The organism is Ensifer sp. (assembly GCF_031989085.1).
Taxonomy (GTDB): Bacteria; Pseudomonadota; Alphaproteobacteria; order Rhizobiales; family Rhizobiaceae; genus Ensifer.
In genome coordinates, this window is sequence record NZ_DALZXU010000001.1 from 223,611 (window position 1) to 277,535 (window position 53,925).

Genomic DNA, 53,925 nt, shown 5'->3' on the forward strand with positions numbered 1-53,925 from the left:
ACGTCGCAGCATGTGGAATGGACGATCAAGGCCGCCAATGCCGGCAAGCACGTGCTTTGCGAAAAGCCGATCGCGCTCAGGGCATCCGAGGTCGATCAACTGATTGCCGCGCGCGATCGTAACAAAGTTCTGGTCGCCGAGGCCTTCATGGTCACCTACAGCCCCGTCTGGCGGAAGGTCCGGTCGTTGATCGCTGAAGGTGCGATCGGCCGCCTGCGGCACGTACAGGGGGCCTTCACCTATTTCAACCGCGACCCCGGCAACATGCGCAACATCCCGGCGCTCGGCGGCGGCGGGCTGCCGGATATCGGCGTCTACCCGACCATCACCACCCGTTTCGTCACGGGCAAGGAGCCGGTCAGGGTGCAGGCGAGCACCGATCGCGATCCGGAGTTCGGCACCGACATCTATTCGAGCGTGCGCGCCGATTTCGGCGATTTCGAGCTGAGCTTCTATATCTCCACCCAGCTTGCCGCCCGCCAGGTCATGGTCTTTCACGGCGACAAGGGTTTCATCGAGGTGAAGTCGCCCTTCAACGCCGATCGTTACGGCCGCGAGGAGGTCGAACTCACCAACCAGAACCATGCCCAGTCGCAACTCTTCCGCTTCCAGGACGCGCGCCAGTACAAGCTTCAGGCCGAAGCGTTTGCGCGGGCCGCCAAGGGCGAAGACGAGGAAGTGGTGACGCTGGAAAATTCTCGGGCGAACCAGAAGCTCATCGATGCGATCTACCGCGCCAGCGACAAGGACGGCTGGGAAAAGATCTGATCAGGTTGTCGCATGACAAGAGCCTGCCGGCATGCGCCGGCGGGCCCGAGCGACTGATCGATGAAAGTGCCTTTTCTGCGCGAGGAGCGTTCGATTTCCCCTCATTCCGGCCTTGTGCCGGAATCCAGTGATCTGACGTCCGTCAGATCAGAAAACTGACGCAGCCCAAGGGCTTGGGCTGGCCGGATTGCTGTGACGAGCACAGGAATGAGGGAGATCTGAGACTTGGCGATGGCCAACCAACACCGTGCCGACCTTGTCCGCAGAAAACCCGCCGGCTTGCGCCGACGGGCTTTTGTCCCCACAGGATCAGGCAAGTGCCTCGCGTTCCCGTGAAAAGCCCTTCAGCTTGAAGAACAGGAAGTCGGCGACGCTGATGATGCCGATGATCACGAAGCCGAGCCCGATCGCGGTGAGCGAACTGTAGGCGGTCGCGAGCAGCGCGAGGCTTGCGACCTGCCACAGGATGTCGCCACCGATGCTGATGCGGGCAGCGGTCGATACCGGGCCGCCGTTGCGGGCAGCAGCGAGATGAAAAATCCCCCAGGCAAACAGCCCGATGCCGAGCAGCTTCATCATCAAGGGGGTGGCGAGCGGGCTGAAAAGGGCGGCCAGCGGCGCTGCGCCGAGAATGAGGACAGCACCGATGAAGAGCGAATACACGCCGTCGGCGATGAAGGTCTTGTTGAGCAGGCTGCGGCTGGAAAGGGTCAACATGTCAGGCTCCATTGGTTTGTCGATGCCCTGATGTTGCGGCCTTGCGATCATCAAACCAATTACCTCAGGGGTAATGGGAGCTTTACCCCCGGGGGTAATGCAGACATTCCCCCTAGTAACACTGGCCATACCTGGGTGGGCGAAACCCATCTTCGACAGAATTGATCGCATTACCCCGCAGGTAATGGATTTTGCGCGGCGCTTGCTCCAATCTGCCGAAACAATGGAGATCGGCATCGATGGAATTCGGCAATCACCTGAAGGAATGGCGCGGGCACCGGCGCATGAGCCAGCTTGATCTGGCGGTGGCGGCCGGTATCTCGACACGGCATCTGTCGTTCCTCGAGACCGGCCGCTCGAGGCCCTCGGAAGGCATGATCCTGCGGCTGGCCTCCGTGCTCGACATTCCGGCCCGCGATCAGGGCACCCTGTTTTCCGCCGCCGGCTTCCGTCCGCGCATGACGACGCGTCCGGCCTCTGGGCTCGACGCCATGCCGCCGGTTGTCGCCAATGCCATCCGGCTGATCCTGGCACGGCACGATCCCTATCCGGGCCTCGTGCTCGATCACGAGTATACGCTTCTGATCGTCAACCCGGCCCTGGCGGCTCTCGCAGTGTCGGCCGACGTGCCGTTCAATCCCGGCCAGAATTTCCTCGATGCTTTCCTCACATCGGAAAATGTCCGCTCTCTCGTCGTCAACTGGGAGGCAGCGGCCGCCGATCTCGTCCAGCGCGTGCGCACGGAGGCCTGGCTGCAGGGGCCGCGCAGCCGCCTCGGCAAGCGGCTGGAAAAGCTGGCGACCGATCCCGCCGTCCGGCGCGCGGTTGAAAATTACCCGGATACGGACCGGCTGCCCGTGCTGCCGGTCGATCTGCGCATCGGGCCGGTGAACCTAAGTTTCATCACCACGCTGCAGACCTTCGGCTCGACGCAGGACGCCTTGGTCGAAGGCGTGCTGATCGAATCCTTCTTCCCGGCCAACGAGGAAACGAAGAACTTCTTCGAGCGCAAGGGCTGAACGGGCCTACCGCCCGTGTGGCGGCCCAAGGGCAATGGCGCCGCAGAGCGCCAGCGCGATACCCATGTTGTAGCCGCCAATCGCGGCCGCGACCTGCTGCCAGTCTCCAGCGGCACCCGACAGAACGCAAAGCGCAGCCGCGACGAGAACGCAGATCCGGGGCGAGCGCAGGCCCGTCGTCAGCAGTCCGAGCACGAAAGTGGAGACGATGATCATCAAGGGTGCCTTGCCGTCAGGAGTTGATGATGATCATGCCGCCGATGATCAGCGCCGCGCCGGCCGCATAGCGCAGCGTCAGGGTTTCGCCGAGGAAGACGGCGGCCAGCAACGGCACGATGCAGAACGTCAGGGCCATGAACGAATAGGCGATGGTCAGCGGCACCGACTTGATGGTGAAGATCCAGACGATCGTGCCGAAGCCGTAGACGGCGAGCGCGGTCAGCAGCGTCGGGCTGAACAGGAGCGCCAGCAGTCCCTGGGCGTCCGGACTGCCGGTCTTTTCGCTCGTCAGCTTGAACAGGATCTGCCCGGCCGAGATCAACAGCGGCGTGAAGAACAGGCCAAACCATACGGCCGGAGCGAGATTGAGGTTCACGACAGCTTGCCTCCCATCGGTTGCGTCCTGTCTTCGCAGTAGAAAATGTCGCGGCCGATATCGACGCAGACGTGCCGTGCCGGCACGGGGTGCATCGCCCTCAGGAAGGAGTGGGTGTAGGGGAAGAAGTTGAAATGCGGATTGAACGTGTAGCGATACTCGCGCTCGCGCGGCACGACGATGATCAACCGTTGCCGGGTGACGCGGCGCAATTCGGCGATCGCCTTGCGGTAATCGAGAATGTGCTCGATCACATGGGTGCAGACGACGGTATCGAATTCGCCGTCGGCGAAGGGCAGCTCTTCGATCATCGCGGCGACATATTCCACGCCCTCGATCGCGGCCGCGTCGTTTATGGCGAAGTCGACGCCCGTCAGCCGCTGCAGCGCGGGATTGGCGGCGCGGATGTGCTTCAGCAGCACGCCGGTGCCGCAGCCGACGTCACAGACGGATGTGCCGCTGATCTCGGCGGCAATCTTGCGCACACAGGCCTCGGAGTTGTCGGTGCCTTCGTGGACGCGCGGATGTTTCCTGTAGAGCTGCTCGTACTCGCCAGCCGTCAGGAACGGCGCCCGTTCGCGAAATCGCGCGAGGTGACTGATATGGTCGCCCCAGGCAAGGCTCGCCACGCCCTTGAACAGCGCCGAGTCTCTGAGAAACGGCGGCAGGATGTCTTCGAGGACGAAGCGGATGCGGTTGGTCGTTTCACGGTTCATCTGCTGTCGTTCCATCTCTCTCGTAAGCTCAGGCCGCGCCGGTTCCGTGACGCTGCGCCAGCCGCTCCTGGGTGACCGGCATTTCGGCTGCGGTCGTCTTCTGGGATCGACGGTCGGTCGCGATGTAGTGCAGCCGCAATTGTTCGGTGCGGGCCCGCGAAACGGAATCGAGAATGAGCCCGGCGGTGAACATCACGATCGACGTCAGCAAGAGCACCATCGAAAGCACCCAGGTCGGCATGCGGGGAACCAGACCCGTCTGGAAATACTCGATCAGCACCGGCGTCATGAATGTGAGGCTCGCTGCCATGAAGGCGAGGCTGATCAGGCCGAAGAAGGTGAAGGGCCGTGTTTCCTTCATCAACATCGCGAACATCCAGAGGATCCTGCCGCCGTCGCGGAAGGTCGAGAGCTTGGAATGCGAGCCTTCCGGGCGCCGGCCATAGTCGAGCTCCAGCTCGCTGACCGGCAGCTTCAGTCGCGAGGCATGCACCGACATCTCGGTCTCGATCTCGAAGCCGGCCGATATCGCCGGAAAGCTCTTCACGAACCGTCGGGAAAAGGCGCGATAGCCGGAAAAGATATCGGTGAAATCGGTGCCGAAGATCGATCGGTAGAGATAGTTGAACAGCGTGTTGCCAAAGGCATGGCCCTGCCGTCCGGCATCGTTGCGAATGTTGCGCCGTGTGCCGACGACCATGTCCGCCTGCTCGGTAATCAGGGTGCGGATCAGGTCTTCCGCGTCTGCCGGAGAATAGGTGCCGTCGCCATCGGCCATCAGGTAGACATCCGCGTCGATGTCGGCAAACATCCGCCGAACGACGTGGCCCTTACCCTGCCGTCTTTCGCGAACCACGGTCGCGCCGGCAAGCATGGCCTGCAGCGCCGTTCCATCCGTCGAGTTGTTGTCGAACACATGTATGCTTGCCGTCGGCAAGGCGCTTCTGAACTCGCGCACCACGCGGCCGATGGTCGTGGCCTCGTTGTAGCAGGGCAGAAGGACAGCAATGCTCAAGGGTTCAAACATCGGAGTGGCTCGATTTCAGGATTGTCGAGCCATGATAGGCACTGCCGGTTAACAACACGCCAAGCGACCCATGCGCGCCCCGACTTTACGGTTTTTTGATCCACCGCGCTTAGGGTCGTCGGCGGACAGGAGCCCGATCAGATGCTGGACAGAATTGCGACACACCAGGAACCGCAAGCGGTGAACGCAAGCAACAGGCGCTGGTCTAGTCTCGTATGGATGACGCTGCTCTACGGCATGCCCGTGGTCCTGGTTCTGGTCGCCCGTTTCCTGCAGGCAACGGATTATGTCGGCCGCGACAACGACGACGTGATGCGGCTGGTTGAAGTGCGCGATCTTCTGGGCGGTCAGGGCTGGTTCGATCTGGTTCAGCTGCGTCTTGGCCTGGAGGGCGGCACGCAGATGCATTGGTCGCGCCTCATCGACCTGCCGATTGCCGGATTGATTTGGCTGTTCGGGTCGATCTTCGGCCCCGACAAGGCGGAGATGCTGGCCCTTGCCGTCTGGCCGATCTTTCTTGCCGTCCCGTTGCTGATGGTCATGGGCCTTGCGGGCCGGCGCATCGCAGGAACGCCGGGCATGCATTTCTGCTTCGGCCTGACCGCGATCTTCATTGTCACCAGCAACCGGTTTCTCGGCGGCGCGATCGACCACCACAATGTGCAATTGCTGCTGGCTGCGATCATGGCGGCGATGCTGGTGGACCTCAGCGGTCGCGCCACAAGCGGCGTTATTGCCGGCGTAGCCGCCGCACTGGCCATTGCCATCGGCGCCGAGACGACACCGCTGGTGGCGATCGTATGCGCCATCGTCGCCTTGCAATGGGCACTTGTCGGGCGCGACGTGGCCCGCGCCACCATCGCCTTCGGTCTTTCGCTGGCGGTGACCTTGAGCGCCGCCTTCTTCCTCACGGTGCCGCCCCATCTCTATCGCGTGGCGACATGCGACAACCTGTCGATCGCTTTTTATTCGCTTGCGCTCGTCGGCGGCACGGTGCTGGCCGCGTCCGCGGCTTTCGTTAGCGACCGCGGTACACCCATGCGATTTGCCGCACTCGGCGTCAGCGGCTCGCTGGTCCTTGCCGTCGCGCTGGTCGTTGCCCCGCAATGCCTTGGCAATCCGCTTGCCAGCCTCGATCCGCTGCTGATCGAGCTCTGGCTCAACAACGTCGCCGAAGCACAGTCTTTCTCGACCGTGCTGGCGCTACAGCCTGAAAATCTTGGTGCCTATTACTTCTGTGGCGCGTTCGGATCGCTCGTCTGCGCCTGGCGCATCTGGCGGGGCGATCGGGTCCGGCTGCATCTCATCCTCATCGGCCTTGTCGCCGCCAACCTTGCGATCGCCCTGGTTCAGGTTCGGGCTATGGCGTTCTCCAATCTTCTTGCCATCTTGCCGCTGTCGGTGCTGCTCGTAGACCTGCGTGCCTGGTCGCAGGGCGGCACCCGGGGTGCGGCCGCATCGCTCGCCTATGTCCTTGCCCTGGTCGCCGCAGTGCCAGCGGTCTGGGCGATCGGCGGTACCGTGGCCAGTGACGGCCTTGGTGGGCTGAAGACAGAGGCGGTGTCCAATGCGCAAAGTTGCCTGACGGGGTCGGCCCTGTCGGACATCGCCGCGCTTGCGCCATCCACGATCGTCGGTCCTTCCGATATCGGCGCCTCGATCCTGCGGCACACGAAACACCGTGTCCTTTCAGCCCCCTACCATCGCAACGCCGAAGGCATCCTGTTGGAGCTGAAGATCGGTCTGGCGACGCCTGTGGAGGCCAAGGCGATGCTGAGCCGGCTCAACAACCCGGTCCTGGTATTCTGCGCCAACGATGTTCAGATCGGCATGATCACCAGACGTGAACCTCAGGGCTTCTACGCGCAGCTGGCCGCCAACCGGGTGCCCGATTTTCTGACGCCGCTGCCCGTCTCCGCGGGCTCCAGCATCCAGCTCTACGCGTTCAAGCCCTGATCGCGCGGCATCTTGCAAGAAACCGTTAGAAAGCCGCGACCGTTTGCTGACCTTGCGCCTCGGGTCGGCTACAACAGGCGATGAGCTCCATTTTCGACAACGATTCTCCGAGCAACCTCACCGAATATTCGGTCTCCGAGCTGTCCGGCTCGATCAAGCGCACCGTCGAACAGGCCTTCGACCAGGTTCGCGTTCGCGGCGAGATCTCGGGCTATCGCGGTCCGCATTCCTCGGGACACGCCTATTTCTCGCTGAAGGATGATCGCGCGCGCATCGATGCGGTCATCTGGAAGGGCACATTCTCGCGCCTACGCTTCCGTCCGGAAGAGGGCATGGAAGTCATCGCCACCGGCAAGGTCACGACCTTCCCCGGCTCGTCGAAATACCAGATCGTCATCGAGACGCTTGAGCCGGCCGGAGCCGGCGCGCTGATGGCATTGCTCGAGGAACGCAAGCGCAAGCTCGGCGCGGAAGGCCTGTTCGACGCGGCGCGCAAGCGCCCGCTGCCCTACATGCCCCGCGTGATCGGCGTGGTGACCTCGCCGACCGGCGCGGTCATCCGCGATATCCTTCACCGCATCGCCGACCGGTTCCCGGTCCACGTGGTGGTGTGGCCGGTCAGGGTCCAGGGTGAAGGCTCCGGCGACGAGGTGGCTGCCGCCATTCGCGGCTTCAACGCCTGCGAACCCGGCGGACCGATCGCACGGCCCGATGTGCTGATCGTCGCGCGCGGCGGCGGCAGCCTTGAAGATCTCTGGGGCTTCAACGACGAGGCGGTCGTGCGCGCGGCTGCAGCCTCCGCAATCCCGTTGATCTCGGCTGTCGGTCATGAGACCGACTGGACGTTGATCGACTATGCCGCCGACCAGCGGGCGCCGACGCCCACGGGGGCGGCGGAAATGGCCGTCCCGGTCAAGGCCGATCTCGAGGCGGAACTGTCAGGCCTTTCGGCACGATTGAAGGGCGGCATGACCCGGCAGATGGAAAACCGTCGCCAGGCCGTCCGCTCGCTGGCGCGCGCGCTGCCATCGCTCGATCAGTTGCTGGCGCTGCCGCGCCGCCGCTTCGACGAGGCCGCCCTCGGCCTTGGTCGCGGCCTGATGATGAACACGACCAACAAGCGACGGCTGTTCGAACGCGCTGCCGCCGAGCTCAGGCCGGACCTGGTCAAGGCAAGGCTCGGCGATCGTCGGCAAAGGGTACAGGATGCGATGAACCGCGCCGACCGGGTCGTCGAGCGCCAGGTCCACCGCGGACAGTCGCGTGTCTCGTCGGCGGATGCATCGTTGCGCACGCTGCCCGCGCGCCTGCTGGCCCAGATTCACCGCTCGTCAGACCGTGTGGCCGGCCTGGTGGCGCGTTCCGATGCCGCGATCCGCACGGATATCCGCCGGCTGACGGGCGTCATCGCCGCACAGGACCGCATCCTGCAGTCGCTGTCCTATCGCAACGTGCTGCAGCGCGGCTTTGCGCTGGTGCGCGACGGGGAGGGCGCATCGGTGCGCCAGGCCGCCGCCGTCCAGCCGGGCATGGCGCTGTCGCTCGAGTTTGCCGATGGCAGCATTTCTGCGGTCGCGGGTGAGGGCGGCGAGCCGCCGGCGCAGGCGGCCATGAGGAAGAAGCAGCCGAAGTCCGGCAATCCCGGCGGCGATCCGCCGAAACAGGGCAACCTGTTCTAGCCACACCCCAGGAAACGATGAATGCGCATTCTGCTCGTGCTTGCCCACCCGCTTGAAGACAGCTTTGCCGCAAGCGTCGCCCGCCAGGCGCAGGAGACGCTTGTCGCCGGCGGTCATGTTGTCGATCTGCTCGACCTTTATCGCGAGGATTTCGATCCGAGATTAAGCACGGCGGAGCGCGCCAGCTATTTCAGCGACAGCTACGATACCAGCCTGACGGCCGGGTTGATTGCCCGGTTGCAGGCGGCGGATGGGATCGTTCTGGTCTTTCCGCAGTGGTGGTTCAATTTTCCGGCGATCCTCAAGGGCTTCTTTGATCGCGTCTTCGTGCCGGGTGTCGCATTCGACAATGATCCGGCCGGCGGTCGCATCATCCCGAGACTTTCCAACATCAAGCTGTTCTGGGCGCTGACGACGACGGGATCGCCGTGGTGGGTGGTGCATCTCTATATGGGCAATCCGGTGCGGCGGCTGTTGAAGCGCGGCATTGCCGCCTTCTGCGCCAAACGCCTCGATTTTCGCATGCTCAGCCTGCACGACATGGACCGGGCGACGGTCGAGAAGCGCAAGGCGCATCTGGCGCGCGTTCGCCGGATGGCGGCAGGGATCTGACCCGTCCTACTCGAATGCCGCGAGGTATTTGCGCAGCAGCGCGTCGAGCTTTTCCTTTTCTTCGGGCGACAGATCGGAAACGACCCGATGCTGGTTGGCCACATGGGCGGTCGCAGCTTCGTCGACGCGCCTCAGTCCCTCATCAGTCAGGGCGATAATCACGCCACGCCGGTCTTCAGGATTGTCGAGCCGCTCCACCAGGCCCGCTTTTTCCAGTTGGTCGATACGGTTCGTCATGGTCCCGGAGCTGACCATCGTCGTCGCCAGCAGGTCTCCGGGGGAAAGCCGATAGGGTGGGCCGGAGCGGCGCAGCGTCGCGAGCACGTCGAAGCTCGACGAGGAAAGCCCTCGCTCCGAAAAGGTCTTCTCGATTTCGCGGCCGATATGGGTCGACAGCCGGGAGAGGCGGCCGAGCAGGCCCATGGCCGAAACGTCGAGATCCGGCCGTTCCCGGTGCCATTGCGCCAATATCCTGTCGACACGGTCCATCGCGAAGTCTCCCTGTTTCGTGGTCAGCTATAGAGTATCTTGACGTAGAGAGAAACTTTGTTATCGTCAATTTATCTTGATATAGAGATTCTTGAGGTAAAGATATGAGTCCGACCCGCAACCTCGACCTCGCCCTGACCGCGCTCGCACCGGCCGTCTGGGGCAGCACCTATCTCGTCACCACCGAGTTTCTGCCGGCCGGCTATCCGCTGACCGTCGCCATGCTCCGTGCGCTGCCGGCCGGGCTCCTGCTCCTTCTCATCGTCCGCAAGCTGCCTTCGGGCATCTGGTGGCCGCGCACCTTCCTGCTCGGCGCGCTGAATTTCTCGTTCTTCTGGGCGATGCTGTTCGTCTCGGCCTATCGGCTGCCGGGCGGGGTCGCCGCCACCGTCGGTGCGATCCAGCCGCTGATCGTCATCCTCCTGTCGCGCGTCTTTCTCGGTTCGCCCATTCGCGTGCTCAGCATCGTCGCGGGCATCGCCGGCATTGTCGGCGTCGGCCTGCTCGTTCTGACGCCGGGGGCAACGCTTGATCCGCTCGGCGTCATCGCCGGTCTCGCCGGCGCCGTGTCGATGGCATTCGGAACGGTCCTGAGCCGCCATTGGGCGCCGCCGGTGTCGCCATTGACCTTTACCGCCTGGCAGCTTGCCGCCGGCGGACTGCTGCTGGTCCCGGTCGCGCTGTTCTTCGAGCCGGCTCTGCCGAGCCTGACCGTCGCCAATGTCGCCGGCCTTGCCTATCTCGGTCTGATCGGTGCCGCCTTCACCTACCTGCTCTGGTTCCGGGGCCTGTCGCGCCTTGAGCCCTCGGCGGTGGCGCCGCTCGGCTTCCTGAGCCCTGTCGTCGCCATCCTGCTTGGCTGGGGCGTGCTCGATGAGCGGCTGACATCAGTCCAGGCGCTGGGCATTCTCGTGGTGCTCGCCAGCGTCTGGCTGAGCCAGCGGGCGCAATTGCCGGCGAAGGCGCAGCCGGTCCGCGCATAGACAGCAGGGATCGGCGATCGCGCGATTGCGGACCTGGGTTGGGACACGCTGCAGTGGGAAATCGACGTCGCGAGAAAGTCGGCCTATCGGCTGTTCGTTCCGGCTGCCGCCCGGGCGGCGGCGGCCGTCAGGCCCCGGGCGATCGGGGTGCGGATATCGGCAGCCGCCATGGCTTCAAGCCCGGCAGCCGTCGTGCCGGCATAGGCGAGGAAGGTTTGCATGATCTCGGCGGGCGTCTGACCGCTGTCGGCCATCAAAGCGCTGCCGCCGAGGAAGAGCTGGCGCACGGCGCGTTCGGCAATGTCCGGTTCGATGCCCTTCGTCACGGCGTCCGACATCATCGCGTCGGCAAAGGCTGCGAGAAAAGCCGGGCCGGATCCGGTCAAGGCGGTGAAGTAATCGAGGTCCGCTTCGGTCTCGACCCGTTGTGCCATGCCGGATGCACGGAAGAACCGTTCTGCGAACGCGCAATCCGCCACGGTGGTTTCGGGGCTGGCAAGCCATGGAGTGAAGGAGAGCCGCTTTTCCGCGGCGGCATTCGGCATTGCCCGGATCACTCGACGTGCCTTGAACCGCTCGGCGAGTTCGGCAAGCGGCACCATCGCCATCACCGAGATGACGAGCTTGCCGGAGAGATCGAGCCTTATGGCGTCGAGATCCTGGGGGCGGACCGACAGCATGACGATATCCGCGTCGGCGGCAAGCGCGGCGTTGTCTTTCGTCTGGCGGACAGCCGGCCAGGGCTCGAAGCCCGCAACAGGGGCGCTGCGCGAGGAGACGGTCAACGCCTCCCCGGCGACGGCGCCATCGGCAAGGGCCGCCAGCAACAGGGCTTTTCCCAGCCAGCCGCCGCCACCGATGACGCCAAGCTTGGTCAAGCCCATTCGCCCTGGCGCATCACCGGCACGCGGCTGCCGTCGGCGCTGATGCCGTCGATATCGACCTGGCCGGAGCCGATCATCCAGTCGATATGGATCAGGCTCGAATTGCCGCCCTGGGCGCGGATCTGTTCCGGCGTCAGTTTGGTGTCGTCGACGAAGCATCCCGAGTAGCATTGGCCAAGGGCGATGTGGCACGAGGCGTTTTCGTCGAACAGAGTGTTGTAGAACAGGATACCGCTTGCCGAGATCGGCGAGGAATGCGGCACCAGCGCCACTTCGCCCAGCCGGCGGGCACCCTCGTCGGTGTCGAGCACCTTGTTCAGCACCTCCTCGCCGCGCGAGGCCTTCGCCTCGACGATGCGCCCGCCTTCGAAACGGACTTGGATGTTGTCGATCAGGGTGCCCTGGTGCGACAGCGGCTTGGTCGAGGACACATGTCCCTCCACGCGCAGCGCGTGCGGCGTGGTGAACACCTCTTCCGTCGGGATGTTCGGATTGCAGATGATGCCGTTTTTCGCTTCCGACGCACCACCACACCAGAGATGGCCGTCAGCCAGGCCGACGACCAGGTCGGTGCCGGGACCGGTAAAGTGCAGCGACGCGAAGCGCTGGCCGTTCAGCCAGGCGGAGCGGCGCGCCAGATTGGCGTTGTGTTCGTTCCAGGCGGCGACCGGGTCGTCGAGATCGACGCGCGAGGCAGCGAAAATGGCGTTCGCCAGCTTTTCGACGGCGATCGGCTCGGGATCGTTCGGGAAGACCAGTCGCGCCCAGGAGGGGTTCGGATAGGAGACGATGTTCCAGTTGATGTCGAAGTTCGAGATCTTTTCGAGCGCCGGCTTGTAAGCGATCGAGTTGGCCTTGTTGGCGCGCGCGACCTTGCTCGGGTCCTGGGCCGACAGCATCATCGGATTGTCGCCGGAGATGGCGAGCCGTGCCGCACCGCCGGCAAAGGCTTTCGCCATGCCCTCGTAGAGCCAGTCGCTCGCCCGGTCGAAGCTTTCGTCCGGCGCATGTTCATAACGCGCAAGCGTCGTTTCCTCGTCGGAGTAGAAGGTCGTCACCAGGCCGGCGCCGGCCTTGTAGGCGTGTCGGGTGATATCGCGCACCAAAGGCATGGCGGCAATCGGCGCCGTCATCACCAGGTCCTGGCCCTTCTGCAGCTGCAGGCCGATCTTGATGGCGACCTCCGCGAGCTTGTCGAGCTTGACCGGATCGATCGGGGTGGGGGTGTTGGCGGGATAGGTCATGATCTGCCTGTCGTTATGAAATCGGACGAACCAGACTTAGTGCTGTTTGCGGCGAAAATGAAGGCTGCCGGTTGCAAACGTCAGATGCTGGCGGCCGCCGCCTGCATTCTGGCGACGTTGCTGTCGTGCACGTCCTCATAGGGCGCAAAATAGAGGATCGACCCGGCGGCGATCTCGTCGGCTGCAAAGTCCTTGAGCGGGCCGATCGGCGCTCCCGTCGCTGCGGCGGTCTTCAGGCGTTCGAGGTAGTGTCTGTTGGCGTCGATCAGCGTGTCGTCGTAGCCGCCGGCGGCGATGCGGTCCCGGTCGCCATGGCTCGGCAGGATGCGGGTGATCGGCAAAAGGCGGAGCCGTTTCAGTTCCTCGATATGCGTGGCGACATGCTCGGCTTCGGCGATGAAGGTGGCGCAGTCCTCGACAGTGTCACCAGCCAGAAGCAGCTTCTCCTCGGGCAGAAAGAGCACGTTGCCGTCGGCGCTGTGAATGGCGAAGTGGTGCAGCTCTACCTTGCGCCGTCCCACCTCGAGGTCGAGGCGGACGTCGAACAGCCGGTTGGGCATGACGAGGGGATGGATCGGCGGTGTCGCCATCTCGATCTTTTCGCGGTTCTCGGCAAGCCGCTCCGCAGTCAGGGCCAATGCGATGATCTCGCAGTCGGCAAAGGCGGCGTTTCCGGCCACATGATCCTTGTGCCAATGGCTGAGCACAACGCGGATCGAGGTGACGCCGAGACCTTCGAGATGAGCGCGGATCGCTTTGGCGTGCGGTACGGAAATGTGGGTATCGTAGACCAGCGCCTCCTGGCCATCGACGACGGCATAGGACGCGACGCCGAGCGCATAGGCGCCGTCGTCGAGCCAGTTCGGCCCTTCGGCATGCAGCCGTGTCCCGGCGATCCTCCCGTCGTAATAGGCAAAGATGCCGGGATAGGGCTCAAGTATCGTCAGTGTCGACGTCATATCAGGCACGGGCGTTTCTCCTCCGCCAGGTTTGCACCGTCATAGGACGGTGCGGGCCGAAAAAGAAGGGCCGGTGCTGCCGTGCTATTGCGCGCGCAGCAGATAAGCGTCGTGCTCCCTGAGGAATGTCATCAGGCGCGCGTTGTAGTCCGATCCCACGGCGGCCCTGACGCTCGGACGTTCGGCGAGCGCCTGCCGCCAGGCGGATACCCGCGCAAGCCCGTCGAAAATTCCGTGGTCGACCAACGTGTCGAACAGGTCGAAATAGCGGAAGACCGGCGCAAACACCGCATCGACCAGAGAGAAATCCGCTCCGGCGAAATAGGGGCCATCGCCGAGCACAGCCTCGATGGTCGCGAATTTGGCCGCGACCGCCTGGCGCTTCTGCGCGAAGACGTCGGCATCGCCCGTGGTCTCGAAGCCCCAGAGGTCCGACAGGATCGACGAGCCGTATTCCATCCAGCCACGGTGGCGCGCCCGTTCGAGCGCGTCCGTCGGATGCAGTTTCGCGCCGGCCTGCGTCTCCTCGAGATACTCGCAGATGACCGAGCTTTCAAACAGCACGGCTTCGCCCGACGCCTGCGGGATCTGCAGCAGCGGCACCTTGCCGAGCGGCGAGATCTTCAGGAACCAGTCGGGCTTGGCGGCGAGGTCGATATTCACGCGTTCGAAGGCGACGCCCTTCTCGGCAAGCGCGATCGCGGCGCGTTGGACATAGGGGCAAAGATGATGGCTGATCAGGGTAAGGGTGTTAGCCACGGGCGGTCTCCAGGGTTGGATCAATGTAGATGCAATTGCATGTATGAAGGCTTGTCAAAGAATTCAAGATCGATGTAATTGCATCTATGAGTAATTTTTCCGAGAATCCGGCCTCGCCACCGTCTGCTTCCGTCACCCGGGCCTGGATCGGCCTCATGCATGCGCAGCGGCGCGTGCTCCAGGCGATCGAAACCGACTTCAAGAAGGCCGGCTTGCCGCCGCTTGGCTGGTACGACGTGCTTTGGGAGCTCGTGCAGGCGGAGGGCGGCAGGCTGCGCCCTTTCGAGATCGAGGCCCGCACCTTGCTCGCCCAATACAATCTCTCGCGCCTGATCGATCGGCTGGAGGGGCAAGGGCTCGTCCGTCGCGAGGCGTTCGATGACGATGGGCGCGGACGCTGGGTGGTGGTCACCAGCGAAGGGAGCGCAATGCGCGCGCGCATGTGGCAGGTCTATTCCCGCTCGATTGATGCGCATGTCGGCGCGAAGCTCGCTGGCGATGAAGCGCAGGAACTGGCGCGGCTGCTCGGCAAGCTGCGCTAGTCCTTCAGGGACTGGCTCCGCCTGTCGAGGCGGGATGTCTCTGTTGCCTCGAAAGTCTGCGCCGTTGCGAATGTCGACGCAACTGGTGGCGTCAGGCGATCAGCGGTGCCGAGACGGCCTTGAGCGCACCCTTGGCGTCGGCGGGCGCAAGCCGCACCTGCAGCCCGCGCTGGCCGCCATTGATATAGACCTGCGCCTCGGAAAGGGCCGTTTCCTCGATCGCGGTCGGCACCAGCTTCTTCTGCCCGAACGGGCTGATGCCGCCGACATGGTATCCGGTCAGACGCTCGGCATCGGCCGGCTTCATCATCGCCGCCGACTTGCCGCCGAAGGCGGCCGCCAGCTTCTTCATGCTGACCTCGCGGTCCGACGGCACGACGCAGCAGACCGGTTTGCCGTCGACCTCGGCCATCAGCGTCTTCAGCACCCGGCTCGGATCCTCGCCGAGCGCCTCGGCGGCCTGCAGGCCGACGCGTTCGGCGTTCGGGTCGTAGTCGTAGCTGTGAACGGTGAAGGCGACGCCGGCCTTGACGAGCATTTGCGTGGCGCGGGTGGTCTTGGACATCATGCGGCTCCGCTCGTCAGGCGTTCGCCTTGGCAAACAGCGCTTCGTAGAGATCCGGCTTGAAGCCGATGAGCAGATCGCCATTGGCCTCGAGCACCGGGCGCTTGATCATCGAGGGCTGCACCAGCATCAGCGCGATCGCCTTGTCGGCATCGAGGTTCTGCTTGTCGCCGTCGGACAGGTTGCGGAAGGTGGTGCCGGCGCGGTTGAGCACGATCTCAAAGCCTGCCTGCGCGCACCAGCGTTCGAGATGCGCGCGGTCGATGCCTTCCGCCTTGTAGTCGTGGAAGCGATAGGCGATGCCCTGGTTGTCGAGCCAGGTGCGGGCCTTTTTCATCGTGTCGCAGTTCTTGATACCGTAGATCGTGACCGTCATTCCCATGCCTTTCCTGCCTTGCGGGCAATTCGTGGCGGGAGTGATAGCCTCCCGCGTCGAACGAGGGAAGACGTTGTCTCAGGTCACGCCGGCATAGCGGCCGGGTTTGTGGTTGATGGCGAGCGTCATGTTGACGACGGCGGCACCCACCACCGAAAGGACGAGGTTGGCGGGCGGCAGCACGAAGAAGGCGGCCGCGAGGATCGCAAGGTCGACGGCCAGCTGGAAATAGCCGGCGCGGATGCCGAACTTTTCCTGCAGATAGATCGCCAAGATATTGATGCCGCCGAGCCCGGTGCGATGGCGAAAGAGGATGAGCAGGCCGGTGCCCATCAGTCCGCCGCCGACAATGGTGGCATAGATCGGGTCGAGCCGGGCAAATTCCACCCAGCCCGCCGTCAGCTTGGAAAACAGCGCCACCAGGGTGACGGCGAGGAAGGTGCGCAAGGCAAACATCCAGCCGAGCCGTTTGACCGCCAGCACGTAGAAAGGCAGGTTGATCAGCGAAAACACCAGCCAGAATTGCGCGCCGGTCGCATATTGCAGGAGCAGTGCGAGACCGGAGGTGCTGCCGGTCAGGAGCATCGCCTTGCTGTAGATGATGACGCCGAGCGACATGATCAGCGTGCCCGTCAGGATCGCCAGCGCATCCTCATAGAGGCGGTGGCGTTCGGCTGGCACGTTGCTTGCGTCGATCATGCGCTCGGTCTTCATCTTGTCTGTCGGTCCTCAGAGGTTCTTGAACTTGCCGATGATGTCACCGACCTCGGCCGTCTTCAGCCCGGCTATGTTGATGCGGCCGGAGCCCGGCATGTAGATGCCGTGCTCGTTCCTGAGGCGCATCACATCGGCTTCCGCAAGCGGCAACAGCGAGAACATGCCTTCCTGGCTGGCGACGGCGCCGAGCGCCTGCCAGCGGTCGCGCAGGCCTTCCGCCAACGACTGGCGGATGCCGGAAATGCGCAGCCGCATGGTTTCGAGCTCCTGTCTCCAGTCGCTGGCCAGGTCCGCATCCGACAGAATGGTGCGCACGACAGCGGCGCCGTGATCCGGCGGCATCGAGTAGCTGGTGCGTGCAAGGCCCGCGAGGTTGGAGCGGACCGTGTCGGCCGAGGAAGACGACGTGGTCACGGCGAAGATCGCGCCGGTGCGCTCGCGGTAGAGGCCGAACGATTTAGAGCAGGAGACGCAGATCAGCGCTTCCGGCACGACGCCGATGAGGTGGCGAAGCCCGACGACGTCCTCGTCGAGGCCCCGGCCGAAACCCTGATAGGCAAGGTCGATCACCGGCAACAGGCCGCGCTCGGCGACGACGGCCGCGATCTCCATCCACTGCGCCTCGGTCACCACGCCGCCGGTCGGATTGTGGCAGCCGGCATGCAGCAGCACCGCATCGCCGGGCGAAGCGCCTTGAAGTGCGCTCATCATGGTATCGAAGAGTACGGTCTGGGTGGGGATGTCGAAGAATGGATAGCCGGCTGTCTCGATGCCGCCGGCCTTGAAGATGCTGGCATGGTTCATCCAGCTAGGCAGGCCGATCCAGATGCGCTTGCCCCCCATCTGGCGGATCAGGTCGGCTGCAAGCCGGAGTGCGCCGGAGCCGCCGGGCGTCTGTACGCCGGCGAGATGGCTGCGATTGATCGTGTCGCCGCCGACCAGCGTCCAGAGATGATCGACGAAGAGGAGGTCGCCCTCGGGGCCGACATAGGCCTTGCTGTCCTGCGCTTCGAGCAGGCGCTTTTCCGCCTCCTTGACCGCGCGGAAGATGGGGGTGTGGCCGGTCTCGTCGCGATAGACGCCGACGCCGAGATCGACCTTTCCGGGACGCTCGTCCTTGCGATAGAGCCCGATCAGGGCCAGCAACGGATCGTCGGGTTGGCGGGTCAAAGCGTCGAACATTCCGGTGGTCCCCCTTGGCAATGGCTGAACTGGCGATCAGCGGTCGAGGCGATCGCGCCGGTGGCCGTCCTCCGGCCGCCGTCGGGGTCCTTCATTAAGGCAAGGGACGCGCAAAATCGACGTCATATTTGCCACGGAGACAATATTCGCATAGATCGAATTGCGTGAATTGCCGCATTTCTTTTGCTGATTTGCGCAAATGCCGGAAAATCGGCGAAAGGGCTTGCTCATGGCGGAGCGTGGCGCGACCGAACTCGATGCGATCGACAGACGGATCATCCGGCTCCTGGTCGAGGATGCGACCCGCAGCAACAACGAGCTTGCCGCGCGTGTCGGGCTGTCACCGGCGCCGCTGTCACGCCGGCTGGCGCGGCTCTATTCGGCGGGGGTTATCCGGCAAACGGTCGTGATCGACCCGAAGGCGGCAGGCGTCGGCTTCCAGGCCTTTCTCGAGGTGACGCTGGAGCGGACGGCAAGCAAGGTCGGGCAGCGCTTCATCGAGCTGGTATCGCGCATGCCGGAGGTGGTGGAGTGCCACACGGTCGCCGGCGATTTCGACTTCCTGCTGAAGATCGCCGTGCGCGATGTCGCCGACTACAAGCGGCTCTTGTGGAGTGAGTTCGAACAGATCGCCGAGATCAAGACTTTGCGCTCGACCATCCTGCTCGACAGTCCGAAGATGTCGGCAACCTTGGCGCCTTGATGGACGAAACGCCCGGGGGCGTTCCGTGATCGTGATGACGAAGCCGCGATGGCGTCAGGCTTCGAGCGGTCCCGGCTTGCGCGTGGCGCTGGAGGCGGTAGCACAGGCGATCTTCATCAGGTCCGAACGGCGGCGGGCGTGCCGTGTCGATACCCGGGTAACGATCAACCCGTCCTGCGGCGCACGCACCTCTACGGCGCCATCGGGTTGTCCGGGACGGTTGAGGATCGTCACCAGCAGATCGCCGGCCTTCACGCGGTCGCCGATATCGCGGTGGAAGAGAATGGCGCCGGATGCCGGTGCGCGGATCATCTCGATATTGTCGAGCGGGGCAACGACGCCGCCAAAGGCGGGAAGGGCGGGCTTGTCGGCGGCAACGACGCCGCGGGCGATGAGGAAGCGGAGCAGGCCCTCGGCATCCTTGCGGGCCATATCGGGGTAGACGTCGCGTGTGCCGCGAAGCTCGACCGTGACCGAAAGCCGCCCGGACAGGCTTGCCTTCTTCTGTCCGGCCGTCTCGTATTTCCAGGCATAGGCGACGGCCTCTTCGAAGGCGGAGCTCTCGCCGTCGGAAAGAAACACTGCTTCCATGTCGAGCGCAGCGGCGAGATCGCTCGCTTCCGGCCAGAAGGCATCGTCGATATAGGCGTATTGCAGCGCTTCGTCGTCGCAGTGCAGGTCGATCATCAGGTCGGCACCGAGCGCCATATGCAGCAATTGCCGCTTCAGCCGATCCGTCGCCGAGTGGCGATCGAGCTGGTCGAGAAGGCTGTCGCGATCGCCAAGGGCGATCAGCGGAAAGTCGCGGTTGAAGTTGGTGCGCGAGCCGAGATCGAAGCGGCCCTGCAAATCGCCGAAATGCGACTGCGCCGTGCCGATCGGGTTTGCCTGCGGCACGACGGTGATGTCGCCGAGAATGGCACCGTCTTTCTCAGCCTCGGCAAGCATCTGCAGCAGGAAATGGGCAAGTGCGGTTCCGGGCAGTTCGTTGGCGTGCAGGGCAGCCTGAATGTAGGTCTTCGGCGCGTCGGGGTTTTTGCCCTTGAAGCGGAAGACCGGCAGGCGCCATTCGATGCCGGTGGTGTCGCCGGCGATGATGATTTCCGAGATGTCCATGGTTCCTCCCGCGTGTCTCTTCGAAGGCTTATCGGCATTCCCGATACGCTCCGCAAGTGGCTAGATACGGGGAGCTCCTTTGTCGTTCCACAAGCAGCGAGGCTTTGACTTTTGCCGAGCAACCGGTGTTTTCTGGCAATGTTCAAGCGTTGAAAGGGAGCGCGCTCATGATCCTGATCGGCCAATACGATTCGCCTTTCGTGCGCCGCGTCGGCATTGCGCTGACGCTCTACGGCATGGCGTTCGAGCATCGCCCCTGGTCGTCTTTTGCCGATGCGGACAGGTTGCGCCCCTATAACCCGCTGACGCGCGTACCGACCCTGGTGCTGGAGGACGGGACCGTCCTGATCGACAGCCACATCATCCTCGACTATCTCGATGGGCTTGTTGCCGATGATCGCGTGATGTTTCCGAGACGCGAGCCATCACGCCATCGGGCGCTGAAGGTCGCCACACTCGCCTGCGGGCTCGGCGACAAGGTCGTCAGCCTGTTCTACGAGAAGCGGCTGCACGAAAACGCTTCCGCCCTCTGGGTCGATCGCTGCCGCTGCCAGATCGAAGCGACGCTTGCTGTCCTTGAGGCTGATCGATCGGACATTGCGTCGGAGTTCTGGTTCGGCGAGCGGATCGGCCATGCGGACATTGCCGTGGCGGTGGTGCTGCGCTTCCTCGGCGAGGTGCATCCCGAGCTGGTGGCGATCTCCAACTATCCGGCCCTGCGGGCGCACGCGGAAAGGCTGGAGGCGCTCGCCGTGTTCCAGGCGATCAGCCAGCCCTTCATTGCCCCGGCATAGGCCTTCCATGGTCCGTCCGTCGGCCGTCTGCCACATCACCGAAGTTTGATGGTGTCGGCGAGGTCGCTGGTGCGCAATTCCATCGTCCGATCACAAATGCGGAGGATTCTGGGAGCGAGGCTGGCGTTCAAGGGCCTCTTGGGCGTCTGATGCCTCTTGCAAAGGGGATTTCCCATGAACATCACCCGAATAGCAGCCATTGCGGCCCTGTCGCTTTCCCCCTTCATCTTCACCTCAAGCGCTCATGCGCTGTCGATGTCCGAGTGCAGCGCGAAGTACAAGACGGCCCAGGCCGCCGGCTCGCTCAACGGCATGAAATGGAATGATTTCCGCAAGGCGCAGTGCGGAACCGACACGGCAGCCAAGCCGGCGACGATGACCAGCGAGGAGCCAACGGCCAGCAACACCGACAACGCGCCCGAGCCGGCCGCAACGACAGCCAAGGCGCCGAAGGGCGTGGTCTTCCCGAAGAAGGTTGACGCGAAATATTCGAGCGAAACCGCCGGCAAGGCGCGCATGCACACCTGCCTCGACCAGTACAAGGCAGACAAGGCAGACAACGCGCTCGGCGGCCTTACCTGGATCAAGAAGGGCGGCGGCTACTACAGCATCTGCAACACGCAGCTGAAGCATACCTGACCTGAAAATCCATGAAGCCAAGGAGATCGGGCGCTCCGGGTTTCCGCTGAAACCCGAAACGCCGGTCGCTCTGCCGCGGTCGCCAAAAGACCGGTATCGCAACGGGCGCGCCATCGCGCACCCGTTGCGATAGGCGCCGAAGGTTGCCCTGTTTCACGCTGGCGGCATGCCGTCAAACTTCGGCAAAGCCGGGTCGAGGTGATCCCAGGCATGGCCGCGCGATCCGTAGGTGACGGCGTCGGGCTTGTAGCGGCTCGGATCGTCGAGGCTCGCCGCGCGCACCGTGAAGATGTCGGGCATTGCCGCAAAGGTCATGTAGACCGGCGCGCCGCAGGTGGGACAAAAGGCCCGCGTTTTCACATTGCCGCTGTCGGCGACCATGTCCCAGAGGGTCGCCTTGCCTTCGAGCTTCACGCCGTCGCGCCTGAAGCTCAGATGCGATCCATGCCCTGTGCCGCTCTCTTGCTGGCAGTCGCGGCACTGGCAGTCGTTGGAGAACACCGGTTCTCCCGAGATTTCGTAGCGGATCGCACCACAGGCGCATCCACCGATATAGGTCTTGCTCATGTCAAACCTCCTGTTTTGGGCATCAAAAAGCAGGGCGTGCGGCATCGATCGGCGATCCCTGCCGTTCTCTTCATCGCGATATTGTCTGGGGTCGGCTCCGGCGCGCGCCTCGCGGTCGGCGCGACGCGGTCAGCTCTCGTCGTCGGTGACCGAACCGATTTGCGACAGGACTTTCGTCCAGCCCTGGCTCATGCTCTTGAACGCGGTGTCGTTTCTCGGTGTGATGAAGCCGGAATGGACAAGGCGGAGGCGGGTGCCGCTATCGACCTTCGACAGCGTCCATGTGACGATCGTGTCGAGGCGCGACCCATAGCCGGCATTGGTCTCGTGCCCGCCCTTCCAGGCATAGACGAAGCGCTCATGGGGGCGGACCTCTAGGACCTGGCAGTGGATGACGCCATCCCATCTGCCGGCCGGCGTCGTCTGGAAGGTAAAGCGATTGCCTTCGACCGGTTCGAAGCCCGTCGGAGCCATGATCCAGCGGCTCATAAGAGCCCCGCTCGTCAGGGTCTTCCAGATCGTCTCCGGCGGATGGGGGAAGACCTCGTCGACCACGATGTCCTGCGTGTGGGGTTGCAACGCCGTATCGGTCATGGATCGATCTCCTTCAAGAGAGTGCGCAGGTTTGCAAACCGTTCGCGCCAGAAGACGCCGTAGTGGCTCATCCAGTCGGCGAGCGGCGCGAGGCCTTCAGGTTGAGCGCGATAATAGACGTTGCGGCCCTCGGGGCGCTCGGCGACGAGACCCGCCTGCTTCAACGATTTCAGATGCTGCGAAATGGCGCCCTGCGTCACGCCGCTGCCACGGGTCAACTCGACCACCGTGATCTCGTCGGCATTGGCGATGCGCTCGAACACCGCCCGGCGGGTCGGGTCGGCAAGGGCGCGCATGATGGTGGCGACGGGTGCGGCTTCGATCATGAAAAATAATTAGCGCACACTTATCAATTAGTCAATGCTATTGTTTTTCTACTTCGGCCGCTTGGTTCTCCATGTCGATTACCAGTCACCGTCCCGCGTCATGGGGGCTGCAAGCTTTGGTCGATCAAGGAGCGTTCCCTGATTTTTTAAGTGCCGCGATCCGTTTTCATGCGTTTGCACGTCCTTGATGTGTTCGAAACAAAAAGGAGACATGTCATGTCCAATGCGCCCGTCATCTTGGTCAATCTGCTGAAGGCGAAGCCCGGCAAGCAGGACGCGCTGATCGCGATATTAAAGCAGAACACCGAAACCATTATCCGCACGCTTGAAGGCTGGAATACAACCCGGCTGATCGCGTCGGACAATGGCGACGGTGTTGTTATCTACTCCGAGTGGCAGACGTCCGCGGCCGTCGAGGCGATGCGCGCTGATCCACGCATGAAAGCCTATTTTCCCCGGATCCTCGAACTCGCGACCATCGACACGATGATGGGTGCGGCGGTGTTTGGCGAGGCCCGGTAAGCGACGGCGGACAGCCATGCACATCGGCATTCAGGCAACAGAGGGATCGCCATGGCTCGCATGGTCGTGAGCCACCCAATGGCCTCTAAAAACGTCGATGCGGTCGGCCAACATTCTTTCCAAGTTTGCGTGCTGGCCGCATTGTCGAAGACATTGCTCGAAATCGGCGCGGCATCAGATTGAACGGACAGGGGCGGGAGGTGTTGGCGGATGAACGCGGATCAATTCGAGGATAGCCTGAACGCGCTCAGGCCACGCCTTCATCGCTATTGCGCGCGCATGACGGGATCGGCCATCCATGGCGAGGACGTGTTGCAGGAGGCCCTCGTCAAGGCGTTGCGCGCGCGCGCCGAAGGCGTGGTGGTCGATAGCCTCGAGGGCTGGCTGTTTCGCATCGCTCACAATGCAAGCCTCGATTTCCTGCGCGAGAAATCGCGCAACACAGTGGTTTCCCTAACCGAAGACATGGAGGCAGCGACCATTGCCGACCCGGAGATTGTCGCGGTCAGCTTTCAGGCATTTCTGCGGCTGCCTGCGCTTCAGCGCTGCGCGGTCATCCTCAAGGATGTCCTCGGTCATTCGGTCGACGAGATCTCCGGGGTTGCAGATTGCTCCCCGGCGGCGGCAAAGTCTGCCTTGCAGCGTGGGCGCGTTGCCCTGCGTCAGCTTGCTTTGGTGCCGGACGATGTCCGGCTGCCGTTGATGCCCGAGCCGGATCGACGGAAGATTGCCGCCTATGTCCGTCACTTCCACAACGGCGATTTCGATGCGATCCGGGCCATGCTTGCCGATGACGTGAAGCTCGATCTGGTGAACCGCCTCCAACTGGACGGACGCGACCGGGTCGGCCCGTATTTCACCCGTTACGGGGAAGTGACGAATTGGCGATTTGCCTTGGGGGAGGTCGAGGGCCGGCCGGTCATGCTGGTCTTCGACAGCACCGCCACTATGGAAAGACCGAGCCATTTTGTCCTGATCGAGTGGAAAGCGGAGCGCATCGCCGCGATCCGCGATTTCCTGTTCGCGCCCTATGTGCTCGAAGGCATCGACTGGGCGCGTTTGGATTGACAGCCGGTGGGTCAACCCCGCTCAGCGAGCCAGGGGATATGGAACGCGCCGGCGACCGATGGGAATGATCTCCGGTGTCGCTGCCTCGAGCGGCCTGCCATCCCAGCCGCCGAGCCACTGGTCGACGACGAGGCCGGCTTCGGCGATCATCGACGCGAGGTCATCATAGGACGGGAAGGCGATTTTCGACTGTGCCGAGAAGGTGCGCCCGTCGACGGCAATCCGGTAGAAGGTATCGTATTCGACAACGCCGGTATCCGGGTCATGCCGCACGTCGTTCCAGGCGAGCACTTCGCCCAGTTTCGGATGAACGATAACCCGCTCGGATTCGACGGGCGTCCATTCCTGCCATTCCGTGACGACAGGGTTTCGGCTGTCGAAGATGAAGCGGCCCTCAGGCGAAAGATGTGCTGCAATGGTCCGAAGCGCGGCAAGCTGATCTTCTCGTGTGAGGAAGACCTGGAAGGCATGGCCGCTGAGCAGGATCAGGTCGAAGGTCTCGTTCAGGCGGACGGCTCGCGCGTCGCCTGCAATCCAGGCAACCCGGTCACCGCCAGGTCTTTGCCTGGCGATATCCAGCATAGGGGCGGCGGGATCGACGCCGACGACGCGTTTGCCGCCCTGTTGCGCCAGCGCGGCTGCGAGCAGACCGGTGCCGCACCCGAGATCAAGGATCGAGGTGCGGCCCGTGGCCATGGTCTTGAGATATTCGCTGTCGGCGGTCCAGCCGTTCTCGATGTCGTAGAACGCGGCAAGCTCAGGGTCGTGATAGAGCTTGTCCGACGTCATCGAGAGGACCGGATCATTCCCACTCGATCGTGCCGGGCGGCTTCGACGTGACGTCGTAGACCACGCGGTTGATGCCACGGACCTCGTTGATGATGCGCGTCGCCGCGCGGCCGAGGAATTCCATGTCGTAGTGGTAGAAGTCGGCGGTCATGCCGTCGACCGAGGTGACGGCGCGCAGCGCGCAGACGAACTCGTAGGTGCGGCCGTCACCCATGACGCCGACGGTCTGGACCGGAAGCAGCACGGCGAAGGCCTGCCAGATGGCGTCGTAGAGGCCAGCCTTGCGGATTTCGTCGAGATAGATCGCATCGGCTTCGCGCAGGATCTGGAGCTTCTCGCGGCTGATGCCACCCGGGCAGCGGATGGCAAGGCCCGGACCCGGGAAGGGATGGCGGCCGATGAAGCTGTCGGGCAGGCCGAGCTCGCGGCCAAGCACGCGGACTTCGTCCTTGAACAGTTCGCGCAGCGGTTCGACCAGTTGCATGTTCATGCGTTCCGGCAGGCCGCCGACATTGTGGTGCGACTTGATCGTCACCGACGGGCCGCCGGTGAAGGAAACGCTTTCGATGACGTCGGGATAGAGCGTGCCCTGGGCAAGGAAATCCGCGCCGCCGAGCTTCTTTGCCTCTTCCTCGAACACCTCGATGAACAGGCGGCCGATGATCTTGCGCTTGGTTTCCGGATCGCTCTGGCCTTCGAGTTCGCCGATGAAACGGTCGGACGCGTCGACGTGCAGGAGGTGCAGGTTATAGTGCTCCTCGAACATGGCGACGACGTTCTTCGCCTCGTCCTTGCGCATCAGGCCGTGGTCGACGAGGATGCAGGTCAACTGGTCGCCGACCGCCTCGTGGATCAGCAGAGCCGCGACCGAGCTGTCGACGCCGCCCGAAAGCGCGCAGATCACCTTCTTGTCGCCGACCTGCTTGCGGATCGCGTCCACCGCCTTGGCGCGGTAGGCCGACATCGACCAGTCGCCCTTGATGCCGGCGATCTTGTGCACGAAGTTGGAAATCAGCTTGGCGCCATCGGGCGTGTGCACCACTTCAGGGTGGAACTGCACCGCGTAGTACTTGCGCTTCTCGTCGGCGATGAAGGCGAATGGGGCATTTGCCGAGGTGGCGACGACTTCGAAACCTTCGGGGATCGCTGTCACGCGGTCGCCATGCGACATCCAGACCTGGTGGCGCGAGCCAAGCGACCAGACGCCGTCGAACAGCGCGCAGTCTTTTTCGACTTCCAGGAAGGCGCGGCCGAATTCGCGGTGATGGCCGCTCTCGACCTTGCCGCCGAGCTGGGCGCAGATGGTCTGCTGGCCGTAACAGATGCCGAACACCGGCAGGCCGGAATCGAAGATCACCTGCGGCGCGCGCGGCGAACCGATGTCGAGCGTGGAGGCCGGGCTGCCGGAGAGGATGACGGCCTTCGGCTTCAGCCGCTGAAAACCTTCTTCCGCCGACTGGAACGGCACGATTTCACAATAAACACCGGATTCGCGCACGCGCCTTGCGATGAGCTGAGTCACCTGGCTGCCGAAGTCGACGATGAGAACGGTGTCGGGATGGGCTGTCTGGGTCATGTCGGGCCTTCAAACAAGCTTGATCATGGCGAGCCTTTAATCAAAGCCCGTCTTTAGCGCAACGATTCAATTGCACCCCGACAATCCCTGGCTTTCAGAGCCGGATCTCCGCGGCGCCGATCGCAGTCTCGAGCCTGTCGATGACATGGGCGAGCTTCTCGTCGATGACGTGGAGATATTCCGTCCAGTCGCTGACGTGCTTGAGCTCGGCTTTGCCGTCGGAAATGCCGCGGAGCGCAATCAGCGGTACTTCGAAGGATTGGCAGGCACGCAGCACCGCATAGGTCTCCATCTCCACCATGTCGGCGTCGATGCCGTCATAGGCGGCGCCCGATACGATGTTGGCGCCGGTCGACAGCCTTGCCTCCTTGACGTCGGGGATGCGCAGCGGCAGCGAGACGACGGCGGGAAGATCGAGAAACGGCGTCGCCCCCTTTTCGAAGCCTAGGGCGGAGGCGTCCATGTCGCGATAGCCGACCGATATTGCCTGATAGACCTCGGTCTGTTCGAGCCTTGCGGCACCCGCTGAGCCGAGCGAGACGACGAGGTGCGGCAGGTTGCCTTCGGCGGCAAGGCCGGCCAGCGCCTTCGTCAGGGAGACGGCTGCTTCGACCGGACCGACGCCGGTCATCAGCGGCGTGATCCGGGCTTGGAGATGCGGACCGTATTCGGCATCGACGGCCATGACGTAGAGCACCCTGTGCCCGGCGACGTCCTTCATTGCAGAATTCATCCTTCGACATCCTCGCGTCCGCGGATCACCATCATCGTCCCGGTCATCGAGGCGATCAGCTTGGCCGGTCCGTCGGCGCGGATGGCGTAGCCGCGCCCGTCTGAGACGATGATCGTCGTGCCCGGCTTGGTGACTTCGCCGCGAAACAGGAAGCGTTCGCCGCGCCCTGGCGACAGCAGATTGACCTTGAATTCGATCGTCAGGATCGAGGCATCCGGATCGATGACGGAATAGGCGGCATAGGTGCCGGCGGCGTCGAGTGCCGCGGAGATCACGCCGGCGTGCAGGAAGCCATGTTGCTGCGTCAGCTTGTCGTCGAAGGGAAGTTCGATCTCGACCGTTCCCTGCTCGACCAGCGTCAGTTCCGCACCGATCGTTTCCATGGCCGCCTGCCGCGCGAAGCTTTCCCGGATGCGGCTGCGGAAATCTGGGGGATCGCTGTCGTCCATCGGTCTGCACGGCCCTGGTTGTCGCGGAAGGCCCGTTGCCTTCCAGATCGGCGGACAGTCGCATGGCAGCACGAGTGCGACAAGCTCAATTCATGAGGAAAATCGAGCCGTTGAGCACGGTCGCAAACGCCACCCAGACGAGATAGGGCAGGAACAGCAGGGCCGAAATGCGATCCCGGTTCCAGCTTGCAACGATGACGCCGGCCACAGCGACGAGCAGCGCGACGATGACGATCAGCGCCGAGGAAACGTCCTGCATGCCGAAGAACAGCGGCGACCAGAGGAAGTTGAGGAGCATCTGAGCTACCCACAACCGCATCGCCGCGGTGTGGCGATGCCAGAGAAACAGCCGGGCGCCAACGATGCCGATGATGACATAGAGGATCGACCAGACAGGGGCGAAGATCCAGTTCGGCGGATTGAAGGCAGGCTTTGCCAGAGCCTGATACCATTCGCCGGGAATGTTGTTGTAGCCGATGAGGAGCCCGAGACCGAGAACGACGGCGATGAAGACTGCGTGGACGAGGGTTCTGTTCATGCAGCGACAGATAGAGCGGCCTTGACTGCTTTCCAGCGGCGATGGCTGTTTCGAAGCGGCAAGGCGCTTCCTATATCTCTGCCATGAAAACCTTCCGCCGCATCGACATCCGGCCGGCCGGGCCGGATGACGTCATGATGATCGCCTCCGTCATCGTCGAAACCTGGCGATCGACCTTTCGTGGGCTGATTTCCGACGACTTCCTCGATGCCATGCGCATCGAGGAACAGGCGTTGCGTCACGCCAGGCGCATGCGCGTCGTCGACGTCTTCCATCTGGTCGCCGTCGACATGGGCACGAACAGGGTGATCGGTTTTGCCAATTACGGCAAAGCCCGCTCTATGCCGCCGCGGTTCGATCGCGAGCTTTACGCACTCTACATCCTGAAGGAATTCCAAGGGGCAGGCATCGGCTCGGCGCTGGTGCGCAGCGTTGCCGCCCATTGCCGGGAAATGCGCGCGAGATCGCTGTTTGCCTGGGTCCTGTCGAGCAATCCGAACCGGGCGTTCTATGAGCGCCTGGGTGCCATGGCCGTCGGCCAGGGCAAGGTCAGCCTCGGCGGCGAGAACCACGATCAGATGGCCTATCGATGGGACGATCTGGCAAAGCTTGCCGGCGAGGGCCGATTTTCGGCCTGACGCTTACGGTCAGGAACGCGAGAGCCGGACGATATGCTGGTCCCAGGCGACCCGGCTCTCGCGCTCCTTGAAACGGCCGCCATAGGACGACACGGCAAAGCCGGGACGGGCGGCAGCAACGCCGGCCGCGTCGGTGACGCGCTGCTCGCGCAACACCGCGCCGCTGCGCGCATCGAGCGTCACGGCAACGCCGCCCCTGGGCGAAGTCAGGCCGATCAGTCCCTCCGCACGGTTGACGGCGATGGCGCCGACATAGTTGGCGAGTGCTTCGGTGGTGCTCTCCGGCAGCGGCACGAAAGCGAGATCCTCTCCGTGCGAGAAATGGCCGACGAGCGGCGGTAGTCCGTCGCGTGCGCCCTCGTACTGGCAGGCAAACCAGATCTCTCCCTTCAGGCCGATATCGACATGGCGGGTGGATAGCCGGCTGAGCTCGGCCGGCAGCGCGTGCTTCTGGATGAGGGCGCCGGTCTCGGTGTCGACCAGCGTCAGGCTCGGTTCCATGTGGTCGAGGTTGAGCTTGGTACGGCCGAAATCCGGATGGGTCTCGATGCCGCCATTGGCGATCGCCAGCATCCGGCCATCGGCGGAAAGCGTCATGTCGTGCGGGCCGATGCCATAGGTCGGGAATTCGCCGATGCGGGCAAAGGCGGAGGTGCCGTCATAGATGCCGATCATGCCGCGATTGGCGGCAAAGTCGTTCTCGGTGGCGTAGAGCAGCCGCCCATCGGCGGAAAAACAGCCATGGCCATAGAAGTGTCGGCCGTCGGCCGCGGCAATGACGATCGGCTCGGCGCTGCCGTCGGCAGCAAGGATCATCGCATAGGTGCCGGGACGGCGGGCAAAGGCGACCGTGCGCTTGCTTGCGGCGGAATAGGCCATGCCGTGGGCGCGGGCGGGCAGCGCCGTGCGCTCGACGATTTCGCCCGCCTCCGTCAGCGTGGCAACGCCAAAGCTGCCGTCCGGCGCCATGAAGGCGGAGGCAAAGACCGCATCGGCGCGCTCGAGCGCGAAGGCGCCGCGCGCTCCGAGCGTCGCCACCCAGGCGGCGCCGGCCATCTTGATGAAAGTGCGACGGTCGATCAGACCCGTGGTGGCGCCCATGCCATATCCGCCTGCCATTTGATCGGTCCGGCAACGCAGTTGTGCCGCCGGACCTTTCGCTACGATGTAGCAGATTACACCCTCAGAGCCAGCCCCGACGCTTGAAGTAGAGGAAGGGAACGATCGCCGAAAGCACCATCAGAGCCAGCGCATAGGGGTATCCGAAGCGCCATTGCAGCTCGGGCATCACCTCGAAATTCATGCCGTAGATCGAGGCGACCAGCGTCGGCGGCAGGAACACGACGGCGGCGACCGAAAAGATCTTGATGATCTGGTTCTGCTCCAGATTGATCAGGCCGAGTGTGGCGTCGAGCAGGAAATTGATCTTGTTCGACAAAAACAGCGCGTGGTCGCCGAGCGATGTCGCATCGCGCTGGATCAGCTTGATCCGCTGCCGGCTTTCCTTTGCCGCCTTGCGCGGGCCGATGCCTTCGAGCGCGACGTGATAGGCGACCAGCCGACCGATGCTGACCAGGCTTTCGCGCACGATCGTCAAAAGGTCGCCCTTCTGGCCGATTTGCTCGATCAGCGACTGCAGGTCGCGCGTCTTCTTCGTGGCGCTGGCATTGGTCTTGCGGAACACGTCGCGAGAGATGCCGTCGACCTCGCTGCCGGCCCGTTCCAGCGCGTCGGCGGTTCGGTCGATCATTGCTTCGAGCAGCCCCAGCATCACCAGTTCGCCCGTCTCGCAGGCCTGGCCGTTGGCCTTCTGCAGCCGGTGGGCGTAGGTCTGGAACGGCTTGGGATCGGCGTGGCGCACGGTGACCAGTGTCGCGCCCTTGACGATGAAGGTCACGGGCACCTTGACCGGATTGTCGCTGTCGAGCTTGGCAACCGCCGTCATGGTCATGAACTGGGCGCCGTCTTCCTGATAGAGCCGATCGGAGAGCTCGATTTCCTGCATTTCGTCGCGCGTCGGGATCTCGATGCCGAGCTGGCCCTGGACCAGTCGGGTCTCCTCGACGGACGGATTAAGCAGGTCGTACCAGATGACCGGGGTCGGCGACGCGAGGCCGTCGAGCATGTCGACGAGCACGAGGTGGCTGTTCTGGCTTTTGTAGATGCGCAGCATATTGGGCTCCATAGGGCGAGTCATCCGACCGCCGCGAAGCCCTGATCAATCAGGACCGAACGGTCGTGAGCATGAAGGCTCGACTTCGACTGTCGGGGTTCATTGCAAGTTGATCCTTGTGGTGAAACGTGCCCGCGAGAGCGGACACGGGAGCGCTTTGCGCCCAAACGGGGGGATTGTCAACAGCTGCGGTATTGCTGGCCTTTCCAGGCGCACGGGCCCCGCCGCCGCACCTCGATCGAAGGCGACGTGCAGCCGTAAAAGGCTGTCGCTCAGTCGCCGTCGGCAAAGGAGAAACCGGCGCCGAGACCGATGGCGCCACCGAAATCCTTGTTCAACCGGCCGAGAAGATCGACCGTGTTGAGGGTCAGGAAGTCGAGCTTGCCGCGGCTCTTGTCGTCGGCAATGGCGTCGGCGATCGGGCCGTCGATGTTTTGCGAGATGCCGATGACGGACTTGAAGACGAAATCCGCCGATCCGGCGACCGAACGGCTGTCTTCCGGAAGCAGGCTTTGCATGTCGGCCACATCGAACAGGGTCTTGAGGCCGGCGAAGTTGGCGGCGATCGAGGGCATGGTGTTTTCCGAACGCCAGTAGATCGCCGACTTCGGATGGCCCTTGTCTTCAACGCCGTCGACGGTGCCGGCATAAAATGGCTTCAGCCGCTGGTCCTTCACCATTTCGACGCCATGCACGAAAATGCCGAGCAGCTCGGTTGCCGCTTCCTTGCTGTCGCGAAACTCCGGATTTCCGGGCCCCGGGTTTTTCCAGGCAGCCTGGATGCCGTCGGGTTTTTGCCATTCCGCCAGGAATTCGTTGGCGATCGAGTCGAGGTTCTGCGAAATCGCCACGCCGTAGCGGCAACGGAAATCGCCCGTCTTGCCGACCAGCGTTTCGGAGCCGTTTCCGTAGAGCACGTATTCGAGTGCGCCCAGGCCTTGCGCGGCGACACTCTTGCCCTTGAGCGTGGCAGCGCTGGTCGCCGTCTCGTCGCTCTTGGCAAGGATGGCCTGCACCTGCTTCAGCCCGGTGCTCTTGCGATCCGGATAGAACAGGAAGCGCTCGAACCGGTTTTGCGCCAGCGCCGGGCCGAGCCGTATGATCTCGATCGTCGACCAGGCTTGCACCAGATCGGAGAATGCCGCTTTCGCCTTGTCCTGCGATGCCGGGGAGGGCGCCTGGCAAAGAGCGGCCGTCGCGGTCGCGAGCGCCGCGGTTTTATTCGAAAGATTGCGATAGCCGGGGATGATGAAATCGTCGACGGCCTTGGCCATCACCTGGGGCACGGCGGCCTCGTTGACGACGCGGGGCGAAAGAGCGCTCCCTTCCTGCGCAAAGGCCGGCAGGGCTATCGTGGCCAGGCAAAGGCCAAGTGCAAGTGAAGGCATATAGGACATCAAAGAGACTCCAGAAAGGCGAGGAGGTCGCGGCGGTCACGGGTGGCAAGTGCTGCAAAGGCGTCGCGCGCCTTCTGGCCTTCGCCACCATGCCACAGAATGGCTTCGGTGAAATTGCGGGCGCGGCCGTCGTGCAGCAGGAACGTATGGCCGCTCACTGCCTTCGTCAGCCCGATACCCCAGAGCGGCGGCGTGCGCCATTCGCGGCCGCTGGCGACCCCCACGGCCTGGCCGTCGGCAAGGCCCTCGCCCATGTCGTGAAGCAGGAAATCCGAATAGGGCCAGATCAGCTGGAAGGCCAATGCCTTCTGGGACGCGTCGCGTCTGGTCACGTATTTGGGGGTGTGGCAGGACGCGCAGCCGCTCTGATAGAAGATCTCCTTGCCGCGCAGGGTCGTTGGAAAGCTCGCCTTGCGCCTTGCCGGGACGGCCAGGTGCTCCGAGTAGAAAGTGATCAGACCGAGCACCGGGTCCGGCGCCTCGTTGCTACCAAGGCGTGCCTGGACACCGGTCGGCAATTCGAGGCAGGCCGTTTGCGCCTCGGTGCAATCGCCGGCGCTGCGGTCCAGGTCCGGGGTTGAAATGCCGATGTCGGTGGAAAGCGCATCGGCTGTTTGCTGGCGCACCGTCGGCACCTGCGCCTTCCAGCCAAAACGGCCAAGGGCGATTTCTCCCGTCGCGCGATCACGTGCAAGCGACGCCCGTCCGCTGATGCCGTCGCCGTCGGCATCGTCAGGGTCTGCACGGGCGAGAATATCGGCCTCGTGGATCGCCTCGATCAGACCGAGCCCGATCATTTGCGGGGCAACCCTCGGCGAGAGCGTCGTCGTCGGATCAAGGGCGCCGTAGGCGAGATCGTCGACCGCATAGGTTGGTTTGCGCAGGAAGACCAGTTCGCCGTCCGACAGCGTCACCGGAAGCTCGGCATAGCGCATCGTCATCCGGCCTTCGGCGGCGAGCCCCGGCACGGCTTTGTCCTGAAGCTGCGCACCGTAGGTAGGGTCGGGAAAGTTGGGCATGTCGAAGTTTGCCAGCATCTGCCGCTCGCGCTCGTCGCGTGGCGCGCGGGCGAGCCTGTAGAGCATCGACGTCGCGTCGCTGGCTCCTTCCGGCGGGCCGCCACGTCCGTCGCGCGGGTGGCAGCTCAGGCAGGAGCGCGCGTTGTAGAGCGGCCCAAGGCCATCGGATGCCTGGGTTGAGGAGGGCGAGGACACCCAGAGCTTTTCGAACAGCGCGTCGCCCAGCTTGAAGCCTTCTTCGTCTTCGAAGGGCAGGTTTGCGGAAAACAGCGTGAAACTGTCCCGGTTGTTCGGGGCGATCGACGTTCCGGCGCCCGCAGACATCGCTTCGTATCGTTCCGCCTTGGAGAAATCGGTGGTCGGTTCGGTGATCGCCTCGACGCGGCGAAGGTCGGCTTCGGAAAGGTCATCGCGCCTGTGCTTCAGCGCGGACGTATCGTCGGACGCCTGAACCGCCGCCGCAAGAAGACACAGCGCCAGCAGCGACTGCGAAAGGGAGCGGGCAATGCATGCGTTCATCGATGGAGGATCGGGCCGCGTCCTTCAAGGCGCGGCCCGCCTTTTCAGCCTATTGGAAAACAGCGTTAGGATTATCCAAGCTGTCGGAACCTTCAAGCTCAATTGTTCCAAGATCGAGCGACGCGATGACGCGCTGAACGGTCTTGGCCTGGGCGATGAGGCCGTCGATCGCCGCCTGGACGGTGGCGTTGCCCTCGGCATTGCCTTCGCCGATCATCTGGTCGTAGGCCTCGACGGTTTCGGCGCGCTTGGCCATGGCCTGCATCTTGTCGACCGTGGTGGCGAGATTTGCCGTCATTTCCTTGTCGAGCGCCGCGTCCTTGGCAGCGACGAGTTCGGAAAGCGAGGCGCCGGTCAGCTTGGTGCCATCGACGCGGGTGTACTCGCCCGTATAGGCCGACTGGATGCCGATCGCGTCATGCAGGTGCGAATTGTGGGTGTTGTCGGAGAAGCAATCGTGCTCTTCCTCCGGATCGTGCAACAGCAGGCCGAGCTTCATGCGCTCGCCGGCAAGTTCGCCGTAGGACAACGAGCCCATGCCGGTCAGGATGGCGGTCAGGCCGGCCTTCGGGTCTGCTTCGACGACCTTGGTCGCCGCGCCATCCGGCGTCCAGTTGGCGACCATTTCCTTGAGGTCGGAGACGAGCAGCTCGGAGGCAGCCTTCAGGTAGGCGGCACGGCGGTCGCAGTTGCCGCCGGTGCAGGCCTTGGTGTCGTAGTCCGTGTAGGGACGGTTGCCGGCGCCGGCCTTGGTGCCGTTCAGGTCCTGGCCCCACAGCAGGAATTCGATGGCGTGGTAGCCCGTGGCGACGTTCGCCTCGATGCCACCGGCTTCCTGCAGCGTGCCGCCAAGCAGCTCCGGCGTGATGTTGGTGGCGTCGACGTCCTTGCCGTCGATCTTGATCGTCTTGTTGGCGATCACGTTGGCGGTGAACAGCGCGTTTTCGTCGCTTTCGCTGCCATAGCTCGGGTCGACATAGTCGATCAGGCCTTCGTCGAGCGGCCAGGCGTTGACCTTGCCTTCCCACTCGTCAACGATGGCGTTGCCGAAGCGGTAGACTTCCGTTTCCTGGTAGGGGTTGCGGGCCTTGAGCCAGGCTTCGCGCGCCGCCTTCAGCGTGGCTTCGCTCGGCGTTGCGATCAAGGCGTCGATCGCCTTGTCGAGCGCCTGCGCCGTGATCAGCGCATCTTCGAACTTGGCGTGCGCGACGACGGTGTAGTGCTTGACGACGGCGGCTGCATCGGTGGCAGCCTCTGCCGGCTGCAGGGCCAGCGTCGACGTTGCCGTCATGAGCGCCAGCGCCGCGGCGCGGATGAAATTCTTGGTCATGACCCTCTCCTGTTCTTTTCCCGGCGGGCCCGGAACGGACACCGCGGGACGGCGTCATCGCTCGGCGTGGGTCGTCAGATATCCCCCGTCGACCCGCCAGAGCCCGATTGTCATGAACCAAAAGTAAACTGGTGTCAAAGTGTATAGTTTAGAACGTTTTCAATCTGATGCGCGTCATTTGACTGTTGTCAAAAGGCCATCAACCCTTGCGTTGCATCAGGCAGAAGAAGAAGCCGTCGGTGCCGGTCGAGGCTGGCGTCAGCGTCACGGTCTTCATGTCGGCAGACCACGGCTGCGGCTTGTCTGTGCCGAAAAGCCCGGCCCAGATGTCTGCGGCCGACAGGATCTCGAACTCCGGATTGTCCTCGCAGAAGCCGTAGACCTGGGCCTCGTTCTCCTCCGGCAGCACCGAGCAGGTGACGTAGATCAGGTGCCCGCCCGGGCGCACGAACTGCGCGGCACTCGCCAGCGCTTCCTCCTGCTGGGAGATGCGCTCTTCGAGGTTCTTCTGATTGAGCCGCCACTTGGTGTCGGGACGGCGGCGCCAGGTTCCGGTGCCGGTGCAGGGGGCGTCGACGAGAACCCGGTCGAAGCGGCCGGCAAGCGGCGCCAGGCTCTCGGTGTGCTCATGCACCTGGACATTGCGCGTTCCCGCGCGCTTCAAGCGCTCGATGATCGGCGCCAGGCGCTTGCGGTCGGTGTCGTAGGCGTGGACCTGGCCCTTGTTGTTCATGGCTGCCGACATGGCGAGCGTCTTGCCGCCGCCGCCGGCGCAATAGTCGAGCACTTGCTCGCCTTCCTGCGGGAAGGCAAGGTCGGCGACGATCTGCGATCCTTCGTCCTGAACCTCGAACCAGCCTTTCTGGAAGGAAAGTTCGGCGGTGACGTTGGGCAGGCGCGAGGCGCCTTCGCCGGCTGGAATGCGAATGCCGTTGCGTGCGATCGTCGCTGCCTCGGCGCCGCTGCGCTCCAGCGCCTTCAGCACCTTGGCACGCGTCGCCTTCAGCGTGTTGGCGCGCAGGTCGAGCGTCGGCCGGCCGGCGAGCGCCTTGGCCTCGTCGAGCCAATCCTCGGAGAAGTTCTCCTCGAAGGAGGCCTGGACCCATTCGGGAATGTCGCCCTGGATATGGGGGGCGGCATCTTCGAGACGGCGGGTGGCGAAAGCCTTGGTCATGTCGGCGGATGGCATCTCCGGCGCGAACTTGTCGCCGTCGAGCTCGGCGGAAAGTGCCTCCGGCGAAAAGCCCCATTGACGATACATCACCGCATGGCCGAGAGCGGCTGCGCTGTCGCTGTCCATCAGATAGGCGTGGGAGAGCTTCATGCGAAGCGCGTCATAGACGATGTTGCCGATCGCCGATCGATCGCCGGAGCCGGCGAACCGATGGGAAAGGCCCCAGTCCTTGAGTGCGTCGGCGACCGGGCGCTTCCGCTTTTCGATGTCCTCAAGAACTTCAATGGCTCCAGCGAGCCTGCCGCCCAATCGCATCTTCGATCTACTCCTTTTTCGCCGTGGTAACGGCGATGGCATCGAAGAGCAAGACGCTGGCCGGGATTAATACCAGCCGGCACTGATATTCAGCTCTCGCCTGGCGCCGCTATCGCGCGCGTTTCAGCTGCAATTGGTCGAAGCTTAGGGAATGGTGCGCTCTGAAACGGAGCCGCCCGGAACGGAGGCCGGGCGAAGAGCAGCAGCGATCAGGAATTGACGACGCGATAACAGATGCTGGCGTGGCCGGAGCTGATCATGCCGATCTGCGAGGCGGCGGCCTTGGAAAGATCGATCACGCGGCCACGGATGAACGGACCACGATCGTTGATGCGAACGACGACGCTCTTGCCGTTGCGCTTGTTGGTGACCTGCACCTTGGTGCCGAATTTCAGGCTGCGATGGGCAGCGGTCAGTCGGGCGGCGTTCATGCGCTCGCCGGACGCCGTCTTGGAGGTCAGCGCGTACCAGGAGGCGCCACCACAGCCCGCACCTGCCGCCTGGCTGTCGGAAACGGAAACGAGGCCGATTCCGGCGGTGAACAGAGCTGCCGCAGCAACGGACTTGATTTTCGCTGGCGTCAAACTGGCGACCCTTGGTTCGAGCCTTTGGCAGAGGCTCTTGGTTAATTCTTTCAAGGGTCGGTAATTGGGGCGAAAAATGGCGAAACCGTGCTTCAACCATTTACGTTCTATTAGGATTTATTGAAAAAGGACGAAAATTAAAAAACGAAGATTGTTTGAAATAGTTTAGATGCTGGCCGGAAGTTCTTTGGAATCAGCGGTTGAACGCAATTGGCGCGACGCACGCGGCCGCAGATATCGGCTTCACGAAAAAAATCATTAAAAATTTCGATTTGAACGAATCGTCCGGATTCCGGATGGTCGAAAATGCGTTACTATCGCCTGGGTTGCATTCAATGCGCAAAGTATAGAATGAATATCTCAGGAAGGTCATAATTGGGCGCCTTCCTGAGAAGGCCATTACTAACGAACGACCGATCGAGAATGTTCCGTCGCGAGCAGATATGTTGACCAGTTCGCGCAACAATTGTTCAGTCGCCGCGCCAACTGTCTGTCTGCCACAATTGCGCAAGCGAAACGCGATAGTCCGGGTGGGCAAATTGGAAACCGGTTTCGCGGATGCGCGCATTCGAGACACGCTTGTTCTCGCCATAGAAGGAGCGGGCCATCGGCGAAAGCTCGGCGGTTTCGAACGGCATTTCGGGCGGCGGCTCGACGCCCATCAGCCGGGCGGCCTCGGCGACGATGTCTTGCGGCGGCGCAGGCTCGTTGTCGGTGATGTTGAAGATGCCGCCTTGCAGCCTGCCGGAGAGGTAGGCGGTGGCAGCACCGATATCCTCGACACGAATCCGGTTGAACACCTGGCCGGGCTTGATCAGCCGGCGGGCCGTGCCGTTGGCAAGGTTGCAGAAGGCATTGCGTCCCGGGCCGTAAATGCCGGAAAGCCGGAGCACGGCAACCGGGATCTCGTTCTCCACGCCAAAGGCGAGCCAGGCGTCTTCCGCTTCCACCCTTTCCACCGAACGCGCCGAGACCGGCTTCGACAGCATGTCCTCCGTCACCCAACTGCCGCCATGGTCGCCGTAGACGCCGACGGTGGAGAGATAGCCGATCCACTGCAGGGAAGGGGCGAGTTTTGCGAGATCGGCGCTGCCGGGGCGGAACATCGGGTCGCCGTCGCGGCCCGGCGCGATCGACTGGATCAGGTGGGTCGTCTGGCGCAATGCGGTTGCGAGGTCGTCAGATACCACGTTACCGTCAAACACGATGGGGCGGATGCCGGCTTTCTCCAGCTTCGCAGCCTTTTCGGCGCTGCGGGTGGTGCCGGCGACGGTGTTGGCGCTGCCGGAAAGGGCGCGCGCGATCGCCATGCCGGAAAAACCGGCGCCAAGAACTAGGACATGCATCGGCTTACTCCCGCCATTTGCCATTCGGACAACACTTCCTCGTCGCTCTCCGCGCCGCACAGCCTCGCGTGGGCCGCAAGCGCATCGGGCGAAATCAACTTTGACAGCGCCCAGACCGCCATCGCCCGGACCACAGGCGAGGCATCGCCGGTCAGTGCCTTGCAGGCCGCCACCAGGCTGTCATCACCGGAATTGCCTGCCGCGATCAAGACATTTCTGACGAACCGGTCACGGCCGATGCGTTTGACCGGCGAGCCGGAGAAGAAGGTTCTGAACGTCGGATCGTCGAGCGTCAGCAGGAAGGCCAGCGACGGCGCCTTCAGGTCGTCGCGCGCCTTCAGCTTCATCTCGGATGCGCTTTGCGCAAACTTGTTCCAGGGACAGGCGGCAAGACAGTCGTCGCAGCCATAGATGCGATTGCCGATCAGCGGACGAAGCGCCGGGTCTATCGGTCCCTTGTGCTCGATCGTCAGGTAGGAAATGCAGCGCCGCGCGTCGATCCGGTAGGGCGCCGGAAAGGCGGCGGTCGGACAGGCGTCGACACAGGCGCGGCAGGAGCCGCAATGGTCCCGTTCGGGTGCGTCGAAGGCAAGGTCGGCCGTGGTGAAAAGGCTGCCGAGAAACAGCCAGGAACCGAACTCGCGGCTGACGAGATTGGTGTGTTTTCCCTGCCAGCCGAGGCCCGCCTTCTCGGCGAGCGGCTTTTCCATGACGGGCGCCGTGTCGACGAACACTTTCACGTCCTCGCCGGCGCGGGCCGCAAAGCGGGTCGCGACCTCTTTGAGCCGGCCCTTGATGACGTCGTGGTAATCGCGGTTCTGGGCGTAGACCGAGATCGCGCCGCGATCCGGCCGGTCGAGAATGCCGCGGGGATCTTCTTCGGGGCCGTAGTTCATGCCGAACATGACAACCGAGCGCACGTCGCTCCAGAGGGTGCGCGGGTCGGAGCGGCGCTCCGCCGTTTCGGCGAGCCACTCCATCGTGCCGTGAAAACCCTCGTCGAGGAAATCGGCAAGCCGCGCCGGTGCCTCCGGTATCGCGTCCGGCCGGGTGATGCGACAGACGTCGAAGCCCTTGTCCCCGGCCTCGGCCTTCAGAAACTCCGTCAGCTTCTGGCGCCGGCGCTCCTGGTTTTCAGCCTTGGCGGCACTGCCGGGCACAACAGTTTCCTCAGAAGTCGAGATCCGCATAGTGCGGAACCGGGGTGACGCCGCGCACGCGCTCGGCGAGCAGCGGACGGAACGAAGGGCGGGACTTCAGCCGCACGTACCATTCCTTGGCGGTCGGCGCGTCGGACCAGTCGATCTCGCCGAGATAGTCGAGCACCGACACGGTCGCTGCTGCGGCGAGGTCGGCATAGGAGATCCGGTCGCCGGCAAGCCAGGGTCGCGAACCCGCAAGCCAGGACAGATACTTCATATGCTGGCGGATATTGGCGCGCGAGGTGCGCAGCACCTTGCTGTCGGGTGCGCCGCCGCCCTGGTCCGGCGTCATCTGCAGCTTGTAGATACGCTCGCGCACCAGGGGGCGCGTCACGTCCGCTTCCATCTTGTGCAGGAACCATTCGGCCAGCCGGCGGATTTCGGCGCGCTGGAACGGATCCTCCGCCAGGAGCCGCCGATCTCGTTTCATGATGCCGTTCGTCTCGTCGAGATATTCCGAGATGATCGTGGCGCCACAGAGCGCCCTCATACTGTCGTCAACATAGACCGGTAGCGTGCCCGCCGGGTTTAACGCCAGGAAGTCGCGCCGGTTTTCCCACGGCTGTTCCTCGGTCAATTCCGTCTGGTAGCCGTATTCCGAAAGGATAAGGCGCACGAACCGCGAAGCGGAAGACATGGGGTGATGGTACAGTGTCGGCATCGATGATCTGGCTTCTTATGGTCTTTTTTCGAGGGACGTCCGCGTGGCGGCGCATGCGTCTGGCCACGGCTCATCAGAAAAAGCTATAGGAAGTTGTGGTGGCAAACACAAGCGAATCAGCCTTTTCCTCCCACTCCAAAACTTGTCAGGAAAATCTTATATATGGCGGATCAATCGATCATCAGCGCGCTCGTTCTGGGCCTCATCGAGGGACTGACCGAGTTCATCCCGGTGTCCTCGACGGCGCATGTGCTCCTTGCCGGACATTTTCTCGGCTTCCGGTCGCCGGGCAACACCTTCGCCGTTCTGATACAGCTCGGCGCCATCCTGGCGATCCTGCTCGTCTATTTCCAGAGGCTTCTGTCGATCGCGCTGGCGCTGCCGACGAGCGTCAAGGCGCGCCGCTTCGTCGCCTCGGTGCTGCTGGCCTTCCTGCCGGCCGCCGTCATCGGCGCGATCGCCCATGACTTCATCAAGACCGTGCTGTTCGAGACACCGGTTCTGATCTGCCTCGTCCTCATCGTCGGGGGCTTCATCCTTCTGGCGATCGATCGTCTGCCGCTGACGCCACGCTACACCGACGTCATGGACTACCCGCCGTCGCTGGCGCTGAAGATCGGCCTGTTCCAGTGCCTGGCGATGATCCCCGGCACGTCGCGCTCGGGCGCGACCATTGCCGGTGCGTTGCTGATGGGCACGGACAAACGTTCGGCGGCGGAGTTCTCGTTTTTCCTCGCCATGCCGACGATGCTCGGCGCCTTCACCCTCGATCTCTACAAGAACCGGGATGCGCTGTCCTTCGACGATTTCACCGTGATCGCAGTCGGCTTCATCGCCGCCTTCGTCGCCGGCATCTTCGTCGTGCGCTCGCTGCTCGATTTCGTCTCGCGCCGCGGCTTCACGCCCTTTGCCATCTGGCGCATCATCGTCGGCACGGCCGGCCTCGTCGGCCTCTGGATGCTTGGCTGAGCCGGACCAGCAGATCTCGCAAAGAAAAAGGCGCGTTTCGACGCGCCTTTTTCTTTGCGCTCTTTCTTCGCGTGGGAACCGATCCGCTCTTTTGCTGATGCCGTGAAATCGACATCCGTTGAACGCCTGCATCGCCGCCCGTCGCAACCGAGCGGCTGGCCATGGCCTGATTAGAGGCGGTGCAACGGCGTCTCCCGTGCCAAGCTGCGGTCAAATATATGCGGCGCGCATAGACATTTGCGCCGATCTGTGAATTTATATGCGCCGGGCATATAAATTCACAGATCGCAAAGGAGCGAGAAAATGAACGTGTCTTCACTTTCGCAAGTCAACAAAGGCGATCTCCAGGCGCGGGTGCTTGTTGCCGGACGCTTGATTGCGCTGGCTGGCGTGTTCTTGCCGCTCTTTTTGATCGGCATTCTCAAGTTCACGCAGATCGAGATCGACGCGCTGAAGCCGTTGATCTCCGGTACCCCTTGGCTGGCGTGGCTTTACGTCGTGTTCGGCTTCGCCGGCACGAGCTATCTGCTGGGCGTCGTCGAGATTGCGACGGCTGTCCTCTTCGTTCTGGCGGCGTGGTCACCGCGCGCGGCGATCGCAGCCGGCGCGCTCGGCGCCCTGACGTTCACAACCACGGTTTCCACGCTGCTCGCGCTGCCGATCTGCGAAGATGAGTCTGGCGGGTTTCCGTTTCTCAACTTCCTGGGCTCGTTCCTGATCAAGGACGTCGCTCTGCTCGGCATCAGCCTGGTGGTGCTCGGCGAAGGCCTTCTACGGTCAGGGGCTCGCACTTCCTGATCGACGACGCAGGAGCATCCAGGCCCCGGTTCGCCACGCGAGGGGCGTGCGGTCGTTCAATTTCATCCGTCGCATGAGCAGTCGAATGGCCGATCGCAACATTTCCGCGTTGCTGTCTATGCGCGAGGCATATATTCATCGTGTCGATGGAAAAGAAGACGGAAAATGTGGTCGGCGCGCTCGTTCTCGGACTGGCGGATGCGGTTCTCCAGCAAACGGAAAATCATGCGCCGGAAAAAGGCCAGGCTGCTGCTGCAATCGCGTTGCTGCGCCATGAACCAGGCATGACAATCGAGCAGATGCGGCGTGCGCTCGGCATGTCGCATCCAGGCGCGGTGCGACTGATCGATCGGCTTGCCAAGGATGGTCTGGTCGCGCGAAGGCCGAGTGTGCAGGACAAGCGCGCCGTGGCGCTTCACCTGACGCAGGCGGGCGAGACGAGTTGCGACGCGATCCTCAAGGCACGATACCAGCGCATCGCCGATGCCCTCGACGTGTTCGAGCCATCAGAGCGTGAGACGTTCCGATTGCTCACGGAAAAGCTGCTGGCAGCCTTCGTGCGGGACGCCGACCATGCCTATTCGGTCTGCCGCCTTTGCGATGTGAACGCCTGTCCGGATTGTCCTGTCGTCTGCAGCCTGCAATCCCAAAACGGTTCGCCGTAGCGCGCTCCGCGGACCCTCTTCGGGCGAGACCGGCCAAAAACAAAACCGCGTGCGTTTCAGATGAAACGCACGCGGTCCCTGGCCCCCGCCAATAACTTTAATGCTTGTCGCCCCGTGGGCGCCGGCTTACTTGCCGGAAAGATCGATCGATGCCGTCGTGCACGGATCGACGCCATAGGCCGGCGCACATCCCTTGCCGCTGCTCGCGACCGTATTCGGCGCGATGAATGAGCCAGCCAGAATGATCAGTGCCGCACACGCAAAAAAGATTGCGATCGACTTGCCCATGGACGCTATGCCTTTCGAGAGTGATGCTCGCCGCCGAACCTTCGTTTGCGATCGGGGCGCGGGGCGGTTTTTATGCGTTGGATATGTCTTGATCAATATCAGGACATGTTGAATCTGCGGTAAATGCCATTCGCTTTTCTGAGTGCGGCAGAACTGCAACGCTGTTGCCTCGATGCCACAACGAAAAACGCCGCCGGAAGGCCCGGCGGCGCTCGAAAATGCCTTGCTTGGCTGATGGATCAGGCGGCGCGGCCGCTGCGCGTATACTGGCCCTGCGGGCGATAGCGTACGAGATAGGTCGACAGGATCGATTCCAGCATCGTCGGCGCAATCCCGATGCCGCGCAGTGTGCGGCCTTCCGATTCCGCCTTGGCGGAAACGACATTGTCGGATTTCAGCAACACCACCTGGTCGGGTGTGATCGGCGGCGTGATGAAGGGGATCATCGATGCGACGCTGCCCATCAGCGAGGCGATGCCGAAGGGCACGGAGACGAGCGGGCGCTTGCGGTCGATCGTCTCCAGCATGATCTCGAGACATTCGCGGAAGGTGAGCACGTCCGGTCCGCCCAGTTCGTAGGTCGTGCCGGCCGACAGCGTGCCGTCGACCGAGCGCGCGACTGTTTCGGCGACGTCGGTGACATAGACGGGCTGGAACTTGGTGTTGCCGCCGCCGATCAGCGGCAGTGCCGGCGCAAACCGGGCCATCTGGGCGAACTTGTTGAAGAAGCCGTCTTCCGGTCCGAAGATGATCGAGGGACGCAGGATGATCGCGTCCGGCAGCGTTTCGCGGATCGAAATTTCGGCGCGGCCCTTGGTGCGGGCGTAGCTCGATTCCGACTTCGCATCGGCGCCGATCGCCGAGATATGCGTGAGCTTCGCGCCGACATTGCGGGCAGCTTCGGCAACAGCGCGGGCGCCGAAATCCTGTACTGCGTCGAAGGTGTTGCGGCCGCTCTCGAATAGCACGCCGACGCAGTTGATGACATGGTCGGAGCCTTCGACGGCGCGGTCGACCGACTTGCGATAGCGCAGGTTGGCCTGGACGAACGAGATCTGGCCGACATTGCCGAGCGGCTGCAGGTGACCGGCAAGATCCGGCCGGCGGACGGCGACGCGAATGCGATAGCCGCGCTTGGCAAGCGCACGCACGACATGACGGCCGACGAACCCGGATCCGCCGAAAATCGTCACCAGCGGCGGAAGGTTGGACAAGGTCATGGGAAACGCACTCCTGATCTCATTTGGAAGAATTGTCTGCTACATAGCCCAACAGCCGCAAGAGGTGAAGGCCAATCCTCGCGGCGAAGAGCGTTGCAGCAGACTGGTCGCGCCGCGCGCGTCAGATGCCTTCGACGACGACCATCTCGGCATCGGCCACTTCCTGGCGGATGGCGGCGGCAATCTGGTATTCGGGGGAGTTGTAGCAGTCGATAGCGGCCTGCAGCGACGGGAACTCGATCACGACGTTGCGGGCGCGCACGCCACCTTCCAGGCGCTCGAACGTGCCGCCGCGTGCAAGAAAATTGGCTCCGTATTTCTCGAAAGCCGGCTTTGCGGCCGCCACATAGTCCTTGTAGCGTTCCGGGTCGCGGACATCGACCCGGGCGATCCAGTATCCTTTTGCCATGCTGATCTCCTCGTCTTCAGGCACTAGAAGCAGACGGGAGTGTTACTTCCGGCAAATTCCAACCGAGGTCAAGCACAACGACTGCAACGGATGGCGGAGTGCGGCGCACAACGCCTGGCTGTTGCCGAAGGGCTTCAGGTTCAGCGCGAAAGCGCGCTTTCCATCTCGGTGAGAATGGCGCGGGCGGCGACAAGCGGCTCTGTCGCTGCGACGATTGGGCGCGCGACCACGAGGTGGCTCGATCCCGCCTTCAGCGCATCGGCCGGTGTCATGACGCGCTTCTGGTCGCCTTTCTCGGCGCCGGCGGGGCGGATGCCGGGGGTCACCAGCGCCATGTCGGGGCCGATGATCTTGCGCACGGCGGCGGATTCTTCCGCCGAGCAGACGATGCCGCCCATGCCGGCTGCGCGTGCCTGTTCGGCCCGGCGCAGCACCAGCGTATGCGGGTCGTATTCGTATCCGGCGTCGATCACGTCCTGCTCGTCCATCGAGGTCAGCACCGTGACGCCGAGCAGGCAGAGATCCGATCCTCGCGCCGCTTCGACGGCCGCTTTCATCGCCTTGGGATAGGCGTGCAGCGTCAGCATCGACATGCCCATCTTGACGATGTTCTCGACGCCCTTGGCCACCGTGTTGTCGATGTCGAGCAGCTTCATGTCGAGAAAGACCTTCTTGCCGTCGGCGGCAAGGTCCCGGGCAAACTCGAGGCCGCCGGCAAACACCAGCTGGTAGCCGATCTTGTAGAAGGCGACGTCGTCGCCGAGCGTGGCGACGATCTTTTCGGCCTCTGCAATTGTCGGAAGATCCAGGCCGACGATCAGTCGGTCGCGTGCGGTCTCGGTCATGTCGCGGTCACCCCTGCCAGAATTCCATCGGGGTCCAGTCGCATGTGAGAGCGCGATCTGCAAGGCGGAACGCGAAGAGATTGCCGCCGCCGCCGCCCTTCTGGTCGCTGCTTCGGCTGATGGCGGTGCCGCCGAGTTTGCACTTCAGCAAGGTTCCGACGCCGCCATGGCCGACGAAGGCGATGGGAACAGCAGGGTCGTGTTCATCGAGGACGCGGAAGACGGCCGCGGTGATGCGGGCCTGCGCGTCCATGGCGCGCTCCCAGCCATTGAAGCTCTCATGCGGGTTGGCGAAGAACCAGTCCGCAGCCTTTTCGAACTCCGGCGGCGGCAGGAAGCCGGTAGCCGAGCGGTCGTTCTCGCCCATGGTATCGTCGATTTCGACGACGGTCTCGGCAGTCGCGGCGAGCAGGCTCGCGGTCTCGACGGCCTTGGTTTCGTCGCTCGAAACGATCCGCCCGAGCGTTCGAACCCAGGGGAGGCGCGCCGTCGCTTCCGCCCGGGCGCGGCCCGTTTCCGACAGGCCCCATTTCGGCACGGGCACGGCCGGATCGATCTGCACCTGCGGGTGCGTGATATAAAGGCCGAACATGGAAAGGCTCCGTCAGTGCGCCTTGCGATAGACCCAGAGCTGGGCGGGCGGGATGTTGCGCACGACGAAGTCGAGATGCTGGATGCTGTAGCGGTCGGGCATGGCGACGACGGGCGACAGCGGTCCATAGGAAATCTGCACGACAGGGCGACCGACGGGGATGCGCGACAGCAGGTCCTCGATCAGCTCGACCCGGCGGTACATCGGGAAATTGAGCAGCGGCACGGCCGAAATGACGCTGTCGAAGGTTCGATCCTTCATCGCGCCGAGCGTCTGCTTTAGGTCGAAAGCGTCGCCATTGATGAAGTTGACGTTGGCGTAGTTCGCCTTGAGCTGCTGGTAGAAATCGGTGGAGTACTCGACCGACACCAGGTCTTCAGGTGCGACGCCGCGCTCCAGGATCGCCTTGGTGATGACGCCGGTGCCGGGCCCCAGTTCCAGAACCGGCAGTCCCGAATCGGGATCGATGACGCTCGCCATGCGCCGGGCGGTGACGGACGACGTCGGCAGGATGGCCCCCACCGCCTTCGCATTGCTCATCCAGCCCTTGAAGAAACGGATTTCCTCGTCGAATTTCCGGCCGAGCCGTTCCTTCACCTTCACGCGCAAGTTCATTGATCCCCTCAAAACCGTCGTCCTCTCTTAACGGATGGTCCGGTCTCGCTGATTCGTGCGGTGCGCGGACATTGCGAGTATAATGTGATCCCATCTGCGGCAAAAACAAGTCTGTCCGCGCCTGAAAGCGTCGTCTTATCAACAGCGCGCGAATATCCGCGGCAACAAAAAACCCGCCACGCGGGGCGTGACGGGTCGCATTTTTCATCGCGGCACGGGCGACTAGACCCGCATCGGCATCAGCACGTAGAGCGCGTCTTCCGCTGCCAGATCGCGCACCAGCGTCGGCGAGCCGGGGTCGGCCAGCATGAAGATGGCATCCGTTCCCGTCAGCTGCGAGGTGATGTCGAGCAGGTATTTGGCGTTAAAGCCGATTTCCAGCGGGTCGTGGTCGTAGCCGACAGGAAGCTCTTCCGTGGCGCTGCCGGAATCCGGATTGTTGACCGTCAGCGTCATCTGACCGTCGGTCAGCGCCAGTTTCACGGCGCGGCCGCGCTCGGAGGAAATGGTCGAAACGCGGTCCACGGCCTGGGCGAAGGACTGGCAATCGACGCGCAGTTCCTTGTCGTTGTTGGCCGGGATGACGCGCTGGTAATCCGGGAATGTGCCGTCGATCAATTTCGAGGTCATCACGATCGAGCCGATCGTCAGGCGGATCTTTGCATCCGACACTTCGAGCGTCACGACGATATCGGGATTGTCGAGCAGCTTCTGCAGTTCGCTGACGGTCTTGCGCGGGATGATGATGCCGGGCATGCCTTCAGAGCCCGACGGCGCCTCGACGTCGGCGCGCGCAAGGCGGTGGCCGTCGGTGGCCACGGCGCGCAGCTTCAGGTCGCCCTTGCTCTCGACCGTGTGCACGAAGATGCCGTTGAGGTAGTAGCGCGTTTCCTCGGTCGAGATCGCGAACTGGGTCCGGTCGATCAGCATCTTCAGGTCGGTCGCCTTGAGGCGGAAGGTGTGTGTGAATGTGCCGGCCGTGAGGTCCGGGAAGTCGGATTGCGGCAAGCACTGCAGCGAGAATTTCGACCGGCCGGACTGGACCGTCATCGCCGTGCCCTCGGCATTGGTCGCCAAAAGCACTTCCGAGCCGTCGGGCAGCTTGCGCACGATGTCGTAGAGCAGATGCGCCGGAACGGTGGTGGCGCCGGCCTGTTCGACCTGGGCCGGGGTCGCCTCGGTGATTTCGAGATCGAGGTCGGTCGCCTTCATCTCGAGGCTGGCACCATCCGAGCGCAACAGGACGTTCGAGAGGATCGGGATCGTGTTGCGCCGTTCCACCACTCGGTGCACGTGGTTCAGCGACTTCAGAAGATTGGACCGCTCGAGAGTAATGCGCATGGGATGCTACCGCTTTCAACCGTTGCTCGGCGGGCGAGGCTCCCGCCGCAGCGTCAACTGCGTGTGCCGGCCGACCGACCGGAAGGAATGTGGACCGGCAAAATGGCAGAAACATCGCCCGAAAAGCAAGGGGTTTGACGGGCGCTGTCCCCAGATGACGCGCGGGCCCGGCGCTCGGCGCCCTTGCCCTGCCATGTCGGCTCACTCATAAAGGTCAAAACCGGTCAACCGGCACAGCGATCAGGAAGCGGCAGTTGGAAAAGCATAGGACGTCGGACACAACGGACGGGCAGAGGCAGCGCAGCTATCGCCTGCACAACACCAGCGTTCCCGCGCGCCCGCTCGATGTCGCGCTCTATCTCGTGGCGACGCCGATCGGCAATCTCGGCGACATTACCTTGCGCGCATTGGAAACGCTTGCCGGGGCCGACGTGCTTGCCTGCGAGGATACGCGTGTCACCCGCGTGCTGCTCGACCGCTACGGCATCGTCAATCGTCCCTACGCCTATCACGAGCACAATGCCGACGAGGTCGGCCCGCGACTGCTGGCGGCTCTTGCAGAGGGCAGATCCGTGGCGCTCGTTTCCGATGCCGGCACGCCGCTGGTCTCCGATCCCGGCTACCGCCTGGGGCAATTGGCGATCGAGGCCGGTTACCGGGTCGTACCGATCCCCGGCGCCTCGGCGCCGCTTGCAGCCCTTGTCGGCTCCGGCCTTCCCAACGACGCCTTTCTCTTTGCCGGCTTCCTGCCGACCAAGGACAAGGCCAAGCGCGATCGGCTTGAGGAACTGGCGAGGGTCCCGGCGACGCTGATGTTCTTCGAATCGCCGCATCGGATCGCAGCAACGGTGGCGGCTGCCGCAGCCGTGCTCGGTGAAGACAGAAGGGCGACGGTCTGCCGCGAACTGACGAAGACGTTCGAGGAGTTTCGCCGCGGTACGCTTGGCGAACTCAAGGCGTTCTATGACGACGCCGGGGCGGTCAAGGGCGAGATCGTCTTCGTCATCGGCCCGCCCGACGCGCCGCCGGAGCCGGAGGCGGCCGACGTCGACGCGCTGCTCGTCCGCTTGATCGCCGACATGTCGACCGGCAAAGCCGCGACCGAAGCGGCCAAACAGACTGGCCTTCCGCGCAAGGAGCTTTACGACCGGCTGCTGGAACTCAAGGACCGCGATGGCGACTGAGGGGCCAGATCGGCGGAAGCTGGAAGCCCAGAGGCGCGGTCGGTTCGCCGAATATCGCGCCGCCCTCTGCCTGATCGTGAAGGGCTACCGCATCGTTGCCATGCGCCATCGCACCAAACTGGGCGAAATCGACATTATCGCCCGCAGGGGTGATCTCATTGCCTGCGTCGAGGTCAAGGCCAGGCGCTCGGCAGAGGCGGGCGTCTTTGCCGTCACCGCCACGGCGCAGCACCGCATTCGCGCGGCGAGCGATCTCTGGCTCGCGCGCCAGCCCGATTTCGCCAGGCTATCCGTGCGCTACGACATCGTCACGGTGACGCCCTGGCGCTGGCCGCGACACCTGCCCGATGCGTTCTGAGCGGGCGTGCGGCGAAGGAAATGATTGCGCTGTTCCGTTTGCGCGCCCTCATGGAACATATTCGCGAATTTGTAATCGTCCCGACATAAAAGCGTTACCGGCCTGTCATTGAACGCCACTAGTCCACTGCCATCCGCAATCCGGTGGAGAGGACCAGTCATGTTCAAGAAAATTTCGCTCGCAGCTTTCACCCTTGCTTTTTCGGCAACCTCGTCGCTTGCCGCAACCAATATTACCTGGTGGCACGGCATGGCCGGCCGCAACGGCGAGGTCATCAACGAGATCTCGCAGAAGTTCAACGAAGCCCAGAGCGCCTGCGCGCTGACCCCGGTTTCCAAGGGCACCTATGAGGAAGCGCTCGCTTCCGGCATCGCCGCCTTCCGCTCGGGCGAACAGCCCAACATTCTGCAGGTCTTCGACGCCGGCGCCGCAACCATCATCAACGCCAAGGGCGCCGTCGTTCCCGCTGAAGACCTGATCATCAAGGCCGGCCACAACTTTGACCGCAACGCCTTCATCGACGGCGTGCGCTACTTCTATGCCGACAGCGAAGGCAAGTTCGTCGGCATGCCGTTCAATTCCTCGGCTCCGATCATGTATGTCAACGACGAGGCCCTGAAGAAGGCCGGCGTCGAGGCGCCGAAGACCTGGGAAGAGTTCGAGGCCGCTGCACCCAAGCTGAAGGCTGCCGGCTACATCCCGCTCGTCCAGTCGCAGCTCACCTGGCAGTTCACCGAGAACTTCTTCTCGCGCAACAACATCCAGTTCGCCACCAACAACAACGGCTACGACAGCGTCGTCGACACCACGCTGAAGGTCACCGACCCGAACCTGGTCATGATGTTCGACAAGCTCAAGGCCTGGAAGGACGAAGGCTACTTCGCCTTCTACGGCGCCGGCTGGAACGACAACCAGAAGGTCTTCGAAGAAGGCAAGGCCGCGTTCTGGATCGGTTCGTCCGGTTCGTTCGGCGGCCTGCAGAAGACGGCGCAGATGCCGTTCTCGGCAACCTTCCTGCCCTACTGGAACGCCATCGAAGGTGCCGGCACGAACTCGTTCATCGGCGGTGCTGCCCTCTTTGCGATGTCGGGCAAGACGGACGAGGAAAACAAGTGCGTCGCCGACTTCTTCCAGTTCCTGACCTCGCCCGAGATCCAGTACTTCTACCACAAGGCAACCGGCTACGTGGCCATCACCAAGGCAGCCTATGAGCTTGCCCAGAAGGACGGCTACTACAAGGAAAAGCCTGTCGCCGAAGTCGGCATCAAGCAGCTGATGCTGCCGGCCGGTGACTGGTCGAAGGGCTACCGTCTCGGCTTCTATCCGCAGATCCGCGAGATCATGGAGCGCGAATACGGCCGCATCTTCTCCGGTGAGACGACCGTGAAGGACGCCTTCGACACCATCGAGAAGGAAGGCAACGACCTGCTCGCCCGCTTCGCCAAGACGGCCGGCTGATCTCGATGACAACTGGAACGGAAAGCCTCCCCGCGCCGCGGGGAGGAACTGGAGCGGATGGGCGTCGTTTTGGCGCTCTCCGGCTCTTTGGCGGCAAGGCGAAGGGTGGCGAGGATGCCGCCAAGCGCGTGCAGTTCTCCTCGCCCTATCTGCCCTATCTCTTTCTGGCACCACAGCTGGCGATCATCTTCGTGTTCTTCTACTGGCCGTCGATCCAGGCGATCCAGTCGTCCTTCTATCTTGAAGATCCGTTCGGCTTCGGTTCGACCTTCGTCGGCATGGCGAACTACACCGACGTGCTGAAATCGGGCGAATATCTCGGTATCGCCAGGTTCACTGCGATCTTCACCACGCTCGTCACCTTCTTCGCGCTGTCGATCGGTCTGCTGCTCGCCGTCAAGGCTGACGGCGTCATCCGCGGCAATGCCACCTACAAGACGCTGCTGATCTGGGTCTATGCGATCGCCCCGCCGGTTGCAGGCCTCATCGGCATGATGTTCTTCGACCAGCATATCGGCCCGATCGTCGAGCTTGCCCGCTGGTTCGGCTGGGACATCAAGGTCGGTCTCAACTATTCCGACACCGCCTTTGCGATGATCGTCGTCTCGGTCTGGAAGCAGATCCCGTACAATTTCATCTTCTTCCTCTCGGGCCTGCAGGGCATTCCGGTCGCAGTGCGCGAGGCGGCGGCGATGGATTGCCGCTCGGGCTTCCGCCGCTTCTGGACGGTGATCCTGCCGCTGCTCGCGCCGACGGCCTTCTTCCTCCTGATCATCAACGTCACCTATGCGCTGTTCGACACATTCGGCGTCATCGACGTGATGGTGAAGGACAAGGCGGCCAACAATCCGATCACCCTTGTCTACAAGGTCTACATGGATGGTTTCCGCGGCAACGACCTCGGCGGCTCCTCGGCGCAATCGGTCATTCTGATGCTCATCGTCTTCGTGCTCACCATCTTCCAGTTCCGCTTCATCGAGCGGCGCGTGCACTACAATTGAGGCGGGGCCGATGTATCGCACCAAGTTTTTCGACCACGTCATCCTGCTCTTCGGCGTCTTCATCATGGTGGCGCCTGTCGTGGTCGCCTTCATGACCTCGACGCACGAGGCAGCCGATATTCATCGCAACGGCCTCAGCCTCTCCTGGGGCGGTCATTTCGTCGAGACCTACGAGACGGTTCTGACCCGCAAGGGCGGCTTCACCGGCAAGATCACCGGTCTCAACATGATGATGAACTCGATGATCCTGGGCCTCGGCTTCGCGGTCGGCAAGATCATCCTGTCGATGTTGGCCGCCTATGCGATCGTCTATTTCCGCTTCCGGCTCGGCACCTTCTTCTTCTGGATCATCTTCACGACGCTGCTCCTGCCGCTCGAAGTGCGCATCCTTCCGTCCTATGAAGTGATGAACACGCTGAAGCTGACCAACACCTATACCGGCCTGATCGTGCCGCTGCTGGCGTCGGCGACAGGCACCTTCTATTTCCGTCAGTTCTTCAAGTCGGTGCCGGACGAGCTGCTGGAGGCAGCCCGCATCGATGGCGCCGGCCCGTTCAAGTTCTTCATCGACGTGCTGGTGCCGCTGTCGCGCACGATGATGGCGGCGATCTTCATCATCATGTTCGTCTATGGCTGGAACCAATATCTCTGGCCGACGCTGATGACCACCGACGAAGGCTTCTTCACGCTGGTGCGCGGCATCAAGCAGATCCTGCTCGTCTGGGTCGGCTCCAACATCCCCGATTACAACGAGGCCTTTGCGCTGGCGATCCTCGCCATGCTGCCGCCGGTGCTGATCGTGGTGATCTTCCAGCGCTGGTTCATCAAGGGCCTGACGGAAAGCGACAAGTAGACAGCGCGGCGGCGGGATCGTCCTCGCCGCGCGCTCAAACGCAATTTTACCAACGGAGGCAGCCATGGCGGCCATCACCATAGCCGAGGTCTCGAAGATCTATACCGGCAACGTCGAGGCGGTGAAGTCCGTCTCGATCGATATCGAGGACGGCGAATTCATCGTGCTGGTCGGCCCGTCCGGCTGCGGCAAGTCCACGCTCCTGCGCATGGTCGCAGGGCTTGAGGGCATCTCGAAGGGCACGGTGAAGATCGGCTCGCGCGTCATCAACGAGGTCGACCCGGCCGAGCGCGACATCGCCATGGTGTTCCAGAACTATGCGCTCTATCCGCATATGACCGTCTACCAGAACCTTGCCTATGGCCTGAAGAACCGCAAGACGCCGAAGGCCGAGATCGACGCCCGCGTCGCCGAAGCCGCGCGCATGCTGGAGATCGAGCCCTATCTCGACCGCAAGCCGCGCGCGCTTTCCGGTGGCCAGCGCCAGCGTGTCGCCATGGGGCGCGCCATCGTGCGCAAGCCGGCAGCCTTCCTCTTCGACGAGCCGCTGTCCAACCTCGATGCCAAACTCCGCGTCTCCATGCGCGGCGAGATCAAGCGGCTGCAGAAGCGCCTCGGCACCACCTCGCTCTATGTCACCCACGACCAGTTGGAGGCGATGACGCTTGCCGACCGCCTCGTGGTTCTGAACGGCGGCCGGATCGAGCAGATCGGCCGCCCGCTCGATGTCTACCACCGTCCGGCCTCGACCTTCGTCGCGAGCTTCAT

The 53,925-nt window shown here is 63.2% G+C and carries 62 protein-coding genes (2 of these 62 running past the window's edge); 22 read left to right on the forward strand and 40 right to left on the reverse strand.

The features are described 5' to 3' along the window. On the forward strand, positions 1-768 hold the 3' portion of the coding sequence (locus RTP54_RS01080; protein WP_112809220.1) for a Gfo/Idh/MocA family protein. It extends 219 nt beyond the left edge of the window; the window shows 768 of its 987 coding nt (coding positions 220-987); its start codon lies off the left edge, out of view; its stop codon occupies positions 766-768. 309 nt (positions 769-1,077) lie between these two features. Here the strand turns inward: RTP54_RS01080 and RTP54_RS01085 are convergent, their stop codons facing one another. Further along, positions 1,078-1,485 (reverse strand): hypothetical protein, encoded by a 408-nt coding sequence (locus RTP54_RS01085; protein WP_112816619.1) that lies wholly within the window; start codon positions 1,483-1,485, stop codon positions 1,078-1,080. A 239-nt stretch (positions 1,486-1,724) separates the two neighbouring features. On the opposite strand from RTP54_RS01085, the gene RTP54_RS01090 reads away from it, so the two are divergent. Continuing rightward, positions 1,725-2,504 (forward strand): helix-turn-helix domain-containing protein, encoded by a 780-nt coding sequence (locus RTP54_RS01090; RefSeq protein WP_312360239.1) that lies wholly within the window; start codon positions 1,725-1,727, stop codon positions 2,502-2,504. Positions 2,505-2,510: 6 nt separating this feature from the next. Here RTP54_RS01090 and RTP54_RS01095 read toward each other — a convergent pair whose 3' ends face one another. From RTP54_RS01095 to RTP54_RS01110, 4 genes are read right to left on the reverse strand one after another with little or no spacing between them, the layout of a single operon-like run. Then, positions 2,511-2,720: a hypothetical protein gene (locus tag RTP54_RS01095; protein ID WP_112809218.1), complete on the reverse strand. Its 210-nt coding sequence runs from the start codon at positions 2,718-2,720 to the stop codon at positions 2,511-2,513. Between the two features lie 16 nt (positions 2,721-2,736). Further along, on the reverse strand, positions 2,737-3,099 hold the full coding sequence (locus RTP54_RS01100; protein ID WP_312360243.1) for a transporter: 363 nt from the start codon (positions 3,097-3,099) through the stop codon (positions 2,737-2,739). Beyond that, the gene (locus RTP54_RS01105; protein WP_312360245.1) at positions 3,096-3,815 is read right to left on the reverse strand and encodes a class I SAM-dependent methyltransferase; all 720 of its coding nucleotides are present in this window, start codon (positions 3,813-3,815) and stop codon (positions 3,096-3,098) included. The genes RTP54_RS01100 and RTP54_RS01105 overlap by 4 nt, the downstream gene beginning before the upstream one ends. A 28-nt stretch (positions 3,816-3,843) precedes the next feature. Further along, positions 3,844-4,842 carry a glycosyltransferase gene (locus RTP54_RS01110; protein ID WP_312360248.1) on the reverse strand — a complete coding sequence of 333 codons (999 nt, stop codon included), beginning with the start codon at positions 4,840-4,842 and terminating at the stop codon, positions 3,844-3,846. A gap of 141 nt (positions 4,843-4,983) precedes the next feature. Here RTP54_RS01110 and RTP54_RS01115 point away from each other — a divergent pair, with 141 nt between their 5' ends. The 3 genes from RTP54_RS01115 (at position 4,984) to RTP54_RS01125 (ending at position 9,089) form a co-directional block, all read left to right on the forward strand. Continuing rightward, positions 4,984-6,798: a hypothetical protein gene (locus RTP54_RS01115; protein WP_312360250.1), complete on the forward strand. Its 1,815-nt coding sequence runs from the start codon at positions 4,984-4,986 to the stop codon at positions 6,796-6,798. Between the two features lie 80 nt (positions 6,799-6,878). Then, a complete protein-coding gene (gene xseA, locus RTP54_RS01120; RefSeq protein ID WP_312360252.1) occupies positions 6,879-8,477 on the forward strand; it encodes an exodeoxyribonuclease VII large subunit in 1,599 nt (532 codons plus the stop codon). Positions 8,478-8,498: 21 nt separating this feature from the next. Then, complete coding sequence (locus RTP54_RS01125) at positions 8,499-9,089, forward strand: NAD(P)H-dependent oxidoreductase (protein WP_312360255.1); 591 nt, start codon at positions 8,499-8,501, stop codon at positions 9,087-9,089. A 6-nt stretch (positions 9,090-9,095) separates the two neighbouring features. Here RTP54_RS01125 and RTP54_RS01130 read toward each other — a convergent pair whose 3' ends face one another. Further along, positions 9,096-9,578, reverse strand: a complete 483-nt coding sequence (locus tag RTP54_RS01130) for a MarR family winged helix-turn-helix transcriptional regulator (RefSeq protein WP_112832851.1) — start codon at positions 9,576-9,578, stop codon at positions 9,096-9,098. A 104-nt stretch (positions 9,579-9,682) separates the two neighbouring features. On the opposite strand from RTP54_RS01130, the gene RTP54_RS01135 reads away from it, so the two are divergent. Further along, entirely contained in the window at positions 9,683-10,561 is an 879-nt protein-coding gene (locus tag RTP54_RS01135; protein WP_312360258.1) for an EamA family transporter, read from the forward strand. Positions 10,562-10,644: 83 nt separating this feature from the next. On the opposite strand, the gene RTP54_RS01140 is transcribed toward RTP54_RS01135, so the two are convergent. The 4 genes from RTP54_RS01140 to RTP54_RS01155 all read right to left on the reverse strand — a co-directional run bounded on the left by RTP54_RS01140 (position 10,645) and on the right by RTP54_RS01155 (position 14,407). Further along, on the reverse strand, positions 10,645-11,439 hold the full coding sequence (locus RTP54_RS01140) for a pyrroline-5-carboxylate reductase dimerization domain-containing protein (protein ID WP_312360260.1): 795 nt from the start codon (positions 11,437-11,439) through the stop codon (positions 10,645-10,647). Then, a complete protein-coding gene (locus tag RTP54_RS01145) occupies positions 11,436-12,689 on the reverse strand; it encodes an aminopeptidase (protein WP_312360262.1) in 1,254 nt (417 codons plus the stop codon). The genes RTP54_RS01140 and RTP54_RS01145 overlap by 4 nt, the downstream gene beginning before the upstream one ends. An 80-nt stretch (positions 12,690-12,769) precedes the next feature. After that, positions 12,770-13,648, reverse strand: a complete 879-nt coding sequence (locus RTP54_RS01150) for an MBL fold metallo-hydrolase (RefSeq protein ID WP_312363118.1) — start codon at positions 13,646-13,648, stop codon at positions 12,770-12,772. An 84-nt stretch (positions 13,649-13,732) separates the two neighbouring features. Continuing rightward, positions 13,733-14,407: a glutathione S-transferase family protein gene (locus tag RTP54_RS01155; RefSeq protein ID WP_312360264.1), complete on the reverse strand. Its 675-nt coding sequence runs from the start codon at positions 14,405-14,407 to the stop codon at positions 13,733-13,735. Positions 14,408-14,493: 86 nt separating this feature from the next. On the opposite strand from RTP54_RS01155, the gene RTP54_RS01160 reads away from it, so the two are divergent. Next, entirely contained in the window at positions 14,494-14,949 is a 456-nt protein-coding gene (locus RTP54_RS01160) for a MarR family winged helix-turn-helix transcriptional regulator (RefSeq protein ID WP_112809205.1), read from the forward strand. Between the two features lie 91 nt (positions 14,950-15,040). On the opposite strand, the gene ybaK is transcribed toward RTP54_RS01160, so the two are convergent. From ybaK to tatA, 4 genes are all read right to left on the reverse strand, one after another. Next, positions 15,041-15,514, reverse strand: a complete 474-nt coding sequence (ybaK, locus tag RTP54_RS01165; protein WP_112809481.1) for a Cys-tRNA(Pro) deacylase — start codon at positions 15,512-15,514, stop codon at positions 15,041-15,043. Positions 15,515-15,530: 16 nt separating this feature from the next. Next, complete coding sequence (locus RTP54_RS01170; protein ID WP_312360265.1) at positions 15,531-15,890, reverse strand: ArsC family reductase; 360 nt, start codon at positions 15,888-15,890, stop codon at positions 15,531-15,533. A gap of 78 nt (positions 15,891-15,968) precedes the next feature. Next, positions 15,969-16,604, reverse strand: a complete 636-nt coding sequence (locus RTP54_RS01175; RefSeq protein ID WP_312360267.1) for a YitT family protein — start codon at positions 16,602-16,604, stop codon at positions 15,969-15,971. A gap of 15 nt (positions 16,605-16,619) precedes the next feature. Then, positions 16,620-17,789 (reverse strand): tyrosine aminotransferase, encoded by a 1,170-nt coding sequence (tatA, locus tag RTP54_RS01180; RefSeq protein ID WP_112816444.1) that lies wholly within the window; start codon positions 17,787-17,789, stop codon positions 16,620-16,622. A gap of 229 nt (positions 17,790-18,018) precedes the next feature. On the opposite strand from tatA, the gene RTP54_RS01185 reads away from it, so the two are divergent. Beyond that, positions 18,019-18,492 (forward strand): Lrp/AsnC family transcriptional regulator, encoded by a 474-nt coding sequence (locus tag RTP54_RS01185; protein ID WP_112809202.1) that lies wholly within the window; start codon positions 18,019-18,021, stop codon positions 18,490-18,492. Between the two features lie 54 nt (positions 18,493-18,546). Here RTP54_RS01185 and RTP54_RS01190 read toward each other — a convergent pair whose 3' ends face one another. Then, positions 18,547-19,608, reverse strand: a complete 1,062-nt coding sequence (locus tag RTP54_RS01190; protein ID WP_312360271.1) for a succinylglutamate desuccinylase/aspartoacylase family protein — start codon at positions 19,606-19,608, stop codon at positions 18,547-18,549. A gap of 167 nt (positions 19,609-19,775) precedes the next feature. Between RTP54_RS01190 and RTP54_RS01195 the strand changes: the two genes are divergently transcribed. Together RTP54_RS01195 and RTP54_RS01200 are read left to right on the forward strand one after the other, a co-directional pair. Further along, positions 19,776-20,402 (forward strand): glutathione S-transferase family protein, encoded by a 627-nt coding sequence (locus RTP54_RS01195; protein ID WP_312360273.1) that lies wholly within the window; start codon positions 19,776-19,778, stop codon positions 20,400-20,402. 174 nt (positions 20,403-20,576) lie between these two features. After that, entirely contained in the window at positions 20,577-21,041 is a 465-nt protein-coding gene (locus RTP54_RS01200; RefSeq protein WP_312360275.1) for a hypothetical protein, read from the forward strand. 153 nt (positions 21,042-21,194) lie between these two features. On the opposite strand, the gene RTP54_RS01205 is transcribed toward RTP54_RS01200, so the two are convergent. The 3 genes from RTP54_RS01205 to RTP54_RS01215 form a co-directional block, all read right to left on the reverse strand. After that, positions 21,195-21,608, reverse strand: a complete 414-nt coding sequence (locus tag RTP54_RS01205) for a GFA family protein (protein WP_112809198.1) — start codon at positions 21,606-21,608, stop codon at positions 21,195-21,197. 129 nt (positions 21,609-21,737) lie between these two features. Next, positions 21,738-22,202 carry an SRPBCC domain-containing protein gene (locus tag RTP54_RS01210; protein ID WP_312360279.1) on the reverse strand — a complete coding sequence of 155 codons (465 nt, stop codon included), beginning with the start codon at positions 22,200-22,202 and terminating at the stop codon, positions 21,738-21,740. Further along, complete coding sequence (locus RTP54_RS01215) at positions 22,199-22,528, reverse strand: metalloregulator ArsR/SmtB family transcription factor (RefSeq protein WP_312360280.1); 330 nt, start codon at positions 22,526-22,528, stop codon at positions 22,199-22,201. The genes RTP54_RS01210 and RTP54_RS01215 overlap by 4 nt, the downstream gene beginning before the upstream one ends. A gap of 216 nt (positions 22,529-22,744) precedes the next feature. Between RTP54_RS01215 and RTP54_RS01220 the strand changes: the two genes are divergently transcribed. After that, complete coding sequence (locus RTP54_RS01220) at positions 22,745-23,050, forward strand: antibiotic biosynthesis monooxygenase family protein (protein ID WP_312360281.1); 306 nt, start codon at positions 22,745-22,747, stop codon at positions 23,048-23,050. 210 nt (positions 23,051-23,260) lie between these two features. Beyond that, positions 23,261-24,118, forward strand: a complete 858-nt coding sequence (locus RTP54_RS01225; protein ID WP_312360282.1) for a sigma-70 family RNA polymerase sigma factor — start codon at positions 23,261-23,263, stop codon at positions 24,116-24,118. Positions 24,119-24,139: 21 nt separating this feature from the next. Here RTP54_RS01225 and RTP54_RS01230 read toward each other — a convergent pair whose 3' ends face one another. The 5 genes from RTP54_RS01230 to RTP54_RS01250 form a co-directional block, all read right to left on the reverse strand. Then, positions 24,140-24,907 (reverse strand): class I SAM-dependent methyltransferase, encoded by a 768-nt coding sequence (locus RTP54_RS01230; RefSeq protein WP_312360284.1) that lies wholly within the window; start codon positions 24,905-24,907, stop codon positions 24,140-24,142. A gap of 13 nt (positions 24,908-24,920) precedes the next feature. Further along, complete coding sequence (gene guaA, locus RTP54_RS01235; protein ID WP_312360287.1) at positions 24,921-26,483, reverse strand: glutamine-hydrolyzing GMP synthase; 1,563 nt, start codon at positions 26,481-26,483, stop codon at positions 24,921-24,923. A gap of 94 nt (positions 26,484-26,577) precedes the next feature. Then, positions 26,578-27,216: a 5'-methylthioadenosine/S-adenosylhomocysteine nucleosidase gene (locus RTP54_RS01240; protein WP_112809191.1), complete on the reverse strand. Its 639-nt coding sequence runs from the start codon at positions 27,214-27,216 to the stop codon at positions 26,578-26,580. Continuing rightward, the gene (locus RTP54_RS01245) at positions 27,213-27,665 is read right to left on the reverse strand and encodes a PaaI family thioesterase (protein WP_112816451.1); all 453 of its coding nucleotides are present in this window, start codon (positions 27,663-27,665) and stop codon (positions 27,213-27,215) included. The genes RTP54_RS01240 and RTP54_RS01245 overlap by 4 nt, the downstream gene beginning before the upstream one ends. 85 nt (positions 27,666-27,750) lie before the next feature. After that, positions 27,751-28,203, reverse strand: a complete 453-nt coding sequence (locus RTP54_RS01250) for a TspO/MBR family protein (RefSeq protein ID WP_312360290.1) — start codon at positions 28,201-28,203, stop codon at positions 27,751-27,753. Positions 28,204-28,286: 83 nt separating this feature from the next. On the opposite strand from RTP54_RS01250, the gene RTP54_RS01255 reads away from it, so the two are divergent. Then, positions 28,287-28,841 carry a GNAT family N-acetyltransferase gene (locus RTP54_RS01255; RefSeq protein WP_312363120.1) on the forward strand — a complete coding sequence of 185 codons (555 nt, stop codon included), beginning with the start codon at positions 28,287-28,289 and terminating at the stop codon, positions 28,839-28,841. A 9-nt stretch (positions 28,842-28,850) separates the two neighbouring features. Here the strand turns inward: RTP54_RS01255 and RTP54_RS01260 are convergent, their stop codons facing one another. From RTP54_RS01260 to RTP54_RS01305, 10 genes are all read right to left on the reverse strand, one after another. After that, a complete protein-coding gene (locus tag RTP54_RS01260) occupies positions 28,851-29,942 on the reverse strand; it encodes a DUF1513 domain-containing protein (RefSeq protein WP_312360292.1) in 1,092 nt (363 codons plus the stop codon). An 82-nt stretch (positions 29,943-30,024) separates the two neighbouring features. Then, the gene (locus tag RTP54_RS01265; protein ID WP_112816454.1) at positions 30,025-31,014 is read right to left on the reverse strand and encodes a magnesium transporter CorA family protein; all 990 of its coding nucleotides are present in this window, start codon (positions 31,012-31,014) and stop codon (positions 30,025-30,027) included. Between the two features lie 272 nt (positions 31,015-31,286). Then, on the reverse strand, positions 31,287-32,411 hold the full coding sequence (locus RTP54_RS01270) for an imelysin family protein (RefSeq protein WP_409517083.1): 1,125 nt from the start codon (positions 32,409-32,411) through the stop codon (positions 31,287-31,289). Further along, on the reverse strand, positions 32,411-33,949 hold the full coding sequence (locus tag RTP54_RS01275) for a di-heme oxidoredictase family protein (RefSeq protein ID WP_112809184.1): 1,539 nt from the start codon (positions 33,947-33,949) through the stop codon (positions 32,411-32,413). Before RTP54_RS01275 ends, RTP54_RS01270 begins: the two co-directional genes overlap by 1 nt. A 49-nt stretch (positions 33,950-33,998) precedes the next feature. Next, on the reverse strand, positions 33,999-35,279 hold the full coding sequence (locus tag RTP54_RS01280) for an imelysin family protein (protein WP_112809183.1): 1,281 nt from the start codon (positions 35,277-35,279) through the stop codon (positions 33,999-34,001). A 199-nt stretch (positions 35,280-35,478) separates the two neighbouring features. Beyond that, positions 35,479-36,768, reverse strand: a complete 1,290-nt coding sequence (locus RTP54_RS01285) for an RsmB/NOP family class I SAM-dependent RNA methyltransferase (protein WP_112816457.1) — start codon at positions 36,766-36,768, stop codon at positions 35,479-35,481. A 209-nt stretch (positions 36,769-36,977) separates the two neighbouring features. Continuing rightward, positions 36,978-37,352, reverse strand: a complete 375-nt coding sequence (locus RTP54_RS01290; protein WP_112809181.1) for a septal ring lytic transglycosylase RlpA family protein — start codon at positions 37,350-37,352, stop codon at positions 36,978-36,980. A gap of 470 nt (positions 37,353-37,822) precedes the next feature. After that, on the reverse strand, positions 37,823-38,698 hold the full coding sequence (locus tag RTP54_RS01295) for an SDR family oxidoreductase (RefSeq protein WP_312360300.1): 876 nt from the start codon (positions 38,696-38,698) through the stop codon (positions 37,823-37,825). Then, positions 38,686-39,858, reverse strand: coding sequence for a tRNA epoxyqueuosine(34) reductase QueG (gene queG, locus RTP54_RS01300; RefSeq protein WP_312360303.1), 1,173 nt, complete (start codon positions 39,856-39,858; stop codon positions 38,686-38,688). Before queG ends, RTP54_RS01295 begins: the two co-directional genes overlap by 13 nt. 10 nt (positions 39,859-39,868) lie before the next feature. Further along, positions 39,869-40,561: a glutathione S-transferase family protein gene (locus tag RTP54_RS01305; protein ID WP_112809178.1), complete on the reverse strand. Its 693-nt coding sequence runs from the start codon at positions 40,559-40,561 to the stop codon at positions 39,869-39,871. Between the two features lie 162 nt (positions 40,562-40,723). Here RTP54_RS01305 and RTP54_RS01310 point away from each other — a divergent pair, with 162 nt between their 5' ends. From RTP54_RS01310 to RTP54_RS01320, 3 genes are all read left to right on the forward strand, one after another. Beyond that, positions 40,724-41,530, forward strand: a complete 807-nt coding sequence (locus RTP54_RS01310; protein ID WP_112809177.1) for an undecaprenyl-diphosphate phosphatase — start codon at positions 40,724-40,726, stop codon at positions 41,528-41,530. 303 nt (positions 41,531-41,833) lie between these two features. After that, positions 41,834-42,328: a DUF417 family protein gene (locus RTP54_RS01315; RefSeq protein WP_409517084.1), complete on the forward strand. Its 495-nt coding sequence runs from the start codon at positions 41,834-41,836 to the stop codon at positions 42,326-42,328. 146 nt (positions 42,329-42,474) lie between these two features. Then, positions 42,475-42,993 (forward strand): MarR family winged helix-turn-helix transcriptional regulator, encoded by a 519-nt coding sequence (locus RTP54_RS01320; RefSeq protein ID WP_112809175.1) that lies wholly within the window; start codon positions 42,475-42,477, stop codon positions 42,991-42,993. 126 nt (positions 42,994-43,119) lie between these two features. On the opposite strand, the gene RTP54_RS01325 is transcribed toward RTP54_RS01320, so the two are convergent. From RTP54_RS01325 to dnaN, 7 genes are all read right to left on the reverse strand, one after another. Then, entirely contained in the window at positions 43,120-43,281 is a 162-nt protein-coding gene (locus RTP54_RS01325; protein ID WP_112809174.1) for a hypothetical protein, read from the reverse strand. Between the two features lie 239 nt (positions 43,282-43,520). Next, positions 43,521-44,501, reverse strand: a complete 981-nt coding sequence (locus RTP54_RS01330) for a complex I NDUFA9 subunit family protein (RefSeq protein ID WP_312360312.1) — start codon at positions 44,499-44,501, stop codon at positions 43,521-43,523. Between the two features lie 121 nt (positions 44,502-44,622). Next, on the reverse strand, positions 44,623-44,910 hold the full coding sequence (locus tag RTP54_RS01335; protein ID WP_112809172.1) for a DUF1330 domain-containing protein: 288 nt from the start codon (positions 44,908-44,910) through the stop codon (positions 44,623-44,625). 140 nt (positions 44,911-45,050) lie between these two features. Continuing rightward, the gene (pyrF, locus tag RTP54_RS01340; protein WP_312360318.1) at positions 45,051-45,755 is read right to left on the reverse strand and encodes an orotidine-5'-phosphate decarboxylase; all 705 of its coding nucleotides are present in this window, start codon (positions 45,753-45,755) and stop codon (positions 45,051-45,053) included. A gap of 7 nt (positions 45,756-45,762) precedes the next feature. After that, positions 45,763-46,347, reverse strand: coding sequence for a histidine phosphatase family protein (locus RTP54_RS01345; protein WP_312360320.1), 585 nt, complete (start codon positions 46,345-46,347; stop codon positions 45,763-45,765). Positions 46,348-46,359: 12 nt separating this feature from the next. Beyond that, the gene (gene pmtA, locus RTP54_RS01350; RefSeq protein WP_312360322.1) at positions 46,360-46,962 is read right to left on the reverse strand and encodes a phospholipid N-methyltransferase PmtA; all 603 of its coding nucleotides are present in this window, start codon (positions 46,960-46,962) and stop codon (positions 46,360-46,362) included. A 222-nt stretch (positions 46,963-47,184) separates the two neighbouring features. Then, positions 47,185-48,303 (reverse strand): DNA polymerase III subunit beta, encoded by a 1,119-nt coding sequence (gene dnaN, locus RTP54_RS01355; protein ID WP_112809168.1) that lies wholly within the window; start codon positions 48,301-48,303, stop codon positions 47,185-47,187. A 254-nt stretch (positions 48,304-48,557) separates the two neighbouring features. On the opposite strand from dnaN, the gene rsmI reads away from it, so the two are divergent. From rsmI to RTP54_RS01385, 6 genes are all read left to right on the forward strand, one after another. Further along, complete coding sequence (rsmI, locus tag RTP54_RS01360; RefSeq protein ID WP_112809167.1) at positions 48,558-49,487, forward strand: 16S rRNA (cytidine(1402)-2'-O)-methyltransferase; 930 nt, start codon at positions 48,558-48,560, stop codon at positions 49,485-49,487. Then, positions 49,477-49,845, forward strand: coding sequence for a YraN family protein (locus tag RTP54_RS01365; RefSeq protein ID WP_312360324.1), 369 nt, complete (start codon positions 49,477-49,479; stop codon positions 49,843-49,845). The genes rsmI and RTP54_RS01365 overlap by 11 nt, the downstream gene beginning before the upstream one ends. A 159-nt stretch (positions 49,846-50,004) precedes the next feature. Next, positions 50,005-51,303 (forward strand): extracellular solute-binding protein, encoded by a 1,299-nt coding sequence (locus tag RTP54_RS01370; protein ID WP_112809165.1) that lies wholly within the window; start codon positions 50,005-50,007, stop codon positions 51,301-51,303. A gap of 5 nt (positions 51,304-51,308) precedes the next feature. Beyond that, positions 51,309-52,304 (forward strand): ABC transporter permease subunit, encoded by a 996-nt coding sequence (locus RTP54_RS01375; protein WP_312360326.1) that lies wholly within the window; start codon positions 51,309-51,311, stop codon positions 52,302-52,304. A 10-nt stretch (positions 52,305-52,314) separates the two neighbouring features. After that, positions 52,315-53,157 (forward strand): sn-glycerol-3-phosphate ABC transporter permease UgpE, encoded by an 843-nt coding sequence (ugpE, locus tag RTP54_RS01380; RefSeq protein WP_312360328.1) that lies wholly within the window; start codon positions 52,315-52,317, stop codon positions 53,155-53,157. A 64-nt stretch (positions 53,158-53,221) separates the two neighbouring features. Next, positions 53,222-53,925, forward strand: the 5' portion of a protein-coding gene (locus RTP54_RS01385) for a sn-glycerol-3-phosphate import ATP-binding protein UgpC (RefSeq protein WP_312360330.1). Its footprint extends 412 nt past the window's final position; 704 of the gene's 1,116 nt are visible here — the first part of the coding sequence; the start codon lies at positions 53,222-53,224; its stop codon lies beyond the right edge, outside the window.

Bases quoted from the DNA above. Each gene is read 5' to 3' on its own strand.
- RTP54_RS01085 (WP_112816619.1), bottom strand. From the start codon at position 1,485: ATGTTGACCCTTTCCAGCCGCAGCCTGCTCAACAAGACCTTCATCGCC.
- RTP54_RS01090 (WP_312360239.1), top strand. From the start codon at position 1,725: ATGGAATTCGGCAATCACCTGAAGGAATGGCGCGGGCACCGGCGCATG.
- RTP54_RS01095 (WP_112809218.1), bottom strand. From the start codon at position 2,720: ATGATCATCGTCTCCACTTTCGTGCTCGGACTGCTGACGACGGGCCTG.
- RTP54_RS01105 (WP_312360245.1), bottom strand. From the start codon at position 3,815: ATGAACCGTGAAACGACCAACCGCATCCGCTTCGTCCTCGAAGACATC.
- RTP54_RS01110 (WP_312360248.1), bottom strand. From the start codon at position 4,842: ATGTTTGAACCCTTGAGCATTGCTGTCCTTCTGCCCTGCTACAACGAG.
- RTP54_RS01115 (WP_312360250.1), top strand. From the start codon at position 4,984: ATGCTGGACAGAATTGCGACACACCAGGAACCGCAAGCGGTGAACGCA.
- xseA (WP_312360252.1), top strand. From the start codon at position 6,879: ATGAGCTCCATTTTCGACAACGATTCTCCGAGCAACCTCACCGAATAT.
- RTP54_RS01125 (WP_312360255.1), top strand. From the start codon at position 8,499: ATGCGCATTCTGCTCGTGCTTGCCCACCCGCTTGAAGACAGCTTTGCC.
- RTP54_RS01130 (WP_112832851.1), bottom strand. From the start codon at position 9,578: ATGGACCGTGTCGACAGGATATTGGCGCAATGGCACCGGGAACGGCCG.
- RTP54_RS01135 (WP_312360258.1), top strand. From the start codon at position 9,683: ATGAGTCCGACCCGCAACCTCGACCTCGCCCTGACCGCGCTCGCACCG.
- RTP54_RS01145 (WP_312360262.1), bottom strand. From the start codon at position 12,689: ATGACCTATCCCGCCAACACCCCCACCCCGATCGATCCGGTCAAGCTC.
- RTP54_RS01150 (WP_312363118.1), bottom strand. From the start codon at position 13,648: ATGACGTCGACACTGACGATACTTGAGCCCTATCCCGGCATCTTTGCC.
- RTP54_RS01160 (WP_112809205.1), top strand. From the start codon at position 14,494: ATGAGTAATTTTTCCGAGAATCCGGCCTCGCCACCGTCTGCTTCCGTC.
- ybaK (WP_112809481.1), bottom strand. From the start codon at position 15,514: ATGTCCAAGACCACCCGCGCCACGCAAATGCTCGTCAAGGCCGGCGTC.
- RTP54_RS01170 (WP_312360265.1), bottom strand. From the start codon at position 15,890: ATGACGGTCACGATCTACGGTATCAAGAACTGCGACACGATGAAAAAG.
- RTP54_RS01175 (WP_312360267.1), bottom strand. From the start codon at position 16,604: ATGAAGACCGAGCGCATGATCGACGCAAGCAACGTGCCAGCCGAACGC.
- tatA (WP_112816444.1), bottom strand. From the start codon at position 17,789: ATGTTCGACGCTTTGACCCGCCAACCCGACGATCCGTTGCTGGCCCTG.
- RTP54_RS01185 (WP_112809202.1), top strand. From the start codon at position 18,019: ATGGCGGAGCGTGGCGCGACCGAACTCGATGCGATCGACAGACGGATC.
- RTP54_RS01190 (WP_312360271.1), bottom strand. From the start codon at position 19,608: ATGGACATCTCGGAAATCATCATCGCCGGCGACACCACCGGCATCGAA.
- RTP54_RS01195 (WP_312360273.1), top strand. From the start codon at position 19,776: ATGATCCTGATCGGCCAATACGATTCGCCTTTCGTGCGCCGCGTCGGC.
- RTP54_RS01200 (WP_312360275.1), top strand. From the start codon at position 20,577: ATGAACATCACCCGAATAGCAGCCATTGCGGCCCTGTCGCTTTCCCCC.
- RTP54_RS01205 (WP_112809198.1), bottom strand. From the start codon at position 21,608: ATGAGCAAGACCTATATCGGTGGATGCGCCTGTGGTGCGATCCGCTAC.
- RTP54_RS01210 (WP_312360279.1), bottom strand. From the start codon at position 22,202: ATGACCGATACGGCGTTGCAACCCCACACGCAGGACATCGTGGTCGAC.
- RTP54_RS01215 (WP_312360280.1), bottom strand. From the start codon at position 22,528: ATGATCGAAGCCGCACCCGTCGCCACCATCATGCGCGCCCTTGCCGAC.
- RTP54_RS01220 (WP_312360281.1), top strand. From the start codon at position 22,745: ATGTCCAATGCGCCCGTCATCTTGGTCAATCTGCTGAAGGCGAAGCCC.
- RTP54_RS01225 (WP_312360282.1), top strand. From the start codon at position 23,261: ATGAACGCGGATCAATTCGAGGATAGCCTGAACGCGCTCAGGCCACGC.
- RTP54_RS01230 (WP_312360284.1), bottom strand. From the start codon at position 24,907: ATGACGTCGGACAAGCTCTATCACGACCCTGAGCTTGCCGCGTTCTAC.
- guaA (WP_312360287.1), bottom strand. From the start codon at position 26,483: ATGACCCAGACAGCCCATCCCGACACCGTTCTCATCGTCGACTTCGGC.
- RTP54_RS01240 (WP_112809191.1), bottom strand. From the start codon at position 27,216: ATGAATTCTGCAATGAAGGACGTCGCCGGGCACAGGGTGCTCTACGTC.
- RTP54_RS01245 (WP_112816451.1), bottom strand. From the start codon at position 27,665: ATGGACGACAGCGATCCCCCAGATTTCCGCAGCCGCATCCGGGAAAGC.
- RTP54_RS01250 (WP_312360290.1), bottom strand. From the start codon at position 28,203: ATGAACAGAACCCTCGTCCACGCAGTCTTCATCGCCGTCGTTCTCGGT.
- RTP54_RS01255 (WP_312363120.1), top strand. From the start codon at position 28,287: ATGAAAACCTTCCGCCGCATCGACATCCGGCCGGCCGGGCCGGATGAC.
- RTP54_RS01260 (WP_312360292.1), bottom strand. From the start codon at position 29,942: ATGGGCGCCACCACGGGTCTGATCGACCGTCGCACTTTCATCAAGATG.
- RTP54_RS01265 (WP_112816454.1), bottom strand. From the start codon at position 31,014: ATGCTGCGCATCTACAAAAGCCAGAACAGCCACCTCGTGCTCGTCGAC.
- RTP54_RS01270 (WP_409517083.1), bottom strand. From the start codon at position 32,411: ATGTCCTATATGCCTTCACTTGCACTTGGCCTTTGCCTGGCCACGATA.
- RTP54_RS01275 (WP_112809184.1), bottom strand. From the start codon at position 33,949: ATGAACGCATGCATTGCCCGCTCCCTTTCGCAGTCGCTGCTGGCGCTG.
- RTP54_RS01280 (WP_112809183.1), bottom strand. From the start codon at position 35,279: ATGACCAAGAATTTCATCCGCGCCGCGGCGCTGGCGCTCATGACGGCA.
- RTP54_RS01285 (WP_112816457.1), bottom strand. From the start codon at position 36,768: ATGCGATTGGGCGGCAGGCTCGCTGGAGCCATTGAAGTTCTTGAGGAC.
- RTP54_RS01295 (WP_312360300.1), bottom strand. From the start codon at position 38,698: ATGCATGTCCTAGTTCTTGGCGCCGGTTTTTCCGGCATGGCGATCGCG.
- RTP54_RS01305 (WP_112809178.1), bottom strand. From the start codon at position 40,561: ATGCCGACACTGTACCATCACCCCATGTCTTCCGCTTCGCGGTTCGTG.
- RTP54_RS01310 (WP_112809177.1), top strand. From the start codon at position 40,724: ATGGCGGATCAATCGATCATCAGCGCGCTCGTTCTGGGCCTCATCGAG.
- RTP54_RS01315 (WP_409517084.1), top strand. From the start codon at position 41,834: ATGAACGTGTCTTCACTTTCGCAAGTCAACAAAGGCGATCTCCAGGCG.
- RTP54_RS01320 (WP_112809175.1), top strand. From the start codon at position 42,475: ATGGAAAAGAAGACGGAAAATGTGGTCGGCGCGCTCGTTCTCGGACTG.
- RTP54_RS01325 (WP_112809174.1), bottom strand. From the start codon at position 43,281: ATGGGCAAGTCGATCGCAATCTTTTTTGCGTGTGCGGCACTGATCATT.
- RTP54_RS01330 (WP_312360312.1), bottom strand. From the start codon at position 44,501: ATGACCTTGTCCAACCTTCCGCCGCTGGTGACGATTTTCGGCGGATCC.
- RTP54_RS01335 (WP_112809172.1), bottom strand. From the start codon at position 44,910: ATGGCAAAAGGATACTGGATCGCCCGGGTCGATGTCCGCGACCCGGAA.
- pyrF (WP_312360318.1), bottom strand. From the start codon at position 45,755: ATGACCGAGACCGCACGCGACCGACTGATCGTCGGCCTGGATCTTCCG.
- RTP54_RS01345 (WP_312360320.1), bottom strand. From the start codon at position 46,347: ATGTTCGGCCTTTATATCACGCACCCGCAGGTGCAGATCGATCCGGCC.
- pmtA (WP_312360322.1), bottom strand. From the start codon at position 46,962: ATGAACTTGCGCGTGAAGGTGAAGGAACGGCTCGGCCGGAAATTCGAC.
- dnaN (WP_112809168.1), bottom strand. From the start codon at position 48,303: ATGCGCATTACTCTCGAGCGGTCCAATCTTCTGAAGTCGCTGAACCAC.
- RTP54_RS01365 (WP_312360324.1), top strand. From the start codon at position 49,477: ATGGCGACTGAGGGGCCAGATCGGCGGAAGCTGGAAGCCCAGAGGCGC.
- RTP54_RS01370 (WP_112809165.1), top strand. From the start codon at position 50,005: ATGTTCAAGAAAATTTCGCTCGCAGCTTTCACCCTTGCTTTTTCGGCA.
- RTP54_RS01375 (WP_312360326.1), top strand. From the start codon at position 51,309: ATGACAACTGGAACGGAAAGCCTCCCCGCGCCGCGGGGAGGAACTGGA.
- ugpE (WP_312360328.1), top strand. From the start codon at position 52,315: ATGTATCGCACCAAGTTTTTCGACCACGTCATCCTGCTCTTCGGCGTC.